Origin of the sequence: Enterococcus mundtii (assembly GCF_002947535.1) — a bacterium.
In the GTDB taxonomy this organism is placed as follows: Bacteria; Bacillota; Bacilli; order Lactobacillales; family Enterococcaceae; genus Enterococcus_B; species Enterococcus_B mundtii_B.
In genome coordinates this window covers 57,672-109,937 of the sequence record NZ_PUAP01000016.1, presented here as the reverse complement: position 1 = coordinate 109,937, position 52,266 = coordinate 57,672, and the positions used below count along the sequence as shown (strand labels likewise).

Here is a 52,266-nt window from a genome sequence, read left to right as displayed (position 1 = left end):
TATGGTAACCACATCGATGAATTATTGCGTAATTTAAACAAAGACTAATGTTCTGACGAGTTGACTCGTTCGTATCAATGGTCAATCAGAGGTCGGGACAGAAGTGTTTAGCCTCGAGAAATAAGACGCCATCCACGAAATTTGTTCATCAAATTTTTGTGGATGGCGCCTTATTTCCGAAGAGATGCTTTCTGTTTCTCTCGTTTATTCGGTTTTAGAATATGCGAGAGGACTAATGTCCCCCTCACTTTTCGCGCTTATTTTGAAGTCCTTTATTTTTGATTCACAGTCTTTGAATAAAAACCAAAGAAATCGAATTCGAACTAGCAATGATACGCCCGGGATGATATAATTTTATAGGAGAACGAGAGAGGAGGCCACACGGATGGCTGATAATTTAGAACTAGTAATCATTACAGGAATGAGCGGTGCAGGTAAAACTGTGGCAATTCAAAGTTTTGAAGATATGGGGTACTTTTGTATCGATAATATGCCCCCAACACTGATCCCTAAATTTTGGGAACTGATCAAGGAGTCTGGGAAAGTCACAAAGATGGCACTTGGTGTGGATCTACGTTCACGAGCTTTCTTTGATGAGATCCAAAGTATGTTGATCGAGATCGAAAATACAAATTTCATCGATACCTCTGTCTTATTTTTAGATGCCTCTGACGAAGAACTGGTTGCTCGGTACAAGGAAACTAGAAGAACCCATCCGATGGCGATGGATGGTCTAGTAACAGAGGGCATTCGTAAAGAACGAGCAATTTTAAATGACATCAAAGCACAAGCTTCTGTCATTGTTGATACGACGACTTTAACCCCACGACAACTACGTGAAAAGATCAATCAAACCTTTAAAACAAAAGATGATCAAGGGTTTCGGATCGAGTTTGTTTCGTTTGGTTTCAAATATGGGTTACCGATCGACTCAGATATTGTGATGGATGTTCGTTTTTTACCGAATCCTCATTATATCGCAGATCTAAGACCATTGACTGGGAAAGACAAGCCAGTATATGATTACGTGATGTCCTTTGACGAAACAGAATTGTTTTATTTGAAATTTCTTGATCTATTAAAAACAGTCATGCCAGGATATATCAAAGAAGGAAAAAGCAGTTTGACCGTAGCAATCGGCTGTACAGGTGGGCAACACCGTTCGGTTGCTTTGACAGAAAGATTATCTCAGGCGCTTAGTGAAAGCTATAAAGTCAACGTGACTCATCGTGACAAAGATAAGCGTAAAGAGACGGTGAATCGCTCATGAAGATGAAAACTTACCGAATTCGAAAACCCAAAATCGTTGTAGTCGGAGGCGGTACAGGCTTACCTGTTATTTTGAAGAGTCTACGTAATCAAGGCGCTGATATCACAGCAATCGTGACCGTCGCAGATGATGGTGGCAGTAGTGGTGAGATCCGTCAATCGATTGCGATGGCACCACCAGGAGATTTAAGAAATGTCTTAGTCTCGCTATCTGATATGCCGCAATTTTACGAAGATATCTTTCAGTACCGTTTCAAAAAAGAAGATCAATTTTTAGCCAATCATACCATTGGTAATTTGATCATTGCGGCAGTCGCTGAAATGAGAGGGAGTACTTATGAAGCAGTGCAACTATTGTCTCGAATGATGCACGTGGATGGACATATCTATCCCTCTTCTGAAACGCCATTGACTTTACATGCGGTCTTCAAAGATGGAACGACAGCGATCGGAGAATCTAAAATCGCTCTTGACCGCAAAACGATCGATCGGGTATTCGTGCGTAATACAGAAGACGAAAGTGAAGCCAAAGCAGGGCGCAAAGTCGTTTCTGCGATCATGGAAGCAGATATGGTCGTCTTAGGTCCGGGAAGCTTGTTCACGAGTATTCTTCCTAACTTAGTTATACCAGAAGTTGGGGAAGCCATGCTTCAAACGAAAGCAGAGGTCGTGTACATTTGTAATATCATGACACAAAAAGGGGAAACAGAACATTTTTCAGATGCTGACCATATTCGTGTGCTGCATCAGCATTTAGACCAACCCTTTATCGATACTGTCTTAGTCAATACAGAAAAAGTACCAAAAGATTACATGGACCCGGAAATCTATGATGAGTATCTCGTCCAAGTAGCTCATGATTTTAATGGCTTAAGAGAAGAAAACTGTCGTGTCATCTCGACAGACTTTTTAGAGTTGAAAAATGGCGGGGTCTTCCATGATGGCGAAAAGGTAGTCGAAGAACTATTCCGCATCGTCTTTGGTTCAAAGCAATAAAAGGAAAAATTTTGTGAAAAGGAGGCGGATAACGTGTCATTTGCAGCTGAAGTCAAGAAGGAATTGACTGGTTTAGAAGTCCATCGAGAGCATGCAAAAGCGGAATTAGCCGCATTATTACGAATGAATGGCTCACTGGGGATCGTCAACCAACAATTCATCTTGAATGTACAGACAGAAAACGCCGCAATTGCTCGACGGATCTACTCACTTTTAAAAGATCATTATCAAGTACGAAGTGAACTGCTTGTACGTAAGAAAATGAAATTAAAAAAGAATAATGTTTACATCGTTCGCTTGAAACAAGGAACGAAAAATGTATTGATGGATCTAGATATCATGGATGGCATGATGTTCAATGGGCATGTTTCCGATGAGATCATGGGAAATGCGCAAAAGATGCGTTCGTATTTACGTGGCGCATTTATGGCGTCGGGTTCAGTCAATAATCCGGAAACAAGTCGTTATCATTTAGAGATTTATTCGATCTACGAACAACATAACCAAGATATTTGTAATATGTTGAATTACTATGGTTTACACGCCCGTACATTAGAAAGACGTAATGGCTATATCTCTTATTTAAAAGGAGCCGAAAAGATTGCTGATTTCTTGACTCTGATCGGGGCAACAAATTCGATGTTGCGCTTTGAAGATGTACGGATCGTGCGTGATATGAGAAATTCAGTGAACCGTTTAGTCAACTGTGAGACGGCTAACCTGAACAAAACCATTGATGCAGCATCAAAGCAAATTGAAAATATTGAATTGATCGAAGCACGAGTGGGATTACAAGCACTTCCGGAAAAGCTACAAGAAATTGCTGAATTACGCTTGCAACATCCTGAGGTCAGTTTAAAAGAACTGGGAGAGATGATCCCGTCTGGGGCGATCTCAAAATCAGGGATCAACCATCGGATTCGTAAAATCAACGAATTTGCTGAAAAATTAAAGGAACAAGCATCCTAAGGAGTAATGACATTTATTTTAATTTGGATGATTTATAAAAAAGCAGTCTATGTGGTTTGACTTATTTGTATCGGTTTCGATGGCTAAACATTTCATCGAAGCAGAAAACAAATGTCAGACCACTTTTTTTTCTTTTCCTCAAAAATGGGCATGAACCTAGATTTTAGGTGCTTATAATGAATGTAAATCAGTGATAGTGAGGAGGAGGAGCCATTATGGAAGAAGTACATAAAAATAAGAAACGAAAAATAGATGAGCTATATCCCACGAGACTACTAAAAGAAAAACGTGATCAAGCCATTTATCGTGATTTGGTATCAGGTCAGTTGGAGAAAGACATCATGAACAAGTACCAAATCAGTAGAGAACGTCTTTATACAACCAAGAAAAAGCTTGCTATTCAAGAAGTCATCCGGCAACAAAGGCAAAAAATAATTGCCTATAGGTTGAAATTGACAGTTCCGCAAGTTCGTAGGTATCGAGATGATTATATTTATACCACATTATCAAGAAATGGAGAGATTGCAGCATTAGCAGCTGAATTACAGATGAGTGAAAAGCAAATCCTACAGATTCGTAATAAAAGGATCGCCATTGAATTGATAAAAGGATCGAGTTTAAAAGAAGTAGCAAAAGATTCACAGTTAACAGTCAATAAAGTCCGTTCGATCAGAAATGAACAGATTATCGAACGATTGAAAGAACAACATCCTGAAGAAATTTCCAGAGATTTTAATTTATCAATGGAACAAATATTTTTGATCAAGCAACGTTCGCTAGAATCAAATAGTAAGACAAAAGAGTCGTCCGTAGCGATTAAAAATCTCTTGGATCAATTAGAAGAACGCAAAGCGAAGGTGCTAAGGTTACTTGAAGAAGGAAAACCGACAAAAACTGTTGCCCGAGAATTAACGATCAGTCAACGAACGGTCATCGATATCCGTAATCGTGAAATCGAAAAATCATTCGAAGCTGGACATACTGGTCAAGAAATCAGTCAGCGTTTCCACATTGAAATCGAGGAACTCTATCGACTGAGAGATGTTCGTCTATTGATACAAAGCGATCAAGGGAAGACAAGTAGTCTTCTTTCAAAAAGATTTAATGTGTCGTTATCCAGAGTTGGATCGATTGTATGTCGAAATAATTCTTCTAGTAAACTTGACCATACTACAGCAAGCTCTCGAAAAACATTTGATATTTCAATAGTATCTGATGAAACAAGACGAGAAATTCTGAAACGAATCAAAGAAACTAAAATAACGAAGGCTCTGGGAAAAGAATTAGGGGTAATCGTTCCGCTGATCTATAAAGTGAGAAATCATGAGATATTAACAAAATTGAACCGTGGGGAATCCACTCAAGCGATTGCGGATGAATTCAAAATGGATGTCAAAAATATTCGTGAAGTTATTTTCCGAGCAAATTTGGCAGAATTTCCAAATATCAAGCGTCGTACTTTAGATTATTTGACACCTGAACAAGTGAAAACAGTAATAAATTGCATCAATCGCAAAATGACGATCAAAGAAATTTCTGAAGTGCTAGGTATCAAAGACTCGTTGGTCAGATCGGTGAATACCAAAATGAAATCGCAAAAAGGAACAATCAAGATGAAGCATCGAGTCACAAAGGAACAGAAAAAACAGATCATGCAAGACCTAAACTACATGAACCCATTTGTGAATTCTTCGAAATCAGGAGTTAGTGAGTCGACTATCCGCGTCTTGACTACTAGGTTTGAAGAAATCAAGGGGAAAGAAATCCAAGAAAGACAAAAAACAGCAAAAATGAAAGACCTACAAAAGGTTGACGCGCTAATGGCTAAGGTGAAGAAAGAAGCGAAGATCCGCAATATCCAGCAAATCATTCAAAGAGAAAAAATGGTAAAAACGAAATTGATTACACAACGTGAATGAATAGAAGCGAAGAGTGGAAAGGATTCTAAAGAGCACACTCACTCTTTTTGATCAAGATGAGTTAGACTCATTGTCTTCATTTCTTTTTATTATATATTAAAAAAATAGATCAAAGAAATATTCCTAGAACGAGAGAGTCAAACAAATTAGCTAGGAGGAAACTATAAATGAGTGATCATGAAAAGCAGGTAGTAACATCCAAAAGAAGATTTCAATTACGTACGCAAGCAATTAAAAAAAAACAAGACGTATTAGCAGAATTAAGACATTGTAAAACGAACACATATATCATAAAAAAACACCACCTAACTCTTTGGCAAGTCAGATTCGTTATAAAGAGAGAGGTTATACGACAAATTAAAAAAGGGACTCGTATGGAAGTAATCGCTCACCAATTGAATATGTCGTTAGACCAAATTCGTGAGGTGCGCAATACCTATATCAATAATCATTTAATAAATGGTGCTTCGAAGACTGATCTTGCTAAAAATCTACATATGGAGCGTCAACAGATACTTGCTATTCGAAATCATACGATCGAGAAAAAGTTAGTCCAAAAAGTGAGTATCAAAGAAGTCGCACATAGGTGGAGATTGACAGAGAGTGGTGTAGAAAAAATACGCGAGCAAGCCATTTTAAGACGATTACAAATGACCCATCCAGAAGATGTTGCCAATACTTTTCATTTATCAGTTGAAGATGTTTTACGTATTCGACAGAAAATCAGCCAACCACTTGCTTTGCAAAGTCATGTCACAAAAGAAAGTAAGAAATGGCTAAAAAATATCAATCAACAAGAACAAGCAATTGTCGCGAGCTTAGAACAAGGAAAGCCAACAAGAGTGGTTGCCCAGCAATTGAATATCAACCAAAAATTTGTTATTCGGACACGTACTCGTCATATTGAACAAGCATTCGAGAAAAAGCAACCATTAGCAGAAATCAGCGAGCGATTTTATACGCCTGCTGATGAACTGAGAAAACTTAGGAATCAGCGAATTTTGTATTATCGCGAAGATGGAATCAAAGCGAGCGTCTTAGCTAGAAAGTTCAATATGAAAACTACTGCACTTCAGAAAATTGTTTACCAAAATAAGGCAGTGCAACAGCCTATGAAAAAAGATAAGCAAGGGAATAAAACTGAACCACTGCCGGCTTTTTCAGCTGAAACATATGCTAAATTTATGGAAGGATTAAAAAATGGGAAATCAATGGCCGATATTGGCGTCTCTCTTAACTTGGATCACAATAAAACTTATGCAATTAGAAATCACCTGCTTTTAACGAAGCTTAATAATGGGGAGAAAACAAAAGATGTCGCAAAGCAATTCAACACAAATGCGACAAATATTTATCAAATCATGTTTCAAGCGGATTTAGTAAACTATCCCAATATCAAAAGACGGACGAATAGTTATTTGACGGAGGAGCAAACGCAGGATGTTAAGCGGATGATTCGGGAAGGAAAAACAAACAGTCAAATTGCGAAGCTACTTTCGGTAAAAAAATCATTAGTCATTAGTAAGAGAAAATCAATGAAAAAAATGACAAGACTATCTAACAAGAAACGCAGAATTACAGATGAACAAAAATCAGCGATCCTTGCAGATAGTGTGTATCTTGATAAGGTCACTAATGCCATGAAACATGGGGTAAGTATAGAGGCAGTCCGAGTCCTCTCAAAGCGCAATGATAAAATGAGAATAAAAAAAATCAGTGAACGAAAAAAGGATATGGAGAAACTAAAAAATTTCAAACAAATAGAACAAGAAATTAAGCGACAAGCAAAAGTAGAGAATATCAAGCGAGTCCTCCAAGAAAAACCGCAACAGTTTCGTTCAAGCAAACATACTTCCTTACTACAACGCTAAAAAATAGACCGGAAAAGCCAATCGCTTTTCGGTCTATTTTTGATTTTGAACATCAAAGAATGGATAAATGATGGTTTATTTCACCAATTCACTCAATTCTTCCGGTGTGATCGATTCATCAAAGATATGTTCATCAATGATCACAGTAGGAACGAATTGGATGTGGGCTGCGTTTGCTTCATCGATGATCGCTTGAGTAGTTGTTTGGTCTTCTTGTTCAGTCAAGCCAAGTGTTTCAGTAGCATATTCGGCAATCCCGTCTAAATCAAGTTGTTTCCATTCATCCTGCGCATCGAAAATCGCTTTGATTTGTTCCAATGCTACGTCTCCATCGGTCGTAGTGATATGATGATGCATCACATTTCCTTTTTGCAAACTAGGTTTTTCTTTGTCGAACAATTTGATGATTCGTAAAAGTCTTCCAGATCGAACCGCCTCTTCTAAAACGTCGTAAGATTCGATAAACCATTGGCGACAATAAGGACAAGCAAGATTGACAAATTCGATCATTTGTTTTGGTGCATCTTCGTTTCCGTACATGATTCCAGTAGTTTTGTTTGTTTTTGTTGCATCGATAATTGAAATATCCATTTTTTAAACACCTCTTTCTTCTATTGTAATAATTTTGTATCAAAAAAGACAATGATTTGTTCAAAAAAATAAGTGTGTGTGTGTAATCAGTTTTGATTTCCTATAAACTGCATAAAGGATGATAAAAAAAATTGAATGTGAAGTTAACGTTCTAAGATAGAAAAAAATATTTATGCTTTTTATCTGCCGGTTCTGTTCAAAGCGTTCTTAACACAACCGAAGCATGTGATTTTTCTTTCAAAATTAGGAGGTTTTCTTTGTTCGTTTACGGTATAATAGTAAAGATTATTTAGATAAATTGAGCAAAGGTGATGAAACATGCGAAAAATGAAGACCATGGATGGCAATACAGCTGCTGCATATATTTCATATGCGTTTACAGAATTAGCAGCGATCTATCCAATTACGCCTAGTTCGACAATGGCTGAACTTGTCGATCAGTGGGCAGCTTCAGGCAAAAAAAATATTTTCGGACAACCAGTGAAAGTTGTAGAGATGCAATCAGAAGCTGGTGCTGCTGGAGTCGTACATGGGTCACTAAAAACTGGAGCATTGACAACAACGTATACTGCTTCACAAGGATTATTACTGATGATCCCGAATATGTATAAGATTGCCGGTGAACTTTTACCTAGTGTTTTCCATGTAGCCAGTCGAGCGGTGACGACGAATGCGCTGAATATTTTTGGGGATCATGGCGATGTGATGGCCGCTCGTCAAACAGGATTTGCGATGCTTGCAGAAAGCAGTGTCCAAGAAGTAATGGATCTAGCACCAGTGGCGCATCTAGCTTCCTTAGAAGGGGAGATCCCCTTCGTCAACTTTTTTGATGGTTTTCGAACAAGTCATGAGATCCAAAAAATCGAAGTGTTGGAATATGATGAATTAGCACCTTTGATCCCGCAAGAAAAATTGCAGGCATTTCGTGAACGTGGGATGAACCCTAATCGGCCGACGACCAGTGGAACGAATCAAAACCCTGATATCCATTTCCAACAACGAGAAACGATCAATCAATACTATGATCGTTTACCTCAAATCGTGAAAAAGTATATGGATAGAATCAATGAACTGCGAGGAACTTCTTATGATCTGGTTACTTATTATGGAGCAGCCGACGCAGAAGAAGTCATTATTTCAATAGGCTCAGTTGCGCAAACGATCCAACAGACAGTTGATTACTTGAACAAAAACGGTCGGAAAGTCGGGTTCTTGAATATCCATTTATATCGTCCGTTTCCAATTGAGACATTGATCGAAAAACTACCGAATTCCGTAAAAGCAGTCGCTGTATTAGATCGCAGCAAAGAGCCTGGAGCAGGGGGAGAACCTTTGTTACTAGACGTTCAAAGTGCGTTATATGATGCAGAACGTCATCTGAAAGTGATCGGTGGACGTTATGGCATTGGTTCAAAAGATGTGACCCCTGATCAAATCGTCGCGGTTTATGACGAATTGAAAAAAGAAAAAACGGATATGAAGAAACGCTTTACGATCGGGATCGTTGATGATCTGACTTATCATTCTCTTGACGTAGGACCGTCGCTTGATTTGACCGAAGCGAATACGTACCAAGCGAAATTCTGGGGATTTGGATCTGATGGGACTGTTGGAGCAAATAAATCAGCGATCAAAATCATTGGGGACCATACGAACAAATATGCCCAAGGCTATTTTTACTATGATTCAAAAAAATCAGGCGGTTTGACCGTTTCGCATTTACGTTTTGGTGATACGACGATCCGTTCGACCTATCTAGTCGAGCATGCCGATTTTGTGGCTTGTCATACGCCTGCTTATCTCCACAGCTATGATCTAGTTAAAGGGTTGAAACCAAAAGGGACTTTCTTGTTGAATACACTTTGGTCGGATGAACAATTAGCGACACATCTACCTACGCATCTAAAACGATACTTAGCAGAAAACGAGATCCAATTTTATACGATCAATGCGATGCGCTTGGCGCAAGAAGTCGGATTAGGTCGGCGGATCAATACGGCAATGGAAACGGCCTTTTTCAAGTTGGCGAATATCATACCATTTGAAGAAGTCCTGCCGATTTTGAAAGAGGAAGCCTTGAAAAGTTATGGTCATAAATCAATGGCGATCGTTGAAAAAAACATCAAGGCGATCGATCGCACGGTGGAATTGTTGCATAAAGTCGAAGTACCGGCTGAATGGGCAACATTGGAGCTTCCAAAAAAAGAAATGAACACCTCAAATCGCTATATTAGAGACATCCTTGAACCAATCAACGCCCAAGAAGGAAATCAGCTCTCAGTTAGAACCTTGGCAGAAAATGGAATGACACGAGGCGATATGCCTTTAGGAACAGCTGCTTTCGAAAAACGCGGAGTCGCACTTGAAGTACCTGAATGGATCAGTGAGCGCTGTACGATGTGTAATGAATGTTCTTTCGTTTGTCCACATGCAGCGATTCGACCATTCTTAGCCGATGAGGAAGAACTGGAAGAAGCACCGGAAGGGTTTATTGTTCGAGAAATGCGTGGACCAGATGGATTGAAGTATCGTATCCAAGTATCTGTCGAAGATTGCACCGGTTGTGGTCTATGTGTCGAAGCTTGTCCTGCAAAAGGCAAAGCACTCGTGATGAAGCCTTATGAAGAGCAAAAGAAACAAGCAATCAATTGGGCATTTGCAATGACACTGCGTCAAAAAGAAAATCCAGTCAAAGGTAAAAATACAGTGTTATCGACCCAATTCAATCAACCTTTATTAGAATTTTCAGGCGCATGTTCCGGCTGCGGCGAAACGCCTTACGTGAAGTTATTGACACAGATGTTTGGTGATCGCATGATGATTGCCAATGCCACAGGCTGTTCATCCATTTGGGGTGGAGCAGCACCTGCTTCACCATTTACCACAAATGACTGTGGACAGGGACCAGCTTGGTCAAACTCATTGTTAGAAGACAATGCTGAATTTGGGTACGGAATGCTTTTAGCCGCACAAACAAGAAGAGAAGCATTAGCGGAAACAATGAAAAAAATGATGCCAAAAGTTTCCACAGAATTACGTCAATTGATGGAAGACTGGTTGGCACATATGTTTGAGAGCGAAGGCACGCAACAGCGCGCCGCAAAATTATGTGCAGCAATTGAAACTGAACTCGAACTTATACCAGAATTACAGACGATCTACCAGGATAAAGATCTATTTGTCAAAAATAGTCAATGGATGATCGGTGGCGATGGTTGGGCGTATGATATCGGATTTGGTGGAATCGATCACGTCTTGGCAAGTGGCGCAGATGTCAACATTTTAGTCATGGATAATGAAGTGTATTCTAATACAGGTGGACAAGTCTCAAAAGCCACACCTGCTTCGGCAATCGCTAAATTCTCAGCAAATGGGAAATATGCGTCGAAGAAAGACTTAGGCATGATGGCGATGACATATGGGAATGTGTATGTAGCGCAAATTGCTTCAGGTGCAAATCAAATGCAAACGATCAAAGCATTTGAAGAAGCGGAAAAATTCCCTGGACCATCGTTGATCATTGCGTATACGCCATGTATTGCTCATGGGTTACTAGGTGGAATGAAAGAATCGATCAAAGAAGCAAAAGAAGCAGTGGCTTCAGGTTATTGGTCGTTGTATCGCTATAATCCTGAATTGATCGAAAAGAATAAAACGCCGATGACGCTAGACTATAAAAAACCTGATTTCTCAATGATGGCTGACTTCATGCGCAAGCAAGTCCGTTTTTCATCTCTGGAAACGATCCATCCACAGGCTGCGGAGCAATTATTCGACAAAACGATCCAAGATGCGAAAAAACGTTTTTATAACTATGCAGCAATGACCGGACAATTGGAAAAAATCAAAGCGAAGATCGAACCGACAGCCGGTAATGAAAATCCAGAGGTCGAAAAGCCGAGAGTCAAAAAAGAACGCACGGTTGACCCAGAAGCAGAAGCTAGACGTGCTGCCAGACGCGCTGCTAGAGCGGAAAGAAGAAAAGACAAAGAACAATAAAATCAAATGAACCCAAGGAACAACAGAACTTTTGGGCCAATGAACAAAAAATGTAAATTTCTTGAAAAAAATTGGTTTTTGTGAGGAAATTCCAAGCAGATAAGTCTCTTCTGGTGAAACATATGATATACTAAAGAGGAAATCTCAAAAGAGAAGAGAGGCTGTCTATGTCATTTCAAATCGGAGAACTTTTTAATTTAGATTATTGGCGACAAATGTTTTCCGGTGACTTGTTTTCTCAGAATTTTTTGGTGAACATACTCGATGTATTGGTTGTATGGTATTTAGTTTATAAACTCATTCAACTATTGCGAGGAACAAAAGCAATCCAATTGCTTAAAGGGGTAGGGATTTTTGTTGTTATTCGAATCTTAGCCGAGATCATTGGTCTACATACCTTATCTTGGTTGATGAATCAAGTGATCACGTATGGTGTGATTGCGGCTATCGTCATTTTTCAACCAGAGATACGGCGTGGATTAGAACACCTCGGTCGTAGCTCACTTTTCAAACAATCGAAAAGTGAGAAGCAAGAAGATGAACAGATGATCCTTTCTTTTGACAAAGCGATCCAATATATGTCCAAACGTAAAATCGGTGCCTTGATCACGATCGAACGTCACACTGGTTTGGATGAATATATCGAAACTGGGATTGCTTTAGATGCCGATATCACTGGCGAATTACTGATCAATATTTTTATTCCGAATACACCGTTGCATGACGGTGCAGTGATCGTGAAGGATGGAAAAATTGCAGTAGCCAGTGCCTACTTGCCTTTATCTGAAAGTATGTTGATTCCGAAAGAATTCGGAACCCGTCACCGAGCGGCTGTCGGAGTCAGTGAGGCGAGCGATGCGATTACGATCGTTGTCTCAGAAGAAACAGGAGACGTCAGCATTACGTTGGATAACCAATTGATGCCTGGCTTATCTCAAGAAGAATATTTGACGATCTTGCGTAAAAATTTGATCGTCGAAGAAAAAAGCAAAAATAAAAATACGCTCCAAACCTTCTTAGACGTGATGACTAAGGGAGGGGATCACAAATGATCTCAAAAGAGAGGCGTAAAAGTATCTTATATGCGTTTGTTGCGTTATTATTCAGTATTGTGCTGTATTTTAATGCAAACGGACAAACTGTCCAAGACACACTGTCAGGAAATGAAGCTTATACACAAAACGTTTCTGATGTTTCAGTACAACTTTTATACGACACGGATCAATATTATATCCATGGATATGAGAGTACGGTCACAGCAAAGTTGTCCAGTGCCAACCGTGTCCAGTTGAATGCCGAAGCAATCGAAGATACGAGAATGTTTCGTGTGACGGCGGACCTCACTGGTTTAGGTGAAGGAACACATGAAGTGCCATTGAAAATCAGAAATCTTAGCAGTGCAGTCAAAGCAAAACTTGAGCCAGATACGATCACAGTGACTATCGAGAAAAAAGTGACGAAGGAATTTGAGGTCACGCCATTACTCACAACAGAATCGACACCAGCTGGATTCGAATTGAATGACCTTGAATTGTCACCAAATAAAGTGACGGTCACGACTGGCGACCAAACACTGGAAGAGATCCAACAGATCGTAGCGAGGATCGAACCTGCGATGATCACCGATGATGGCATCGACACAAGAGTTACTGTACAAGCATTGAATAGTGCAGGAGAACCTTTGAGTATTGTCTCAGACCCAGTACAAGTCACTGCAAAAGCTACGGTCACAAAACCTACGAAAACGATCCGACTTTACGGAACAGCACAAGGGACTCCTGGGAACAACGTCGAGAATTATGATTTCAGTTTCTCCGACATCGAAGCAGAAGTCACTGGTTCAGAGAGTCAATTGGCTCAACTAGGAAATAGCATCACGATACCGATCGATATCTCTGGAATCGTCCACCGGACGACAAGAAACATCGATATTCCGATAGAGAGTGGACTTAGTATCACACCAACTTCGATCGATGTTGAGATCACACCGATCCTGAAATCAAGCACGGAAAACACTAGCCGTTCTAATTCGGGAAATTCGGGAGGAAGTACAACTTCTGGTGCAGGATCTACACCAGCGAACTCTTCGTCATCGACGACACGTCAGTCCGAAGAGACGCAGTCAACATCGAGTGAAGGGTCGAATGAATCATCAAGTGAGACAACAGAATCAAGTAGTCAACCGAATAGTCAAGAGGATTCATCGGAAAATTAAGTTAAAGGAGCAAATTTACAGCTATGGGTAAATATTTTGGAACGGACGGTGTCCGTGGAGAAGCGAATAAAGAACTAACACCGGAATTGGCCTTCAAATTAGGGCGTTGCGGCGGTTATGTACTGAGCCAACATGAGAAAGATGGAAAACGTCCACGTGTATTGGTTGGACGTGACACAAGAATTTCAGGTCAAATGCTCGAAGAAGCGTTAGTTTCTGGTCTGTTATCTGTCGGGATCGAAGTTTTTCAATTAGGTGTGATCTCTACACCAGGAGTGGCTTACTTGACACGTTTGCAAAAAGCAAGCGCGGGTGTCATGATTTCTGCTTCACACAATCCAGCTCAAGATAACGGCATCAAGTTTTTTGGTGCAGATGGATTTAAATTAGATGATGACCAAGAATTAGAAATCGAAGCATTGTTAGATGCGGAAGTCGATGAATTGCCACGACCTTCTGCTGAAGGATTAGGTACAGTCGAAGAGTTCCCAGAAGGATTGCTGAAATATTCACAATTCTTAGTACAGACGATCAATGGCGATCTTTCAGGCTTAACTGTCTGTGTCGATGCGGCAAATGGTGCAACAGCCACATCTGTCAATCGCTTGTTTGCTGACTTGGAAACAGATTTCTATACGATGGGAACAAATCCGAATGGCTTGAACATCAATGACGGTGTCGGATCAACGCATCCTGAGCGTCTAGCAGAAATGGTAGTAGAAAAAGGAGCAGACGTCGGTCTTGCTTTTGACGGTGACGGTGACCGCATTATCGCAGTCGACGAATTAGGAAAAATCGTGGACGGCGATAAGATCATGTTTATCTGTGCAAAATATTTATCAGCTAAAAATCGTCTGAAAAAAGACACGATCGTTACAACGGTCATGAGTAACCTTGGTTTCCATAAAGCGGTCGAAGAAATCGGTTTGAAAGATGTTGTCACACAAGTGGGCGACCGCTACGTTGTCGAAGAAATGCGCAAAAATGACTATAACTTCGGTGGGGAACAGTCTGGTCATATGATCTTCTTAGATTTTAATACAACAGGAGATGGTATGCTTTCTGGTATCCAATTGTTGAATATCATGAAACAAACTGGTAAAAAGTTATCAGAATTAGCGGCAGAAGTAACGATCTATCCGCAAAAATTAGTCAATATCCGCGTAAGCAACAAAAATGGTGCAATGGAAGTTCCTGCAATCAAACAAGTCATTGAAGAAGCAGAAGCTGAAATGGCTGGTGAAGGACGTATCTTAGTTCGCCCTTCTGGAACAGAACCATTATTACGCGTGATGGCAGAAGCACCATCTGATGAAAAAGTGAACTATTATGTCGACAAAATCGCAGCAGTTGTCAAAGCTGAGATCGGGATCGATTAATATAGGGACACAAATAAGAGAGTCAATCTTTGGATCACAGAGATTGACTCTCTTTTTGTGCTTGTTTCTGAAATAAGATCACCACACATAACGGTCATTCAAAAGACGGTGGTTGTTACATGATACAGAACGCGCGAGCAACTGCTTAAATAGATCAATCAAAAAATCCCTGTACGAAATGATTTGTCATTTCGTACAGAGATCGCAAAGGCAATTTACTGTTTAAAGGATCACTTGGTTGATTATTCAACCGTTACAGATTTTGCCAAGTTTCTTGGCTTGTCTACATCGAATCCACGTAATAGTGTAGCGTAATAAGCAAGCAACTGCGTTGGGATGACCATTGCAAGAGGTGAAAGGTATGGATGGACAGCAGGAATCACTAGTTGATCCGTTTCTTTCTCTAATCCATGTGCCGCGATCACTAAGGTTTTTGCACCACGGCTTTCAACTTCTTTTAAGTTGCCTCGTGTATGAGCGCCTGTGATTTCCTCGCTGATAATTCCGATCACCGGTGTACCTTCTTCGATCAGTGCAATGGTGCCGTGTTTCAATTCACCGGCAGCAAACCCTTCTGCTTGGATATAGCTGATTTCTTTTAATTTCAAAGCAGCTTCTAAAGCAACATCATGGTCGTTACTACGACCGATATAAAAAGCGTTGCGCGTGTCATTCAGGAATTCCGCAGCTAGTTCTTGGAGTTCATCTTTTTGGGTGATCACTGTTTCCATCGCATTCGCTACCAAGCTCAATTCGTGCGCCACATCAAATGTCAATGACCGTTCATTGCCTTTTTGATCACCGACTGCTTTTGCAAGTAAAGCTAATACAGCGATTTGAGCAGTGTAGGCTTTAGTTGAAGCAACAGCGATCTCCGGACCTGCATGTAGCAACAAAGTGAAGCCAGCTTCTCTTGATAACGTAGAACCAGCAACGTTTGTGATCGTCAATGAAGGATGTCCTAATTGATTGATCTTGACTAACACCTGACGGCTATCGGCGGTTTCGCCACTTTGGCTCAAAAAGATGAAGAATGGTTTTTGAGATAACAAAGGCATGGTATAACCAAACTCACTAGCCAAATGAACTTCAACTGGGATTCCCGTCATCTGTTCGAAAGAATGCTTGCTCGCTAATCCCGCATGATAACTTGTGCCGCATGCCACGATATAAATACGATCACTTGCTAACAGTTCTTCCATCAATTTATGATCTAAAGGAATTTCATTGTCTTCATTCACATAGGTTTGCGCGATTTTACGCATGATGATCGGCTGTTCGTCGATTTCTTTCAACATATAGTAAGGGTATGTTCCTTTTTCAATGTCAGAAGCATCTACTTGTGCTTCATAAGAATCACGTTCTATGATCGTACCAGTCATTGTTTGGATCGTGATATCATCTGCTTGAACGATCACCATTTCTTGATCTTCGATTTCAATAAATTCTTTAGTGTAAGCAAGCATCGCCATCGCATCACTTGCGATGACATTGAATCCTTGGCCTTTACCGATCAATAGAGGGCTTTTGTTTTTGGCAACGAAAATTGTTTCAGGAGCTGTGCGATCCATCAAGGCAAACGCGTAAGAGCCTTCGATGACTTCTAGCGCTTTTCTAAATCCTTCTTGTGTATCTTGCGCTTCTTCCACGAATTTTTCAATCAAATGAACAACGATTTCCGTATCTGTTTCGCCAATGAAGTCATCAGCGGCTACGTATTGTTGTTTCAATTCTTCAAAATTTTCAATCACCCCATTGTGGACTAAAACAAAACGTCCGCTTTGTGAGTGGTGGGGGTGCGCATTTTTCTCTGCGGGTTCCCCATGAGTTGCCCATCTTGTATGACCGATACCTGCTGTACCAGTCGTTTCTGGAGATAATTTATCTTTAAGGTTTTGGATTCTACCACGTGCTTTGACTAAATGGTCCTGTTTTCCATTTGAGACAAAGATACCCGCAGAATCATACCCGCGATATTCTAATTTTTCTAAACCATTGATCAACCCTGGTGTCACGTTCTCTAATCCAATCATTCCAACAATTCCGCACATAAAAAAACATCCTACTTTCTGTTATAAACTTGATATTAGCGTTTCCAACTGCGTAAGAAACCTTTTGTTCTACCTTCACAGATAGTTTTTGTGTTTCTTTTTAGGGTGCAGTCCCTAGGGCCATCCGCCGAATCCTTCGATCAACCCTCTCCTCGTCATCTGTTAAAACAGACCTGGCGCTATTCCGTATTGGTCTAATTATCCTCCCGTTATTATTTTCTTTGGAAACATCTAAAATCATAACGTTAATGTGTGAGGTTTGTCAATAAAAAAGATAAAAAATTAAATTGGTATATATCTAATTGGGATGAACGAAAGAAAATTATCAAATTCGACTATCATCTTTTCTTTGAGTTCGGTACAATAATTATAGATAGAAGGAGGATGAAAGATGGAAGAGAAGATAGAAATCATGACGTTGGGGATGTTAAAAAAACAAATTGCAGCATTTGAAAAAACAGAACACGTGACGGATGACACTAAAATCTTTTTGGATACCGGATGGGACAGTATCCAAGAAATCGCCCCTGATGCGTTCGAAATCGAACATGCGCAACAGTTTGTCGTTGAAGATGAATTGACCCACGAACAGTTTACTGGTTACACCCTTGAAGAAAAAGCAGAAAAGATGAATGCGACACCTGGTTCTGAAGCGGTGATCGTGATTAGAAATCTATATTAGGAGAGTGTAAAATGAATAAGAAACGTTGGATAGCAGTACTGATTGCTGCCGGCTTATTGGTTGTTTCGTTGGTATCTTCTAGTTTGACCCAACCACAAGAAGAAGTACAAATGGGCAACATCAATAGTTGGTTATATGGAGACGATGAAATGTCACCGGTCGTACTTGAAGAAGGCAGTGGCATGGGAAGAATCGCAAAATTGACTGTTGATGGCGCCATAGCAAGTGGAGGCTCTTCTGGTCTATTTGCTACTGAGAGTTATAATCATGAAGATTTCTTGAAACAAATTGAAGCAATCGAAGCCGATGAACGTGTCAGTGGGATTTTCTTGGAAGTCAATTCTCCTGGTGGCGGTGTTTATGAAAGTGCAGAAATTGCCAACTTACTAAACGAGGTCCGAACAGAACGTGACTTACCGATGTATGTCAGCATGAAAAATATGGCTGCTAGTGGTGGTTACTATATTTCTGCACAAGCCGATAAAATCTTTGCAACGGAAGAAACAGTGACTGGTTCAATCGGTGTGATCATGTCTGGACTCAACTATTCAGGCTTGCTTGAAAAAATCGGTGTCGAAGATACAACCGTAAAAAGTGGTGCACTAAAAGATATGGGTTCAGCGACTCGACCTGAAACTGAGCAAGATCATGCTGTATTGCAAGCTTATATCGACAATGCTTATAATCGTTTTGTCAAAGTTGTTAGTGAAGGTAGAAACAAATCAGAAGATGAAGTGAAAAAAGTCGCAGATGGTCGTATTTACGACGGTGTACAAGCGAAAGAAGCAGGTTTGGTGGACGAAATCGGTTATCCAACAGATGCTTTAGCAGCGATGAGAGAAGATCTTGATCTAAAAGATGCTGAGTTGGTCGAATATTCAACAAGTTCAACTGGATTTGGCAATACTTGGTTTGGTGCGAAATTAGCAGAATTACAAGGGTTGCAAGCTTCTGAAACAAGTCAGATCTTGTCATTACTTGAAAGTTTAGGAACAGCAGACTCTCCAAGAGCAATGTATCTATATGGAGGTGAGTAAGCATGAATGAGAAATCAACGAACACATCTCCACTCGAAGAACGACCAAAGACCAATGAGGAACCGAAAGTAGCAGAAAATACGGCGTCATCATCTGAACAAGTTTTTAAAGTAGAAGAAAATAAATTAGCAGATCTTACGAATAGAAACCAAGAAACAGTAGACGCTTCAGTTGCTGCTAAAGATGAAAATCCGGTTAGATCAAACACTAGCTCACGTGAAGAGCTTGAGTCTGAAACACAAGCAAAAAAAGATCAACCGGCTGTAGGACCAGATCCGGGGTTTTCTCAAAAGGTGCTGAGTTCTTTCGAAGAAAAACCTTTGTCAGCAACTGAGATCAAAGAAAATCAGAAAAAATGGAAAAAATATATAGAGCAGAAAACCGATGAACCAAGTATCAATCGCTTTCCTTATTATTTCTTTGCCGGTTTTTGGGTCCGCTTCGCTGCGTTTTTGATTGATTTGATTTGTATCGGGTCGATCAGCCGCTTAACGTTAGGTATCGCAGTGAACCTTGGATGGCTTCAAGTGTCCGATTCTTATTTAAGCATCTACGGTAGTTTGTCATTGATCGCTTATTTAGCGTATTTTATTTTATTGACGAAATGGAATCATGGACAGACGATCGGAAAAATGATCTTTGGTATTCGAGTGATCAGTTTTGATGAAGAAGAATTATCTTGGAGTACGGTACTAGTCCGTGAGGGGGCTTGCCGCTTCATTTTGAGATTTCCGTTACTTTTTGTCGGCTATCTCCCAGTCATCTTTAGCAAGAAAAAGCAACACATCGGTGATTATTTTTCAAATACGAGTGTGGTAACGATCAATATGATCAAAGCATTTAATCAAGAGATGAATGCTTGATTCTTTACGTAGAGAAAATGGCTGAATATTGGTTATTGTTCAATAAGTCGTGTCAGACAAATGATTAAACAGTGAAGGGAAGAACCTAAGTGAGACCGATCGATTTTCCTGATAAATACGACAATTTGATGCGTATTGGCCAACAGGCATTAACAGAACATCAGTACAATCAAGCAAAAGAACTGTTTGAGCGTGCATATGAACTTGAAGCAACATTTGAAGCGAACACATTGTACGTGTTGGCACTATCAGAACTGGATATGTGGCAAGAAGCACTCCATCAAGCGCTTTTGCATGAGAAACAATACTTAATGAATGAAGAATTGGCTGCTTTTTACTTTGATTTGCTGATTACAGCAAAGGATTTTTTATATGCACGAAAATTGATTGCAAGTGCAGACTTTCCAGAAGATTTTGAACAAGCAGTCTTGCTAAAAATCCAGCAATCAGAAGAATTAGTCGGACAGATGCAACGACAGAAGATTCGCGAAATCTATCAACTGGTCGAAAAATTACCTTTTGAAAAACCAACTACTCAGTTGAGTTATATCCAAGAAATCGAGCAACTACCATACCACGAATTTATCCAGACCGCTAAAAAGTTGATCGTGCTAAAAACGGTCCATGTTCTTGTACGGGCTAAGTTGCTTGAGTCGCTCGTTCAAGTGAAAGAATCAGCACCGATTGCATATTTGACGATCGAGGAAGAATTGGTCGAAGTTATACCAAAGAAAATGGTCCGTCCAGAAGAGCAAACTTCCTATCAACGGATCAAACAATTGGCGGAAGCCTATGAGCGAGAAGATGCCTTGATGAGTGAGAACTTAAAAGAAGAGTTTACGATGCAATCAGCGATCGTTTATCCGATCTATGATAGCTATATCGGGAATCTTGACAAATGGTTCAAACAAACAGTAGCAACCTATACGGGTCAGCCCTGTGAGGATCTTTCAGCGTCTGAACAATATGAATTCACAGAAAAAAGAAATAAAATAATGACAGAACTATTATTATTCAATACGTAAAAAAACAGAGAAAAAGATAAAAAAGTCATGAAAAACGTGGATTCCCCTCGTTCAATATGTTTACAATTTGGAAGGGTTAGTGTACTATTTAAAGGTATGCATGAAACGTTTTTGATGTATCAAATGAATTTCTAAACTCGGAGGGAAATAAATGACTGCAACATTCGAAAAAAAAGGCACAAATGATGGTGTTTTAACATTTACGATCGGGCAAGATCAAATCCAAAAAGGATTGACAACTGCCTTTAATAAAGTAAAAGGAAACTTGAACGTTCCTGGATTCCGTAAAGGAAAAGTATCTCGTCAAGTATTCAACCGTATGTACGGAGAAGAAGCATTGTACGAAGATGCATTGAACGCTGTATTACCTGAAGCATATGAAGCAGCTGTTAAAGAAGCAGCGATCGATCCAGTTTCACAACCTAAGATCGATGTAGCAAGTATGGAAAAAGGTCAAGATTGGACGATCACAGCAGAAGTAACTGTAAAACCTGAAGTTAAATTAGGTGACTACAAAGACTTAGTGGTTGAAAAACAAGACCGTGAAGTAACAGAAGCAGACGTTGAAGAACGCATCAAACGTGAACAAGAAGCACAAGCTGAATTAGTCATCAAAGAAGATGCAGCAGCTGAAAATGGCGACACTGTCGTTATCGATTTTGAAGGTTTCATCAACGATGAAGCATTCGAAGGCGGAAAAGGCGAAAACCATTCACTTGAATTAGGATCAGGTTCATTCATTCCTGGTTTTGAAGAGCAATTAGTTGGCCACAAATCAGGCGAAAACTTAGACGTTACTGTGACATTCCCAGAAGATTATCAAGCAGAAGATCTTGCTGGTAAAGAAGCAGTCTTCAAAGTAACGATCCACGAAGTGAAAACAAAAGAAGTTCCTGAATTAGATGATGAATTCGCAAAAGATGTTGATGATGAAGTGTCTACATTAGCAGAATTAAAAGAAAAATACATGAAAGAATTGACTGAAGCAAAAGAAAAAGCTGCAGAAGATGCAAAAGATGAAGCAGCAATCAAACTAGCAGTCGAAAATGCGGAAATCGTTGATCTTCCACATGTCATGGTCCATGATGAAGTTCACCGTTCAATGGACGAATTCTTGAACAACATGCAACGTCAAGGAATCTCACCAGAAATGTACTACCAATTAACTGGTTCAACAGAAGAAGACTTGCACAAACAGTTTGAAGAAGAAGCAGAAATGCGTACAAAAACAAACCTTGTGATCGAAGCTGTAGCAGCTGCTGAAAACTTAGATGCCACAGAAGAAGAAATCACTGCAGAGATCCAAGAATTAGCAGAAACTTACAACATGCCGATTGATCAAATCAAACGTGTATTGACAGAAGATATGCTAAAACATGATGTAATCATGAAAAAAGCGATCGAATTGATCACAAGTACAGCAAAAGAAGCAGAATAAGCCACCAAAATAGTTTACCTGCATCTACATGAAAGAGTCCAGGCGCTTAAATGAAGCCTAGACTCTTTCATTTTGTTTCAAACTCCATTGATACTTTTGCTTTTTTTTAAATTATGGTATGATAGGGAAAGACTGTAAAGTCTTTGATAGTTTCTTGCGAAGCAACGCAAGTTAAGGGGTGAAGACCATGTATGATAATCCAAGTGGTAATGAGACTGTACGCTGTTCTTTTTGTGGCAAAACACAGGAAGAAGTAAAGAAAATCGTAGCAGGTCCGGGGGTCTACATCTGTAACGAATGTATCGACCTATGTAAAGAAATCATTGATGAAGAATTTTACGAAGAAGCAGTACGAGAGTTTACTGAAGTACCAAAACCTTCTGAGATTCTTGAAGTATTGGATAATTATGTGATTGGGCAAGAACGTGCAAAACGTTCATTGGCGGTAGCTGTTTACAATCACTATAAGCGTGTCAATCAAGAAGCACAAGACAACGATGATGTCGAATTGCAAAAAAGCAATATCTGTTTGATCGGTCCGACTGGTTCAGGTAAAACATTCTTGGCACAAACATTAGCAAAAACATTGAATGTGCCATTTGCCATTGCCGATGCAACAAGTTTGACAGAAGCCGGTTATGTAGGTGAAGACGTAGAAAATATCCTATTGAAACTCTTGCAATCTGCTGATTACAACGTTGAACGTGCGGAAAAAGGAATCATCTACATCGATGAGATCGACAAAATTGCACGTAAAAGCGAAAATGTATCGATCACGCGCGATGTATCAGGTGAAGGCGTACAACAAGCCTTACTGAAAATCTTGGAAGGAACAGTTGCTAGTGTGCCGCCACAAGGTGGACGCAAACATCCTCACCAAGAATTCATCCAAATCGATACGACGAATGTGTTGTTCATTGTCGGTGGTGCGTTTGATGGCATCGAAACAATCGTAAAAAATCGTATGGGCGAGAAAACGATTGGTTTCGGTACACAAAACCAAAAACTTTCAGAAAATGAAAGTGTCATGCAACATATCATTCCTGAAGATCTATTGAAATTCGGCTTGATCCCAGAGTTTATCGGACGCTTACCTGTAATGGCTGCGTTAGAAAAACTAACAACCGACGATTTAGTTCGTATCTTGACGGAACCGAAAAATGCATTAGTGAAACAATACCAAAAATTACTTTCACTAGATGACACTGCTTTAGAATTTGAACCAGAAGCACTAAAAGCCATTGCGAAAAAAGCAATTGAGCGCAATACTGGTGCACGTGGTTTACGTTCGATCATCGAAGAGATCATGATGGATGTCATGTTTGACATTCCTTCTGATGAAACGATCGAAAAAGTGATCATTACAAAAGAAGCAGCCGAACTTACCGGTAAACCAACAGTTATTTACAAAGACTCAGAAAAAAAAGCGGGATAAAATGAAAGGAGCAGTCGTGAAAGTTTTAGAAGCTTTTTCGACTACTCCTTTTCATTCTGTCGAAGAAAGCGGGGAATGATCCGCTTTACCGTTTTGAAGGAGAGAGAGCATATGAAAGTCCATCATGCGGATATCGTGATCAGTGCCGTTGCACCGAAACAATATCCAGAAACAGATTTACCAGAGATTGCCTTAGCAGGTCGCTCAAATGTCGGGAAATCTTCCTTTATCAATACGCTGATCGATCGCAAGAATCTCGCTCGTACATCAGGTAAACCAGGAAAAACGCAAACATTGAATTTTTATCTGATTGAAAATGCCCTGCATTTTGTCGATGTTCCAGGATATGGTTACGCGAAAGTTTCCAAAACAGAGCGTGCGAAGTGGGGACAGATGATCGAAACTTATTTGACCTCTAGAGAACAATTAAAAGCAGTTGTATCACTGGTAGATGTTCGCCATAAACCATCACAAGAAGATATCCAAATGTATGAATTCTTGAAATACTATGATATCCCAGTGATCGTGGTTGCGACAAAGGCAGATAAGATCCCACGTGGAAAATGGAACAAACACGAAAGCGAAATCAAAAAAGCATTGAATTTCGATCGTAATGATACGTTCATTTTATTTTCTTCTGTAACCAAACAAGGAAAAGAAGAAGCCTGGAAAGCCATCGAAGACGCGATCAGTGAGTAAACAAATAAGACTTGATACTTAGATTGAAAGGCGAACTTTCAAAAGCTAAGGCATCAAGTCTTTTTTGTTTATTTCTTTTTTTTGTCTTTTTTTGGGTCACTCTTTGGTTTTAAAAAACGGTCGATCTCTTCTTTCGAAGCAGCTGTTTTTTCCGGATCAACGCCAAAAGATTCAAATAGTTTGTCTAAATTGTCTGTACGCTCAAATTTCAATCCCATGTTTATCACCTCTCTTTTTATTTTAACATGTTACCCACCATTCAGTGGCATAAGACGAAAAGTTTTAGTTTTTTTTTATTATTCGTTATAATTTGATTATAAATAGATTTGAGAGAGGTGAGAAGTATGGTGTCAAAAGAAAAAATGATGCTTCGTATCGTCTTGACAAGGGACCCTACGAACGAAAAAGAAGAAGCCTATGATTGGTCCATGCTTACTCGTATCTTGCTTGCCCCTGAATTTTTTCAATCCTCTCGTCATATGAAAGAACCGTTTACCTTTTCTGAATTAAAAAAAGCGGTAGAAGACCAGTCTGATAAAGAGACCGGTTGGTTTGAGATCTATGAAAAAGATTTCACTTGTCGTTTTGAATTTGGCTATCATCATCTCCAAATTGATTATCAATTTTTATGGCAGGTTTTTCAAAAAAATGAATCGGTGATCCGAAACTATCTTCAAACAAAAATGCAAAAGAATGGCGTTTTTGCATATATGAGGAGTGTTGAGGAATATTGGTATCATAATACTAGAGAAATTGAAGAACGCTTGTCATTTGAATCTGCCGACAAGATCGAGCAGTTACCTAAAATCAAAGGACGTGATGGGCAGATCGAGGTAGATTGTACCCATTTTCCCGGTTATGATCTGATCGTGGAAGGGCGTTGTTTTACTTCTTGTTGGGAAATGTATTATAGTCAATATTATTATCGATTAATTCCTAAAGAGATTTTTTTGGAAGTGCAACAGGTGGAAGAGATCACGCAATATGAAAATCAAGTAATTGGTATCCAGTTGTATCGCGATCCATTTCGTTGGCAAAGTGAAGCGAATTTAAAATTCCAACAGTATTATCGGGATCAATTAGGGTTTGATCATTTGTCGTGGGACAACGGTGTTGGTTTATTGAAAGAGCCGTATGTCGAGTATGCTTACGCCCAAGATTCCTTACAAACTGTCCAATATCAAAATCATTTGATGCAACCGACAGAAAAGAAGAAAGCAACATTTTTCGTCACAAGAAGCTATGATTTTTCTACTTACGATTACAAAGAAAAAAGAGCGAGAGGTGTTCTTAATCGTCAAGCATTTTTTCCTTGGGTCGATGAAAGCCATAGTCAGTTGATCTGTTACAAAGTGATCGATCCAACATTCATGTTAGATAATGGGGTGGACGCTTATAGTTATTACATCAGTGAATACTTGAATGTCGAGGCACCCGATGAAACGTATCAAGACTATTTGACTTCATTGCGTATTTACTTGCCGACTAAGTTTCTGGCTGATTTTCCTATCGAAGAAATCAGCAAGCGATTATCTGAGATTCAATTCAAACGAATCCGCAGGAGAAGAGGACGTTTAAGCTTTGATGCAGTTCAAGGAAAAAAACGCCTTCGGGTCGTCTTGCTCGATCAAGCAGAATTGACAGGAAATCTACTGATGCAGAAAAATTAACTGATTTGGCTATCTATGGCAAAAATATGGATCGTGCTGAAATGATTGAAAATATGCAATAAGAAAGTATTAAACAAAAAAATTTAAGGTGGCATCCACAATTTACGCTTCAACTTTTGTGGATGCCACCTTACTGTAGTTGAAGGTAGTCAGTGATTCAGGTTTTTTATCGTTTTTGAATGTTTTTGAACGTATCCTGTTGAATATTAAAATAAAATATGCTAGAATCTATCGTGAGGTGATCGTGGAAATGCTTACAGAAGAACGTAAACAAAAAATCTTGCAACTATTGGAGCAACATAAAATTGTCAAGTCCCAAGAGTTAGTGATCTTGTTAGATGCTTCTGAATCAACGATTAGACGGGATCTTCAAGAGTTAGAAGATGAAGGCTTATTGCAACGTATCCATGGAGGAGCCAAAAAAGAAGAGCTTTTAGGTTTTGAACAGAACATGAGTGAAAAAACGCTCAAAAACGTTCATGAAAAACAAGTGATTGCACGACTAGCAGCAGAACTAGTGAACGATGAAGAAGTCATTTATCTTGATGCAGGATCAACCACGTTAGAGATGATCCCCTTTTTAAAAGATAAACGGATCACTGTTGTGACTAACTCAGTAAAACATGCTGCTGCGCTAGTTGATCTGCAAGTCTCAACGATCGTCCTAGGGGGGCAAGTGAAGCTTTCAACGAATGCAGTATTAGGAGCTAATACACTTAGCCAATTACGGGATTACCACTTTAATAAAGCATTTATGGGAATGAATGGCGTTCACCTTGAACGTGGATTCACTACGCCAGATCCAGAAGAAGCAGCGGTCAAACGCTTAGCAATCACAAATGCCCAAGATAGTTATGTTTTACTTGACCATACGAAGTTCAATAAACAAACCTTTGTTTCTGTTGCACCACTGCAAGATGCCACGATCATAACCGAGCGTTGTCCACTAGAATTTCTTGATGACTACAGTGAACGGACGACAATTAAGGAGGCAAATCAATGATTTATACAGTAACGCTTAATCCATCCATCGATTTTATCGTACGAGTAGATGGATTAAAACTCGGTGATTTAAATCGAATGACCGAAGATTTCAAAGTCCCAGGTGGAAAGGGGATCAACGTTTCCCGTATTTTGAAGCGCATCGATTCTGATTCGACCGCTTTAGGATTTCTTGGTGGTTTCACTGGGAATTTTATTTCTGACTGGTTGAAAGAAGAACAAATCGCAACAGCTTTTACACAAGTAAAAGAAGATACACGGATCAACATCAAATTAAAGTCAGATTCTGAAACAGAGATCAACGGACAAGGACCAACGATCTCAGATCAAGCTATTGAACGTTTGAAAGCGGAATTAGCGACAGTTGGAGCAGACGATATCGTGGTATTGTCAGGAAGTGCGCCAGCGAGCTTGCGTGCTGGATTCTACCAAGAGTTGATCGAGATCATTCGTGAAAAAGGTGCTGAGTTTGTGATCGATACCACTGGCGATGATTTGAAAGAAGCATTGAAAAAAGAACCATTATTGATCAAACCAAACAATCACGAATTAGCTGAATTGTATGATGTGACATTCGAATCTGTTGAAGATATCCTACCTTATGGCAAGAAATTATTGGCAGAAGGAGTAAAAAATGTCTTGATCTCAATGGCTGGTGACGGTGCTTTATTGTTTACGAAAGAAGGAACCTACCGTTCGAATGTGTTAGTTCGACCATTGAAAAATTCAGTGGGCGCCGGAGACTCGATGATTGCTGGTTTTATCGGTTCATACAGCAAGCATAGAGATGCGGTAGAAGCGTTCAAATGGGGCGTGGCATGTGGAAGTGCAACTGCTTTTTCAGATGATTTAGCGGTTCGTTCATTCATTGATGAATTGTTACCTGAAGTAGAAATAACAAAAATTGATTAATATCGTGGGGGATAAATCATGGAAATCAAAGACTTAATGATCAAAGATGCGATGATCATGGATCTACAGGCAACTGATAAAAAAGGTGCCATCGATGAAATGGTCCAAAAAATGTATGATGCAGGTCGTATCTCAGATATCGAAACTTATAAACAAGGGATTTTAGCTCGTGAAGCTCAAACCTCAACGGGTCTAGGCGATGGCATTGCGATGCCACACGCGAAAAACGCTGCTGTCAAAGAAGCAACAGTCTTGTTTGCGAAAAGCAAGAAAGGCGTCGATTATGAAGCACTAGATGGTCAACCAACTTTCTTATTCTTTATGATCGCCGCACCAGAAGGAGCGAACGACACGCATTTGCAAGCATTAGCTGCCTTATCACGTTTGTTGATCGATCCAGATTTTGTTGGAAAATTAAAAGAAGCAGGAACACCGGAAGAAGTCCAAGAATTGTTCCAAACTGCTGAACAACAAAAAGAAGCAGAAGCGGTAGCGGAACAAGAAGAAGCAGCAGCACAAACAGCGGCTTCATCCAATAAAAAATTCGTCGTTGCAGTTACTGCATGTCCGACAGGGATCGCTCATACTTACATGGCTGAAGATGCGTTGAAGAAAAAAGCCAAAGAGATGGGTGTAGAGATCAAAGTTGAAACAAACGGTTCAGAAGGAATCAAAAATCGTTTAACAGCTGAAGATATTGCTCGTGCAGATGGCGTCATCATCGCGGCTGATAAAAAAGTCGAAATGAATCGTTTTGACGGAAAAGAATTAGTCAATCGTCCAGTAAGTGACGGTATCCGCAAAACTGAAGAATTGATCAACTTAGCTGTCAGCGGCTCAGCACCAGTTTTCCATGGTGATGGAAAAGAAAATTCTTCTGACGAAGGAAATGCAGATGGAACGATCGGCCAACGAATCTATAAAGATTTGATGAACGGTGTTTCTCACATGTTACCATTCGTTATCGGTGGTGGGATCGCCATTGCCTTATCATTCATGGTCGACCAATTCATGGGTGTACCACAAGATCAATTAGCCAACCTTGGGAATTACAACCAAGCAGCAAGCTGGTTCAATCAAATTGGACAAGCCGCATTTGGCTTTATGTTACCAGTTTTAGCTGGATTCATTGCGTCAAGTATTGGTGATCGTCCTGGATTGATCGTTGGTTTTGCAGCTGGAGCTTTAGCAAATACAGGTGGCGCAGGATTCTTAGGTGCCTTGATCGGTGGTTTCTTAGCAGGTTACGTGATCGTCTTCTTACGTAAATTATTCAAAAACTTACCTAAGTCACTGGAAGGAATCAAAACGATTTTATTCTATCCTGTATTCGGATTGTTGATTACCGGTTTCTTGATGTTGATGGTCAATGTACCGATGAAAGCAATCAATGATGGCTTGAATGGTTTCTTGTCTGGACTTAGCGGTTCAAATGCTGCGTTATTAGGCGCATTACTTGCTGGGATGATGGCTGCCGATCTAGGTGGACCAATCAATAAAGCAGCATATGTGTTTGGTACAGCAACATTAGCAACTACTGTCGCAACTGGTGGTAGTGTCGTGATGGCTTCCGTTATGGCGGGAGGAATGGTTCCACCATTAGCTATCTTCGTTGCAACGCGTTTGTTCAAAAATAAATTTAGTAAAACAGACCAAGATGCTGGGTTGACAAACATTGTCATGGGTCTCTCCTTCGTAACCGAAGGATCAATTCCATTTGCCGCAGCTGATCCAATCAGAGCAATTCCAAGTTTCATTATTGGTTCTGCATTGACAGGTGGTTTAGTCGGTGCATTTGGAATCAAGTTATTGGCACCACACGGCGGTATCTTCGTTGTCTTCTTACTAAGTCATCCGATTATGTATCTTGTATTCATTGCAATCGGTGCAATTGTTTCTGGAGTGATTTACGGTGCATTGAGAAAATCACCAGATGCAGTCAAAGTAGCATAGTTCTTAATTCAAAACAGTAAAAGTACGGATCAGAATCTATTCTGGTCCGTATTTTTTTGTTCTAGAAAAGACTTTTCCGTTGGAGAAGCACATGCGTTTTCTCATATGCTTTTAATAGCGCATTGTAGTCTTTAGTACATAGATAAGTGGGAGAATAAGGTTAGCCGAACTTTTGCTATCATACCTGCCATGATAGCCTTGATCAAACAGAATCACGAGTATTTTTATCTGTGAAAATATGAACAGTTTAATCATTAGATTTAGGAGTAGAAGTTATTAAAAAACACAAAAGTTATTTATTGACACTTTATTTACCGTTGTAGTATTATCGTTTTATCATACAAGTTTAATCTTATACACATTATTTTATATTTATATATTAATGATAGGGAGGTAATTTTTTTTGATTAAATTCCTTTTTTTTATTGGATTTTTTAGCATTTTGCTTGTTCCTTTGACAAATAACTATGCGGATGATGTTTATTTTGAAGTTATTAAAAATGATGTTTCAATTGAAAATGAGAGCTATTACAAATCTGAATTAGAAAATGATGAAGAAATAATACAACAAAGCGATAGTGAAAAAGAGTATTCGTATGAGGTAGAGAATAAGGAGGATTTTGAAAGAGAGGAACGACTAAAAGAGGAAACAGGAAGCAGTGCTTTTTTACAAAATGAGGAAGGAATCAACTTGAGAGGGGATCATCTAGGTACAGAAGCAAATCCATTTCTCGCTGGAACGGCGAGTGAATTAAGAAATGCTTTGAATACGATCCGAACAGATCCAGGCACTGGGACCTACCACGTCCGCTTGACAAACAACATTTTTTATAATGCCTCAGATGTTTTTGATATCCATAAAAATGTAGTGATCGACGGACAAGGGTTTCATATGCTATATGCCAATAATGCAAGTACGATCGCTAGTAACACAGGATTTCGCATAAGGACTTCAGGGGTAGAAGCGACATTACGAAATATGAATTTTGGTAGTAATACCTTGACAGATGCTTCCGGACGAGTGTATGACAACAACACGTATTATGGCATCATTGGTTCAGCAGGAACGACAGGAATCATCTTTACCGCAATTTTAGAAAACGTAAATTATCACGCACGTACTGGCGCTCAACCATTTTTAACATGGAATCAGCAATCGAGGTTTATATTCAAAGGAGAAAATACATTTACAAGTCGAGCTGGCACGAGTAGTCAGGAATTTATGGAAGGATATAATGTCATTTTTGCCGAAGGTTCGAAAACGACAATTGACCATCAAACAGAACTACATACCGGTTTCTTTTTTGCCTATGGAACTGGGGGATCGGCTGGTAGCGATGGTCGTTTACGCATTACAGTAGAAGAAAATGCAGAAGTCCATATTATCTCTTCCAAGCAAAATTTTACTTTTGGGGCAGATGTCATATTCACGATAGCTGAAAATGCTAAGTTCTTTTATCGACAAACAGCCAACCGTCCGTTGAATTTTTCAAATACGCGGGCGACTACGATCAATATCAATAAAGATGCGCAAGCGACATTTTTAAGTCATGGTCGAATCAATTCAGGTGGTAGCGTTACTTTTAATGCCAACGAACCAGACTTTATTCGTTTCCAAAATACTGGAAATGCAAATGGTCTGTTTGCACGAAATATGACGTTCAATCGAACAGATGGAGTTACGGGAGAAGTTGGCGAATATCAGTTTTATTATTTAAATCAAGCACAGAACTTACAAAGAAGAGAAGTGCCTGGAAGAGCTTCACAAACTTTGGCGGATAACCAATTTAGCCATACTGCATTGCGACAAGCTGTTTATCAAAAAGGCATCCAAGTGAGTTGGGACAATGTTGCAGAGGTTGGTATTGGCAAAAGTGAGCTAATCACCACTATCGATTCGTATGAGCCAGCTAGACGTATCCTGACAGAAGTGAATTATAAGCTGAGCAGGGAGCGGCTGTGGAGCGGCGATTCGATTACATCACAAGGCGCACAAGTAGCAATTGAGCAAGCGACGATTGATACGACTGGTGTTGTTGCAACTGAAAGATCCACGAACTTAACTTGGCACAATGATCAGCTACGCGCTGGAACGTACTATGTCTATGTTCAGGTCGCAGCAGCGGTCAATGATGATCCAGAAATGCAGCTTTTTGCAAGTGAGAGTTTGTGGGAAGAAAAGCAAATCACGATTGACCGAAGTCCAATCCATGTGGAAGTTCCTTTGCAGAAACTGTTTGATATTCGTGAATCAGGGACTTTCTATAAAATTGAACACAGTCAACCGATCATTAGTCATAGCAATTTCCCAATTGATTTTTCTGTCACTTATGTCACGAACCGTTCGGCAAACCCGACGATCACTTTAGTCGATCAGATCAATGAAGTGAGTGACGATCATTTATTGCTTAATATTGGGGCAACGGATGGACAAAAATTAGGACCATTGGTGATAGGTGAAAACAAACTAGACGCGATGGTACTACAGCCTTTCTTAACTGATCCGCTGGAACTTTTTTTAAAGGGCGAATTTGCAGGATCGATTTTCAGAAAGCACGAAGTTGATTTTCGACTGACCTATACGTTATCAGCACAAGGAGATGAGGATTAATGGAACAAGGAACGGATCAAAAACGTAAAAAACAAATCATCATCATATTCATACTTCTCTTATTAATAATCGCAGGTTGGCTCCTTTACCGCCATTTTTCTCAGGAAACCCCAGAACCAGTAACCCTTGTCAGTGGTGAATTCTTACCAGATGGCAAAGATGCACAACGAATCTCAGAAGAAGAGTTATCAGAGTTAGCCCAAACAGCAGCTGATAGAAGTAAATTCAATCTAATGATTTCACCAGAGGCGACGTTTGATCACCGAACGCTCCAAGGTGAATTGATGATCAAGAATCCACTTGAAAATGGCCATCCAATCAATGTGGAAATACGAAAAAAGAGTAACGATGAACTTGTTTATACATCTGGCGCAATCCAGCCAGGGTATGAAATAAAAGAGGTGACACTCGAACAGTCACTGGAGAAAGGAGAACATCCATCTGTAGCAATGTTTAGCTTGTACGATCCAGATACGAATCAGAAAAAAGGACAAGTAGCAGCTGGAGTGACATTAGTCATCGAATAAAAATAAAAAATAGATAGGGGAATATTAGAATGAAAAAGAAATTATTATCTAGTTTATTAGTTTTAGGAACAACCGCAGGAGCGTTCGCACCAGCAACGACCCTAGCAACGGATGTGCTTGCAGAACCAACCGCCGATATCACGATCAATGGCTCTTTAGGTTTAGATAATACAGATCCTGATGAAGAAATCGAAGAAGGCGATACTAATTGGGTGAATGTGACACTAGATACGGCAACCATCTTCTACAATCATAGAAATACAGCGGAGATTGCTTCGCCAACTTATAATATCGTCAATAACTCAGGTCGACCCGTTTCAGTGTCAATTCAAAATTTTGCCAATACAGGTGGGGATTTTTCTGAAATCAGTAGTCTAACTATCAATTCACCTGAGTTTTCTGTTTCGGAAGATTTAATCACAAATGGAGAATTACATGCTTTCACAGAGGTAACTAATCTATTTACATTGGCAAATAGCGAGGGCAGCTTAGCAGCGAATGGAGGGATTACAGGACCTAATGCAGCTACATTCAATTTCACTGGGACTGTTTCGTCTGACACAGTTGCAAGAGCAAATCCAGCATTTACATTGACGCTTCAACTGGATGCCTTAAAATTTTAATCTTAAGTAAGAAGGGATAACATGAGTGCAACGACGATTGAATTGACTGGGATGTTAGGAGTCACAGAGCAAGCGCCAACACCAAAAGAAGAAACACCTTCCCCTGAAACAAATTCAACGATTCGTTCCGAAGTGAAGGTGATCAATCCTTTACCAAAAACAAATGATCAAACTGGATTGTATCTCTCGCTATTAGGATTGATACTCATTCTACTTGTATGTTACACATGGTCGATCAGACGCAACCTGAAAGCCCATCATATCAACAGTTGAAGTAGAAAGAATCCAACTGAGCCATTCCGCTCGTTTTGTGGTAGAGAGAAAAGAAAGAATCAATTTAAGCCTAGGCTTAGGTTGATTCTTTTTTCTAAAATGATTATCTCATAGTTTCATTGATCTTCCATCCTGATTTTTTATCAAATGTTTCCAACTATATTTTTACAATACTGTAAAAATCGTGACAAGCTTATTACCTAACCTCAAAAAGGAGGGTATCATGAAAAAAATAGTAAACATCCTGTTGCTTTCCATTTTTATATGGAGTAGTTTGTTTCCATATCCTCTAGTCTATGCAGATGTCGAAAGTCAGATCGAGGCCTCTGAGTTAGAAGTAATGGCAGAAGGCAGTTCGACTGATGATGATGTTAACGAGGACGAGCAGAGTGCAGAGGAAGAGGTAGAAGAAGTCAACAGATTAGAGGAATACGCTGATTCAGTCGTCCTAGCAGAAGAAGAACCAACAAATGAAGAGATGATTTCTGCTTATAGTGGTACGGGAACATCTGCCGATCCCTTTACCGCGGGTTCAGCAGCAGAACTGATCACCGTCTTACAAACCATCACAAGTGCAACAACTCCAGGGCCCTATTATATCGAATTGACAGCGAATATCGTCTACCAAGACTCTCATTCATTCAGTATCAATAAAGATGTGGTTATTGATGGTCAAGGATTTTATATGCTGTATTCCAACAGTTCGAGTCCCGTTGCGTTGGATACTGGCTTTCGGGTTAAAACGTCTGGCGTGACGGTAACGTTAAGAAATATCAACTTCGGTAGTGATACATTGATGGATAGCAGTAACCAGGTCTATGATAACAGCACCTATTATGGCATCATTGGGGCTATCGCTGATTCAACCACCTTTCATGCGATCATGGAGAATGTCAATTACTATGCCCAAACAGGCGCACAGCCTTTCATCTCATGGAATCAGCAGTCAACGTTTACATTCCAAGGGGAGAATGCATTTGTTGCAAGAGCTGGAGCAGCTAGCGAGGAATTTTTAGAAGGCTATAATGTCATTTTTGCAGAAGGATCGAAAACAACGATCGACCATCAGACAACCAGTAATACAGGATTATTTTATGCTTTTGGAACGGGTAGTATAACAGATAGTCGTTTGCGAATCACAATTGAGGAAAATGCGGAAGTGGACATTATTTCGACTAAACCCTCTTTTACGTATAATGCTATTTCTTCTGGTGTCGATTTTACCATTGGGGAAGGTGCAAGACTTTATTACACCCACGTAGGAACGGATGCGATGTACTTTTCGAATATGGTGGAGATGAACGTCACTGTTGGCAACGATGCTCAAGTTTCCTTTGTCAACACGGGACCATTCAATTCAGCGCCAGCAAATTTGCTCAGTAGTTCGCTCACCTTCTACGTTGACTCACCTGATTACATTCGTTTCAAAAATGCCAGTACAACAGGAACAGGTCTATTTACAAGAAATATAGCCTTCGTTCGCGAAGATGGCACCGCTGGCGTGACTGGTGATTATCGCTTTAGCTATTTAAATGCAAGTAGTCAATTGCAAGGAAAAGAAGTAGCTGGGGTATCCTCCAACACATTGAACAACAATTATTTCAGCAATCCTTCACTAAAGCAAGCGATCTACCAAAAAAGAATCGAAGTGATGGATTGGAGCAATGAACCGGATGTAGCAGTGAACAAAAGCGAGTTGACGACGACGATCGATCGTTATGATCCGCCTGCACGCCAAGTGACTGCGGTAGAGTACAAGTTAAGTGACGAAAGTTTATGGACCGGATCTGACATCAATGATGCACAAGCGCAATCACAGATCGAAAACGCAACACTGGCGACAAGTGGAGTCCTAGCAGTCGAGACGTCTGAAGAACAAGTATGGGTAAATGAGGATCTAATGGCAGGGACGTATTACGTGTACGTGAAACTTACTGGTGTCATCAGTGATGATCCAGATGTACAAGCGTACACGACAAAGAGCAGGTGGGCCGAAGCAGAGATCGTGATACCAAAAAGCACCCTCAGTGTAGAAGTACCTTTGGAATTAATCTTTGGGACGAAAGAAACAGGTGCATTCAGTGCAACTGAACACGCACAACCAATCGTTAACCAAAGCAATTTCGTCATTGATTTCACGATTGCAGAAGTAACGGATCAATCAGAAGAAGTAACGATTTCTTTAGTCGATCAGCTATCTGTGAATGGCGAAAACGAGTTGTTACTAAACCTATCAAAAACCGATGGACAATCCATAGGCCCTATGCTCGTTGGTGTAAATGATACGGATGCAATGGAACTTCTTCCATTCTGGGAAACGAGTCATGATCTTTATATCAGTGGACAATTTTCAGGACCGATTGTTATCAGGCATCAACCGAGCTACCTGTTCACGTATCTACTGACAGTACAGTAGAAAAAGTTTGAACTAGTAAAATCTAAGTGAACTTCAATTTCACTTCCTACAAGTAAATCGTTTGTAATCGATAAGCAACCACAACCAACTTGTTTGGTGGTTGCTTTTTTTGTGTATTTTTTTGTGGAAAATCCAACATAGAGTATCTTTATTTGCTGTAATGATCTTCATAGGATAATCAACATCACACGCCTTTATGAACGCTTATTTTGTACTTTTAAAAGGGAGTATCATAGATGATACTAAATAATTATCCGTTTTTTTTTGATTGAGAATAAACAATCTACAAACAGTAGACCTTTGATTTATCAATTGTTGTAAACGTTTTATAGAGTGGCGGAGCTACCTTTATCATACATGTTAAATATTGATCTAAAAGGCGATTTTATATAAAAAGCGTTATTCAAGGAGTGGCTTATAGTATATTTTGACTAAAAACAAAAATATATATTATCATTTTTTTGTAACCTTAAACTAATCTTAATTTAATGTTTTGCGAAGGAGAATAGCCAATCGATGAAACGAATTTTTCAATGGGATAAGTAACGAAGCATAGTTGATGACACGCAATAGTGAGGATACATTCATTCATGTGATAAAGAAGAATGTCTGATATAGACGATTGGTGAACGGGCACGTACATCTAAAAACATAAGGAGGCTGAATATGAAAAAGCAGGTAAACATATCTATCGTTTTATTTTTTTTGATCTTTAGTGCATTGGCAGAGCAAGTAATAATCGCAACGACCCTACCTGTCGCTGAAGAAATTCAGATGACTACCGAAAGTTCAACGTTAGGCGTAGGTAAATTGGATCAGTTGATCAACAATGACGAGCCAACTGAAGCCTCACCACGGGAAGTTCCCTCAGAAGAATTACGATCCCCTTCTATAAAACCGGACGATGAAACCCAAGGGATTGCTGCATTTTCTGGTACAGGTACGGAACAAGATCCTTTTACGGCGGGGACAGCTGCGGAGTTGGAGACGGTAACAGAGATGATCCGGACGATATCAGGTGCAGGACCATTTCATATACATTTAACAGCTGATATTGTTTTACGTAATAATGTACCCATGCTATCTGTTGGTACCAGAGTAGATCGATTTAATCTCTATAAAGATACGGTGATTGATGGTCAAGGCTATCATCTATTGATTCAAAATGATTCAAAATATTATACTACATTCTTCGCGGTGCAAAATAATGGGATAAATGTCACGTTTCAAAACATCAGTTTTGGGAGTAGTCAGTTAGTAGATCAAGATGGAATCTTATATGGTAGAACGGGAAGTGATGGAATAATAGGATACGTAAATGATTATTCGCTAAATTATAATATGACAATGGAAAATATTAATTTTTACACGAACTATAGCTTAGCGGGAGCAGTATGGAAGGGTTATAATGACGAATCGTACTTTCATTTCAGAGGAGATAATCAGATTATCTTTGACTTCATCAATAGTAGAACATCCATAATCTCTAGTCCTAATATAATTTTTGAAGAGGATTCGTCTACTTATATCGAGTGTGGTCCTGGATTATACATTTTTTATGTAACAGGAAATCCTCTCTTTCCGGAACTTGGTACCGGGAATTTAAATATTCAGCAAAAAAATAATGCAAAAGTAGAGATTATAACGGGTAAAGAAATCCTTGCTTATGCTAATGATAGTGCAACAATGACGATTGGAGAAGAAGCAGAGTTATTTGTAAGAGGTAGTAGTACGAATAACATGAGTATAATACGCAAGGGTGTTTTGACTGAGGGAACAGCGATTTTAAATGTAAATCAAAATGCAGTAGTAGATATTGTAAATCAATCAAATTTCAGGCTAAATAATTTAACTATAAACGTCGACCAACCCAAATATTTTAGAATGGAAGCTTTGGATAATACTCCTACTACATTGGCTAATAATGCAACCATGAAGCGTTTAGATGGAGTCAGTGGAGAAACAGGTGGATATCAGGTAACTAGTATAGATGTTTCTGGTCAAATATTTATTAGTGAAGTTTCAGGAGGAGGATCATTCGGTGGAGATACAATGCTTTATGGAACGAATAGAAAAGGATTTCTTTATCAGCGGAAATTTGCGATTGATGAATTAGAGGCTGTACCCGAAGTCGACGTAGGCATTAGCCGTCTAACGACTTCGATCAATGCCGTGGAACCGGTAGGTCGCCCGCTCACTAGGTATCAATTGAAACTGAGTAGGACTAGGCTATGGAGACCTACCACTCTATTACCAACAATAAATTCTTTAAATACTCAGCGAGTGATAAGCAATGCTACTCTAGCCACAAATGGAGTCTTAGCAATTGAATCTTCTGAGACTGAATCTTCATGGCAAAAAGAAAAACTGACTGCTGGAACCTACTATGCCTATGTTCGAGTGACTGGTGTGATGCAGGACGATCCAGAGTTACAAAAATATTTAAGTGAAAGCCTTTGGCACGAAATCGTGATTGAAGTACCAAAAAGTCCAATGTCTGTTGAAGTGCCACTAGAGAAATTTTTCAGAGTTCGCGAGATTGGCGAATTTGATGAAACTGCCAATGCGTTACCAATTATAAGTCATAGTAATTTCCCAATCGATTTTAAGGTCACAGATGTCGTGGAACAAAGCACCGATTCCGCAGTTACCTTGGTCAATAGTACGATGACAGACGCATTCAAACATTTACAACTTCGCTTGGCCGCGACCAATGGACAACATACAGGACCGTTAACGGTGGGAAGCAACCAAGGAAATGCGATTCAAGTACTACCATTTTTAGATGATCCATTAAAACTCTATTTGAAAGGACATTATTCAGGACCAATTGACGGACGCCATGACGTGACCTACAAATTCACGTATCAATTGACGCCACGTTAATTCGACCAGAACGCTCGTGACTATAGAAAGGTAAGGGATAATATGGATACGAATATAGAACTGAAAGGGGAGCTAGGCGTTTTAGAAAGTCGACCGCCGACTGAAGAAAGCAAGCCTCCTCCTAATGAGAGCAAACCACCGACTGAAGAAAGTAAGTCGCCAAATGAAGGCAGACCATCGACTGATGAAAGTAGTTCTTCGGATGAGACCACATCAACGACAGATCAAACGTCTTCCTCTGAACAACGTGAACAAACAAAAGACACCAGCGCGGTCGTTCGAATTGATAATCGAAGTAATAACCAAGTCCCCATCAAGGTAGAAACACAAACGATCGATTATTTTCCAAAAACGAATGAGCAAACCGAGCCTTTATTTGTTACATGGGTAGGGATTTTCCTAGTGATTGCAGTCATTAGCTACCATATCATTGATCGTAAGATGAATAAATGAACGAGTGGACTGAATAAAGTGAAAGCTGAGACGTGTTTCAATGTCTCAGTTTTTTTATGGATGTCGAAGGTTAGCTGATTGATGATAAGTCCGTCATGTTAGTTTGATACTTTCGCGATCAAAAATCGCAGATCATCGGACCAGCAAGTGTACTTTCGGAAGTATTTACCCGTTCACAGATATTTTCCTTCAAGATCAAGAAACTTCACTTTATTGCCTATCGTGATAATGCTATAATTAGAAGGATTGATAATAGAAAGGATGTTGTGAATGTCATCCAAAGAAAACTTATTAAAGGGAATGAACCCTCGTCAAAAAGAAGCGGTTCTACATACGGATGGCCCGCTTTTATTGATGGCTGGCGCTGGCAGTGGGAAAACACGCGTTTTGACGCATCGAATCGCTTATTTGATTGAAGAAAAAGAAGTGAATCCATGGAATATCTTGGCGATCACTTTTACCAATAAAGCGGCAAAAGAAATGAAAGAACGGGTCAACTCCATTCTAGAAACAGGTGGCGAAGATGTTTGGGTCTCGACCTTTCACTCCATGTGTGTCCGTATTTTAAGACGAGATGTGGATTATATCGGCTATAATCGAAACTTTACGATCATTGATTCTTCCGAACAATTATCGTTGATGAAACGAATTTTGAAAGAACTGAATATCGACCCTAAAAAGTACGATCCAAGAAGTCTTTTAGGCTCGATCTCGCAAGCAAAAAACAGCTTATTGTCACCAGAGGCTTTTGCGAAAATGCAAGGCAGTTATTATGAAGAAATTGCTGCGAAATGCTATGCAGCATATCAAAAGGAACTCCAATACAACCAATGTATGGATTTTGATGATCTGATCATGAATACGATCCGTTTATTTGACGAGCATCCAGATTCGTTGACGTATTATCAAAACAAATTCCATTACATCCATGTAGATGAGTATCAAGATACGAACCACGCACAATATACGCTGGTCAATTTACTCGCTGGACGTTTTAGAAATCTTTGCGTAGTAGGAGATGCAGATCAAAGTATTTACGGTTGGCGTGGAGCAGATATGCAAAACATCTTGGACTTTGAAAAAGATTATCCAGATGCTGCGGTGATCTTGTTAGAACAAAACTATCGCTCAACAAAAACGATTTTAAATGCAGCGAATCAAGTCATCGAAAACAACAGCAATCGTAAACCCAAAAATCTTTGGACGGAAAATCAAGATGGTAATAAAATCACCTACTATCGAGCAGATAATGAGCGTGACGAAACACGTTTTATTGTAGAGAGAATGCAAGAAGAGATCCAGACGAATCGCCGCAATTATGGAGACTTTGCCATTCTTTACCGAACGAATGCGCAATCGCGTGTGATGGAAGAAACTTTGCTGAAAGCCAATATCCCTTACAAAATGGTGGGGGGACATAAATTCTACGATCGAAAAGAAATCAAAGATGTTTTGGCGTATCTTAATGTGATAGCAAATCCTCAAGATTCATTGAGTTTTGAACGGATCGTCAATTCACCAAAACGTGGGATCGGACCAGGCTCGGTGGAAAAACTCCGTAGTTTTGCCACGATGCATGAATGGCCATTGCTTGAGGCTGCAAGAAATGTTGAATTAGCGAACATCGGCGGAAAAGCCGGAACGCAATTAGGCTCTTTTGGCGAGATGATGCACCAATTGACTGAAATGATCCCTTATTTGACTGTCACAGAGTTAACTAAAGAAGTCTTAGAACGTAGCGGCTATTTAGATGATCTAAAAATCCAAAATACCTTAGAATCACAAGCACGTATCGAAAACTTGGAAGAGTTTTTGACGGTGACCCAAGAATTTGATAAACAATTCGAAAAGGAAGGTTTAGAGAACGCCGACTCACCAGAGGACAAGCTGGTCGTCTTTTTAAATGATCTTGCACTTGTTTCAGATATCGACAGTTTAGAAGAAGAAACTAAGCAAGTCACCTTGATGACGTTGCATGCTGCTAAGGGTTTAGAGTTTCCGGTCGTATTTCTGATCGGGCTAGAAGAAGGAGTTTTCCCACTTTCTCGTGCCTTGATGGAAGAAAGTGAACTGGAAGAAGAACGTCGGTTAGCTTATGTAGGGATCACCAGAGCGGAAGAAGCATTATTTTTAACAAATGCCTTTTCGCGAACGTTGTATGGACGTACGCAATACAATCGACCATCACGTTTCTTGGAAGAAATTGATCAAGAATTATTAGATATCCACGGGATGCGTCCAACCTCTAATGCCTCTCAACCGTCACCTTTTCGTGCGAATAACGCGACACCTAAGTATCAACAACCGACAAAAGCAGGTGTGTCAGCAAAAGTCGCTACAGGTGGCGAAACAGGTGGTTGGAAACCAGGAGATAAAGTCAAACATAAAAAATGGGGACCAGGGACAGTGGTTAGAGTAAGTGGTGACGCAAAAGACCTTGAACTGGACATTGCTTTTCCAAGTCAAGGAGTCAAGCGTGTATTAGCCGCTTTTGCACCAATCGAAAAAGTTTAGTTCAATAGGGGGAGAAAAAATGGAACACGAAATGACGATCGATGAAGCGACAAAAAAAGCAGAAGAACTCAGAGTGCAATTGGATCGATGGTCTCGTGAGTATTATGTGTTGGACCAACCAACAGTAGAAGATTACATCTATGACAAAACCTATGCCGAATTAGTGGCGATCGAAGAACAATATCCAGACCTGATCACTGCAGATTCACCGACACAACGAGTAGGTGGAAAGATTCTTTCAGCATTTGAAAAAGTCACACATGATATTCCATTATATAGTTTGAACGATGTCTTCAGTAAAGAAGAACTGTTAGCATTTGATCAACGAGTCCAAAAAGCAATCGGCCATCCAGTCGATTATTGTTGTGAATTGAAAATCGATGGTCTATCGGTATCCTTGCGTTATGAGAATGGTGAGTTTGTTCGGGGAGCTACTCGGGGAGATGGTTCTGTTGGCGAAAACATCACAGAAAATCTAAAAACTGTGCGTTCTGTTCCGATCAAGTTAAAAGAACCGATGAGTATTGAAGTACGTGGCGAATGTTTTATGCCAAAACGTTCATTTGTCAAATTGAACCAAAAAAATGAAGAAGAAGGCAAACCAGTCTTTGCCAATCCTCGGAATGCTGCGGCTGGTTCATTGCGCCAATTAGATTCCAAGATCACAGCGAAAAGAAATCTTGATACGTTCTTGTATACCGTAGCAGATTTCGGACCGATGCAAGCCACTACACAATACGAAGCGTTAGAAGAATTAGATAAAATCGGCTTCCATACGAACCATGAAAAACGACTTTGTCACTCAATCGACGAAGTTTGGGCATTCATTGAAGAGTACCATGAAAAACGAAAAGACTTACCTTATGAGATCGATGGAATCGTTATTAAAGTCAATGATTTTTCATTGCAAGACCAATTAGGCTTTACGGTCAAAGCGCCACGTTGGGCGACTGCCTATAAGTTTCCACCTGAAGAAGTAGAAACGGTCATCGAAGAAATCGAATGGACGGTCGGCAGAACGGGTGTAGTGACACCGACAGCGATCATGACACCGGTTCGTGTCGCTGGAACGACGGTCAGTCGCGCCAGTCTGCATAATGGCGATTATATCCAAATGAAAGATATCCGCTTGAACGACACTGTCCAAATCTACAAGGCAGGGGATATCATTCCTGAAGTCGCACAAGTCATTTTAGATAAACGTCCTAAAGACAGCGAGCCATATAAAATGCCCGAGCATTGCCCTGTTTGTCACAGTGAGTTAGTCCATTTAGATGAAGAAGTTGCCTTGCGTTGTATCAATCCAAAATGTCCAGCGCAAATGAAAGAAGGACTGAACCATTTCGTTTCCCGAAATGCGATGAACATCGATGGCTTAGGGCCAAGAGTCTTGGAACAGATGTATGATAAGAAATTAGTCGCGGATGTCGCTGATCTTTATAAACTGACAGAAGAAGAATTGCTGACACTAGATAAAATCAAAGAAAAATCTGCCAACAATATCTTGACTGCGATCGACAATAGTAAAGACAATTCTGTGGAACGCTTGATTTTTGGTTTAGGTATCCGTCACGTCGGTGCCAAAGCTGCAAAAATCTTAGCGGAGCATTTTGGTGATTTAGAAACATTGAGTCGCAGCGATTTTGAATCGATCATCCAATTAGATGCGATAGGTGATATCATTGCGGATAGTGTAGTCACTTATTTTGACAATGAAGAAGTCCATGAACTGATGGAAGAGTTAAAACAAGCAGGTGTCAACCTTGAATACAAAGGGATTCGTTCGACACAGCTAAAAGAAGTAGAATCACCATTCAAAGATAAGACGATCGTATTGACGGGCAAACTAACTCGATTCACAAGAGAAGAAGCCAAAGAAACGATTGAGAATCTTGGCGGAAAAGTCACTGGTAGCGTGTCGAAAAAAACAGATATCGTTGTCGCTGGCGAAGATGCGGGTAGTAAATTAACGAAAGCCCAAGAGTTAGGGATCGAGGTTTGGACGGAAGACCAAATGGCTGAAGCGTTAGCAGAGAGTCATCCTGTCGAGGGAACAGAATAATTTTTCAGATAAATTTCAAGAAAGAATTTCAGAATGCGAAATTCTTATGTTAAAATAAGAAGCAAAGTTTTCATTTAGAAAGAAGGGGTACTATGGCGATTAGTGAAGAACAAGTAAAACATGTAGCGAAGTTAGCCAAACTAAAATTTGCCGACGAAGAGCGCGCAGGTTTTACTGACCAATTAGGAAAAATCATTGACATGGTAGAAATGCTGGAAGAAGTAGATACAGAAGGCGTACCATTTACATCAAACGTCGTTGAAACAGTCAACGTTATGCGACAAGACCGTGCACAACTAGGTTGGAGCAGAGATGAATTATTGAAAAACGTACCAGAAAAAGAAGATGGGTTCATCAAAGTACCAGCAATCATCGACAATGGGGAGGCTGGCGCATAATGACAGAATTATACAATCGTTCATTAGAAGAACTACACGACTTATTAGTGTCAAAAGAAATCACAGCACAAGACTTAATGAAAGCTACCTTCGATCGTATCAAGGAAACAGAACCTGCGATCGACGCATTCATCACATTGAATGAAGAAAAAGCTTTAGCCCAAGCCAAAGCTTTGGATGAAAAAGGCATCGACGAAAACAATGTCCTTTCTGGTATCCCGATCGGTATCAAAGACAACATTGTGACAAAAGATCTTTTGACGACGGCAGCTTCAAAGATCCTTTACAACTTTGAACCGATCTATGATGCGACAGTCATGGAAAAAGTATACGAAGCAGATATGATCCCTGTTGGGAAATTGAACATGGATGAATTTGCAATGGGCGGAAGTACCGAAACTTCTTACTTCAAGAAAACAAAGAACGCTTGGGATCAAACAAAAGTTCCTGGCGGATCATCAGGTGGTTCAGCAGCCGCAGTAGCCGCAGGACAAGTGCCAGTTTCTCTAGGTAGTGACACTGGTGGAAGTATCCGCCAACCAGCTGCTTTCAATGGGATCGTAGGGATGAAACCTACTTATGGTCGTGTGTCACGTTTCGGTCTGATTGCATTTGCCTCTTCGCTAGACCAAATCGGTCCAATGACGCGTACCGTCAAAGATAACGCATTAGCATTGACAGCAATCAGTGGCTATGATGAAAAAGACGGTACTTCATCAGGTGTATCTGTCCCTAACTTTGCAGAAGGTTTGACTGGCGACATCAAAGGAATGAAGATCGCTTTACCTAAAGAATACTTAGGTGAAGGTGTCGATGAAGGCGTGAAAGAAGCGATTCTTAAAGCAGCAGAAACATTCCGTTCATTAGGTGCAACAGTAGAAGAAGTCAGCTTACCTCATTCAAAATATGGCGTGGCTGTCTACTATATTATTGCTTCCTCTGAAGCAAGTTCAAACTTACAACGTTTTGATGGCATTCGTTATGGCTATCGTTCAGAAGATGTCAAGAACTTGGATGATGTTTATGTCAACTCACGTTCAGAAGGTTTCGGAGAAGAAGTAAAACGTCGTATCATGTTAGGGACTTTCTCATTGAGTGCCGGCTATTACGATGCACATTTCAAAAAAGCAGGACAAGTTCGTACATTGATCAAACGTGACTTTGAAAAAGTCTTCGCGGATTATGATTTGATCATCGGCCCTTCTTCACCAACAGTGGCATTCGGTCTCGGTGAAAATATCAATGACCCGATCACGATGTACATGAGTGATATCTTGACGATCCCAGTGAACTTGGCAGGACTTCCAGGCATGTCTGTACCTGCGGGCTTATCTGAAGGATTACCAGTCGGCTTACAGATCATCGGAAATTATTTCGAAGAGAAAACGATGTATCAAGCAGCTTATGCGTTTGAGCAAGCGACTGAGTACCATCATCAACAACCAGCTATTTTAGGAGGGAAAGCCGAATGAATTTTGAAACAGTCATTGGACTTGAAGTCCACGTGGAATTAAAAACCAACTCAAAAATCTTCTCTCCAGCTCCTGCGCATTTTGGTGCTGAACCAAACAGCAACACCAATGTGATCGATTGGGGATACCCTGGAGTTTTACCAGTAATGAATAAAGCAGCCTTAGAATTTGGGATGCGTGCGGCGTTAGCATTGAATTGTGAAATTTCAAAAGATACTCATTTTGACCGCAAAAACTATTTCTATCCCGACAATCCTAAAGCTTACCAAATCTCACAATTTGATCAACCGATCGGTCATGATGGCTGGATCGAGATCGAAGTAGAAGGCAAAAAGAAAAAAATCCGGATCGAACGTGTACATTTAGAAGAAGATGCAGGTAAAAACATGCACGGTATTGGTGGCTACTCATATGTCGATCTAAACAGACAAGGAACACCGTTGATCGAGATCGTTTCAGAAGCAGACATGCGTTCACCAGAAGAAGCCTATGCTTATTTAGAAGCTTTACGTTCTGTGATCCAATTTACTGAAGTCAGTGACGTGAAACTAGAAGAAGGTTCGATGCGTTGTGATGCCAATATTTCTTTACGCCCGTATGGACAAGAAGAATTTGGGACAAAAGCGGAATTGAAGAACTTGAACTCCCTTTCTTTTGTCAAAAAAGGTTTAGCGTTTGAAGAAAAACGTCAAGCAAAAGTATTGTTATCTGGTGGAGAGATCCAACAAGAAACTCGTCGATTTGATGAAACAACGAACAAGACGATCTTGATGCGTGTCAAAGAAGGTTCAAGTGATTATCGTTACTTCCCAGAACCTGATATCCCAAGATTCGTGATCGATGACGAATGGATCCAACGAGTGAAAGCGAGCTTACCAGAAATGCCAGCTTCTCGTCGTGTACGCTACATCAGCGAATTAGGCTTACCAGAGTATGATGCCAAAGTTTTGACGCTATCGAAAGAAATGTCTGATTTCTTTGAAGCAACATTAGAAAACGGGGCAGATGCCAAACAAGCATCCAACTGGTTGATGGGTGAAGTATCAGCTTACTTGAACAGTGAGAAATTGGAATTAGCTGAAACGAAACTAACACCTGAAAACTTAGCAGGTATGATTCTTTTGATCGCAGATGGTACGATCAGTTCTAAAATTGCGAAAAAAGTCTTTCGTGAGTTGATCATGAATGGCGGAGATGCACAAAGTGTTGTTGAAGCAAACGGTTGGGTCCAATTATCCGATCCAGCGAAATTATTACCGATCATCAATGAAATCTTAGATAACAACCAACAATCTGTTGATGATTTCAAAAACGGAAAAGACCGTGCAGTCGGTTTCTTAGTTGGACAAATCATGAAAGCTACAAAAGGACAAGCAAACCCAGGTGTGGTCAACAAATTGCTAAATGAAGAATTAGCGAAACGATAGAGGGATGCTATGAAAAAAGCGCGTGTGATCTATAATCCGGTCTCAGGTAAAGAATTGTTAAAACGTAATCTTGCCGACATCCTCCAAGCATTGGAGGAGTCGGGCTATGAAGCAAGTGCTTATGCAACGACTCCAGAAGAGGACTCGGCAAAAAATGAAGCACGACGAGTCGCTGAATTAGGTTTTGATCTTGTCGTTGCTGCTGGTGGCGATGGGACGATCAATGAAGTCGTCAATGGTATCGCCGGATTGGAAGTTAGACCTAAAATGGCGATCATTCCAGCGGGTACGACCAATGATTATGCTCGCGCCTTGAAGATTCCTCGAGATAATATCAAGGCAGCAGCAGAAGTCATCAAAAAGAACCAAACAGTCAAAATGGATATCGGTCAATCCGACAATAGCTATTTCATCAATATTGCAGCTGGCGGCTACTTGACAGAATTGACCTACGAAGTTCCTTCCGAATTGAAAAGTATTTTTGGCTATCTTGCATATTTGGCAAAAGGAGCAGAAATGTTGCCACGCGTCAAACCGATCAAGATGCACTTGAAGTATGACGAAGGAGAATATAACGGCAATGCTTCGATGTTCTTTTTAGGTTTGACGAATTCTGTTGGTGGCTTTGAACAAATTGCGCCTGATGCAAAGCTAGATGATGGAAAATTTTCTTTGATCATTGTCAAAACGGCGAATATTTTTGAGATCCTACACATTGCTGCATTAATGCTCAATGGAGGAAAGCATGTAGATGATCCAAGGGTCATTTATACAAAAACAAGTTCTCTTTATGTTGAAACCGAAGACAATGCGAATCGCCCTGTCATGATCAATTTAGATGGCGAATACGGTGGGAATGCGCCGATGCATTTTCAAAATCTTCATCAGCATATCGAGTTTTATGCAAACACGGATCAAATTCCAGATGAGGCAATCACTGGTTTTGAGGAAGAAGAACTAGAAGAAGTCAGCAAAGAATTTGTCAAAGAAGTAGAACGTTTGACGGATGAAGATATCGATGGCGATGGAAAAATTGCTGACAAGGATCAACACTGAGCAAAATTGGACGACTATTCGAAGGGAAAAACAAGGATCATAAAAATAATTGCTTTTTCCAATAGACTGAAGAAAAAAGGGCTGGGAATGAATGGATCTCCCAGCTCTTTCCTTTGTTGAACGGACAAAATTAGAAACCATTCAAAAGAATAGGAGTAATGAAATGACACAAACAATTAAGAAAAATGAACGGTATACTGTTGATATCATCGATTTAAGTTACGAAGGGTTAGGTGTTGCGAAAATCGACGGTTATCCATTATTTATTGAAAATGCTTTGCCAGGAGAACAAGTGGAGATCCTTGTCGTAAAAGCAGGCAATAAATTTGGCTACGGTAAGGTCGAAAACTGGTTGACGACGTCACCAGACCGTCAAGAGATCACTAGTAATGTTCTATTGCGTACTGGAATCGCTCCTTTAGCCCATTTAAGTTATGAGCAACAATTAATATTCAAACAAAAACAAGTCGAACATGTCTTAGCTAAAATCGCTAAAATGCCTGAAGTCACAGTACAACCAACGATCGGTATGGAAGAACCTACAGGATATCGTAATAAAGCACAGATTCCTGTTCGTCGTGTCGAAGGCGAATTAGTGACTGGTTTTTACAAGAAAAATAGTCATGACTTAGTGGAAATAGAAGATTTCTTCATCCAAGACCCACAAATCGATCAAGCCATCATCAAGGTAAGAGATATCTTGCAACGCTTCCAAGTACGTGGCTACAATGAAGAAAAAAATGAAGGACAAATTCGTCATATCATTGTTCGCAGAGGTCATTACACGCATCAAATGATGGTGGTTTTAGTCACTCGAAAAGAAAAGTTCTTCAAAGCAAAAGAAATCGCTGAAGCCATCCATGAGGCTTTACCGGAAGTGGTCTCTGTGATCCAAAATATCAACGAAGAAAAAACAAATGTCATTTTAGGAGAAAAAGAAAAAGTTCTTTTTGGTCAATCGTATATCGAAGATCAGTTACTTGGCAAGACCTATCGTATTTCTTCTAAATCCTTTTATCAGGTCAATACGTTGCAAACCGAAGTATTGTATCAAAAAGCGATTGAATTTGCTGAATTGAAAAAAGAGGATGTCGTGATCGATGCCTATTCAGGAATTGGAACGATTGGTTTATCTATAGCGGATCAAGTAGCAAATGTTTATGGAATGGAAATCGTACCAGCAGCGATTGAAGATGCGCAGTTCAACGCATTGACGAATAAAATCGAAAATGCCCATTACGAAGTTGGAAAAGCTGAAACAGTCATGAAAAAATGGCAAGAAAAAGGAATCAAACCAACTGTTTTAGTTGTCGATCCTCCAAGAAAAGGCTTAGACGCTCGCTTCATTGATTCAGCGATCGAGATGGCCCCAGAACGAATCGTTTATATCTCATGCAATCCTGCAACGTTTGCTAGAGATGTGAAGTTGTTTGCAGAAGATGGTTACAAGTTGGAAAAAGTCCAACCAGTTGATTTATTCCCACAAACACACCATGTGGAATGTGTCGGATTATTACGTAAAGGGTAATTGAATTAAATAAGCAAAATAGATGAGCGCAGGGAATTATTCCCTATAAACTCATTTTGAAAGACGTTTCTGTCAAAAGAAACGTCTTTTTTGGGTGAATAATAGTACTACTTATCAAGGAGAGCTCTTCTAAAAATTGTATCGTACTCAAAATAGAAAAAGAGAACCGAATTTTCACCTAAAATTAGCAACGTACATAAAATTTTCACATTCACAAAGGGCTATCAACTAGACCATCATATTAAAGCTAGAGGAGAGCAACTAGAAATTCTTTATGCCAATAGATTGTTGATTTTGAAAACTATCAAAAGATTTTTAAAAGTTTTGGGGTCTAATCCTGAATATACTTGATAGGTCAAAAATATGTAAAATAGACGATTGATACTATCCATATTAGACTTTTTAAAAAACTTTGTGTATAAAATTTACAATCTTTAGTGGTTTTATAGATTCAAAGTATCAGCATTTTATTGATGCTTTTTTCTGACATCCACTCTTGTTAATGGTTTGGAGCCATAATCACTAGCATCATTTTTGGAAGATGGAAAGATTATAAGTAAATCCTTTTGAAGTTACCTCAATCCAAGCATTTTTTTGCGAAAGCCTCCATTTCTTGAGCATAATCATTAAAATCCAATAGTCTAAACATATCGATAAATGAATCAATCGTGTTGGAATTTTTGACGGTAGGATCATATTTACATTTTAAGATCTCAGTAAAAATTTTATATAAAATACGTTCTCTTACATAATTGATCGTGTTGAAACTTTTGAGTTCGGCTAAATAGAAGTTCATATTTTCAAGCTCGTCTCTTTCAAATTTCAACATGATAACGTTGATTATAAAGAAGCTATATAATTTGTAAAATTTAAAACTTCCTCGCACATTCCGATATTTTTTTCGAAGAATTTTTACTTTTGAAAAAATATAAGCATCATTAAAAAGTGAGAGACAGTTGGAGAATAAATTTAATTCGAATGCTCCCCATACTTCTACATCGTTTAAATAGTTCTTTATAACCATAACTTCATTCTCTGTGATAATAAATTTTTCAGCTCTGATTTTTCGATATAATAATAATTTGTATTGGATAAATAAGTAATAATAATAGAAATCATTACTTTCCATGTATAGCTGATATGTATGGTTGATTTTTTCTTCTAAGTCAGTCCAGTTATACGTATAATAAGCTTTTTCCAATACTTTATTCGCCTTTTCCTTATTTGTAGCGACTGTTTGATTGGGCCATTCTTCATTAAAGTGCAGTAAAAAGTAATCTTCAATAGAAATATTTAATCTGTCCAAGTACGATTGGAATAAATTCAAAGAAATATTAGTTCCAGTATTTTCAAAGGAAGAAAGTGTTGTTCGACTACAAATTCCTTCGCTTAGAGTTCTCTGACTTATATTTCTTTCTTTTCGTAATTTTTTTATTATTTCATGATGTTTCATTGGTAAACACCCCTTTTGACGGAAATCTGTACATTGTGAAAACATTATATCATATTCTAGATATAATATTTCTAGTGATAGATACAGCGTCAAATAATAAGTATAAGAAAGGTGCCTAATATCAAAAGAATAGTACATAAGATTTAGAAAAAAGACAAGGTTTATATTTTTTAGTTTAAATATAAATAATCACAGATTACTATATTGGAGGCGATCCTATGGATTCTATTTACTTTGACAACGCATCAACCTCATTTCCTAAAAGTAAAAAAGTATTGGAAAGTATTTCAGATTTTATTAAAAATACTGACGGTAGTTACAATCGTTCAGAATCAACTGAAGAAAGTGATTATATCTTTGAAACTAGGAGAAAAATAGCAGAGCTTATAGGAGTGAAGTATCCAACTCATATTATATTTACAAGTAATGCAACAGAAGCTCTGAATACCATTATTTTTGGATTCGTGAATAAAAACGCAAATATAGTTTCTACTGTTACAGAACATAATTCGGTAATACGTCCGTTAACCTATTTACAAAAGAGTAGAAATTTAACAGTTGATTGGGCTGAATGTGATCGCTATGGGTTAAT

The 52,266-nt window shown here is 39.5% G+C and carries 38 protein-coding genes and 1 pseudogene (1 of these 39 cut by a window edge); 35 read left to right on the top strand and 4 right to left on the bottom strand.

All coding sequences use genetic code 11. The features are described 5' to 3' along the window. The first annotated feature begins 385 nt into the window (after positions 1-385). The 5 genes from rapZ (at position 386) to CUS89_RS04710 (ending at position 7,024) form a co-directional block, all read left to right on the top strand. Positions 386-1,270: an RNase adapter RapZ gene (gene rapZ, locus CUS89_RS04730; protein WP_104871242.1), complete on the top strand. Its 885-nt coding sequence runs from the start codon at positions 386-388 to the stop codon at positions 1,268-1,270. Continuing rightward, a complete protein-coding gene (locus CUS89_RS04725; RefSeq protein WP_104871241.1) occupies positions 1,267-2,265 on the top strand; it encodes a gluconeogenesis factor YvcK family protein in 999 nt (332 codons plus the stop codon). Before rapZ ends, CUS89_RS04725 begins: the two co-directional genes overlap by 4 nt. Positions 2,266-2,298: 33 nt before the next feature. After that, the gene (gene whiA, locus CUS89_RS04720) at positions 2,299-3,234 is read left to right on the top strand and encodes a DNA-binding protein WhiA (RefSeq protein WP_010735234.1); all 936 of its coding nucleotides are present in this window, start codon (positions 2,299-2,301) and stop codon (positions 3,232-3,234) included. 215 nt (positions 3,235-3,449) lie between these two features. After that, a complete protein-coding gene (locus tag CUS89_RS04715; protein ID WP_104871240.1) occupies positions 3,450-5,153 on the top strand; it encodes a helix-turn-helix domain-containing protein in 1,704 nt (567 codons plus the stop codon). A gap of 374 nt (positions 5,154-5,527) precedes the next feature. Continuing rightward, entirely contained in the window at positions 5,528-7,024 is a 1,497-nt protein-coding gene (locus tag CUS89_RS04710) for a hypothetical protein (RefSeq protein ID WP_146103405.1), read from the top strand. A gap of 75 nt (positions 7,025-7,099) precedes the next feature. On the opposite strand, the gene CUS89_RS04705 is transcribed toward CUS89_RS04710, so the two are convergent. Next, complete coding sequence (locus CUS89_RS04705; protein WP_104871238.1) at positions 7,100-7,615, bottom strand: DsbA family protein; 516 nt, start codon at positions 7,613-7,615, stop codon at positions 7,100-7,102. 318 nt (positions 7,616-7,933) lie between these two features. Between CUS89_RS04705 and nifJ the strand changes: the two genes are divergently transcribed. The 4 genes from nifJ to glmM all read left to right on the top strand — a co-directional run bounded on the left by nifJ (position 7,934) and on the right by glmM (position 15,208). Then, positions 7,934-11,614 carry a pyruvate:ferredoxin (flavodoxin) oxidoreductase gene (gene nifJ / locus CUS89_RS04700; RefSeq protein ID WP_104871237.1) on the top strand — a complete coding sequence of 1,227 codons (3,681 nt, stop codon included), beginning with the start codon at positions 7,934-7,936 and terminating at the stop codon, positions 11,612-11,614. 167 nt (positions 11,615-11,781) lie between these two features. Then, positions 11,782-12,666, top strand: a complete 885-nt coding sequence (gene cdaA / locus CUS89_RS04695; RefSeq protein WP_104871236.1) for a diadenylate cyclase CdaA — start codon at positions 11,782-11,784, stop codon at positions 12,664-12,666. Beyond that, on the top strand, positions 12,663-13,829 hold the full coding sequence (locus tag CUS89_RS04690) for a CdaR family protein (protein WP_104871235.1): 1,167 nt from the start codon (positions 12,663-12,665) through the stop codon (positions 13,827-13,829). The genes cdaA and CUS89_RS04690 overlap by 4 nt, the downstream gene beginning before the upstream one ends. Before the next feature lie 23 nt (positions 13,830-13,852). Beyond that, on the top strand, positions 13,853-15,208 hold the full coding sequence (gene glmM, locus CUS89_RS04685) for a phosphoglucosamine mutase (RefSeq protein ID WP_104871234.1): 1,356 nt from the start codon (positions 13,853-13,855) through the stop codon (positions 15,206-15,208). A 242-nt stretch (positions 15,209-15,450) separates the two neighbouring features. Here glmM and glmS read toward each other — a convergent pair whose 3' ends face one another. After that, complete coding sequence (gene glmS, locus CUS89_RS04680) at positions 15,451-17,259, bottom strand: glutamine--fructose-6-phosphate transaminase (isomerizing) (protein WP_104871233.1); 1,809 nt, start codon at positions 17,257-17,259, stop codon at positions 15,451-15,453. 391 nt (positions 17,260-17,650) lie between these two features. Between glmS and CUS89_RS04675 the strand changes: the two genes are divergently transcribed. The 7 genes and pseudogenes from CUS89_RS04675 (at position 17,651) to yihA (ending at position 24,438) form a co-directional block, all read left to right on the top strand. After that, entirely contained in the window at positions 17,651-17,941 is a 291-nt protein-coding gene (locus CUS89_RS04675; RefSeq protein WP_071866258.1) for a hypothetical protein, read from the top strand. A gap of 11 nt (positions 17,942-17,952) precedes the next feature. Next, on the top strand, positions 17,953-18,978 hold the full coding sequence (gene sppA / locus CUS89_RS04670) for a signal peptide peptidase SppA (RefSeq protein ID WP_104871232.1): 1,026 nt from the start codon (positions 17,953-17,955) through the stop codon (positions 18,976-18,978). Positions 18,979-19,190: 212 nt separating this feature from the next. After that, a pseudogene (locus CUS89_RS04665) lies at positions 19,191-19,841 on the top strand (RDD family protein); the annotation flags it as partial. An 89-nt stretch (positions 19,842-19,930) separates the two neighbouring features. Then, a complete protein-coding gene (locus CUS89_RS04660; protein WP_104871230.1) occupies positions 19,931-20,866 on the top strand; it encodes a hypothetical protein in 936 nt (311 codons plus the stop codon). A gap of 151 nt (positions 20,867-21,017) precedes the next feature. Then, on the top strand, positions 21,018-22,304 hold the full coding sequence (tig, locus tag CUS89_RS04655; RefSeq protein WP_104871229.1) for a trigger factor: 1,287 nt from the start codon (positions 21,018-21,020) through the stop codon (positions 22,302-22,304). A gap of 187 nt (positions 22,305-22,491) precedes the next feature. Beyond that, positions 22,492-23,739, top strand: coding sequence for an ATP-dependent Clp protease ATP-binding subunit ClpX (gene clpX, locus CUS89_RS04650; protein ID WP_071866262.1), 1,248 nt, complete (start codon positions 22,492-22,494; stop codon positions 23,737-23,739). 111 nt (positions 23,740-23,850) lie between these two features. After that, positions 23,851-24,438, top strand: coding sequence for a ribosome biogenesis GTP-binding protein YihA/YsxC (gene yihA / locus CUS89_RS04645; protein WP_029594239.1), 588 nt, complete (start codon positions 23,851-23,853; stop codon positions 24,436-24,438). A 68-nt stretch (positions 24,439-24,506) separates the two neighbouring features. Here the strand turns inward: yihA and CUS89_RS16050 are convergent, their stop codons facing one another. Continuing rightward, entirely contained in the window at positions 24,507-24,656 is a 150-nt protein-coding gene (locus CUS89_RS16050; RefSeq protein WP_181055308.1) for an SPJ_0845 family protein, read from the bottom strand. 126 nt (positions 24,657-24,782) lie between these two features. On the opposite strand from CUS89_RS16050, the gene CUS89_RS04640 reads away from it, so the two are divergent. From CUS89_RS04640 to rlmD, 18 genes are all read left to right on the top strand, one after another. Then, positions 24,783-26,108, top strand: coding sequence for a hypothetical protein (locus tag CUS89_RS04640; RefSeq protein WP_104871228.1), 1,326 nt, complete (start codon positions 24,783-24,785; stop codon positions 26,106-26,108). A 250-nt stretch (positions 26,109-26,358) separates the two neighbouring features. Next, on the top strand, positions 26,359-27,111 hold the full coding sequence (locus CUS89_RS04635; protein ID WP_104871227.1) for a DeoR/GlpR family DNA-binding transcription regulator: 753 nt from the start codon (positions 26,359-26,361) through the stop codon (positions 27,109-27,111). Continuing rightward, a complete protein-coding gene (pfkB, locus tag CUS89_RS04630; protein ID WP_104871226.1) occupies positions 27,108-28,022 on the top strand; it encodes a 1-phosphofructokinase in 915 nt (304 codons plus the stop codon). The genes CUS89_RS04635 and pfkB overlap by 4 nt, the downstream gene beginning before the upstream one ends. 18 nt (positions 28,023-28,040) lie before the next feature. Then, on the top strand, positions 28,041-29,975 hold the full coding sequence (locus tag CUS89_RS04625; RefSeq protein WP_104871225.1) for a PTS fructose transporter subunit IIABC: 1,935 nt from the start codon (positions 28,041-28,043) through the stop codon (positions 29,973-29,975). A 403-nt stretch (positions 29,976-30,378) separates the two neighbouring features. Beyond that, positions 30,379-32,586 (top strand): hypothetical protein, encoded by a 2,208-nt coding sequence (locus CUS89_RS04620; RefSeq protein WP_104871224.1) that lies wholly within the window; start codon positions 30,379-30,381, stop codon positions 32,584-32,586. Then, complete coding sequence (locus CUS89_RS04615; protein WP_181055307.1) at positions 32,586-33,113, top strand: hypothetical protein; 528 nt, start codon at positions 32,586-32,588, stop codon at positions 33,111-33,113. The genes CUS89_RS04620 and CUS89_RS04615 overlap by 1 nt, the downstream gene beginning before the upstream one ends. A gap of 29 nt (positions 33,114-33,142) precedes the next feature. After that, the gene (locus CUS89_RS04610; protein WP_104871223.1) at positions 33,143-33,736 is read left to right on the top strand and encodes a hypothetical protein; all 594 of its coding nucleotides are present in this window, start codon (positions 33,143-33,145) and stop codon (positions 33,734-33,736) included. Between the two features lie 21 nt (positions 33,737-33,757). After that, the gene (locus CUS89_RS04605) at positions 33,758-34,009 is read left to right on the top strand and encodes an LPXTG cell wall anchor domain-containing protein (RefSeq protein ID WP_019724487.1); all 252 of its coding nucleotides are present in this window, start codon (positions 33,758-33,760) and stop codon (positions 34,007-34,009) included. A 223-nt stretch (positions 34,010-34,232) separates the two neighbouring features. Continuing rightward, the gene (locus CUS89_RS04600) at positions 34,233-36,425 is read left to right on the top strand and encodes a hypothetical protein (RefSeq protein ID WP_104871222.1); all 2,193 of its coding nucleotides are present in this window, start codon (positions 34,233-34,235) and stop codon (positions 36,423-36,425) included. A 666-nt stretch (positions 36,426-37,091) separates the two neighbouring features. Continuing rightward, a complete protein-coding gene (locus tag CUS89_RS04595) occupies positions 37,092-39,311 on the top strand; it encodes a hypothetical protein (RefSeq protein ID WP_104871221.1) in 2,220 nt (739 codons plus the stop codon). 42 nt (positions 39,312-39,353) lie between these two features. Continuing rightward, entirely contained in the window at positions 39,354-39,764 is a 411-nt protein-coding gene (locus tag CUS89_RS04590; protein WP_104871220.1) for a hypothetical protein, read from the top strand. 270 nt (positions 39,765-40,034) lie between these two features. Then, on the top strand, positions 40,035-42,278 hold the full coding sequence (pcrA, locus tag CUS89_RS04585; RefSeq protein ID WP_104871219.1) for a DNA helicase PcrA: 2,244 nt from the start codon (positions 40,035-40,037) through the stop codon (positions 42,276-42,278). 19 nt (positions 42,279-42,297) lie between these two features. Then, the gene (ligA, locus tag CUS89_RS04580; RefSeq protein WP_104871218.1) at positions 42,298-44,340 is read left to right on the top strand and encodes an NAD-dependent DNA ligase LigA; all 2,043 of its coding nucleotides are present in this window, start codon (positions 42,298-42,300) and stop codon (positions 44,338-44,340) included. A gap of 92 nt (positions 44,341-44,432) precedes the next feature. After that, positions 44,433-44,738: an Asp-tRNA(Asn)/Glu-tRNA(Gln) amidotransferase subunit GatC gene (gene gatC, locus CUS89_RS04575; RefSeq protein ID WP_010735262.1), complete on the top strand. Its 306-nt coding sequence runs from the start codon at positions 44,433-44,435 to the stop codon at positions 44,736-44,738. Continuing rightward, complete coding sequence (gene gatA / locus CUS89_RS04570) at positions 44,738-46,210, top strand: Asp-tRNA(Asn)/Glu-tRNA(Gln) amidotransferase subunit GatA (RefSeq protein ID WP_104871217.1); 1,473 nt, start codon at positions 44,738-44,740, stop codon at positions 46,208-46,210. Before gatC ends, gatA begins: the two co-directional genes overlap by 1 nt. After that, positions 46,207-47,637: an Asp-tRNA(Asn)/Glu-tRNA(Gln) amidotransferase subunit GatB gene (gene gatB / locus CUS89_RS04565; RefSeq protein ID WP_010735264.1), complete on the top strand. Its 1,431-nt coding sequence runs from the start codon at positions 46,207-46,209 to the stop codon at positions 47,635-47,637. Before gatA ends, gatB begins: the two co-directional genes overlap by 4 nt. A gap of 9 nt (positions 47,638-47,646) precedes the next feature. After that, positions 47,647-48,693: a diacylglycerol kinase gene (locus CUS89_RS04560; RefSeq protein WP_104871216.1), complete on the top strand. Its 1,047-nt coding sequence runs from the start codon at positions 47,647-47,649 to the stop codon at positions 48,691-48,693. Between the two features lie 163 nt (positions 48,694-48,856). After that, positions 48,857-50,221, top strand: a complete 1,365-nt coding sequence (rlmD, locus tag CUS89_RS04555) for a 23S rRNA (uracil(1939)-C(5))-methyltransferase RlmD (protein WP_104871215.1) — start codon at positions 48,857-48,859, stop codon at positions 50,219-50,221. Between the two features lie 577 nt (positions 50,222-50,798). Here the strand turns inward: rlmD and CUS89_RS04550 are convergent. Beyond that, positions 50,799-51,674 (bottom strand): Rgg/GadR/MutR family transcriptional regulator, encoded by an 876-nt coding sequence (locus tag CUS89_RS04550; RefSeq protein ID WP_181055306.1) that lies wholly within the window; start codon positions 51,672-51,674, stop codon positions 50,799-50,801. Between the two features lie 218 nt (positions 51,675-51,892). Here CUS89_RS04550 and CUS89_RS04545 point away from each other — a divergent pair, with 218 nt between their 5' ends. Next, a protein-coding gene (locus CUS89_RS04545; RefSeq protein WP_104871213.1) for an aminotransferase class V-fold PLP-dependent enzyme crosses the window boundary here: on the top strand, positions 51,893-52,266 show its 5' end (the start). 838 nt of this gene lie beyond the right edge of the window; only the first 374 of its 1,212 coding nucleotides appear in the window; its start codon is at positions 51,893-51,895; the stop codon falls past the right edge of the window.

Coding starts and splice junctions, on each gene's coding strand:
- rapZ (WP_104871242.1), top strand. CDS start 386: ATGGCTGATAATTTAGAACTAGTAATCATTACAGGAATGAGCGGTGCA.
- CUS89_RS04725 (WP_104871241.1), top strand. CDS start 1,267: ATGAAGATGAAAACTTACCGAATTCGAAAACCCAAAATCGTTGTAGTC.
- CUS89_RS04715 (WP_104871240.1), top strand. CDS start 3,450: ATGGAAGAAGTACATAAAAATAAGAAACGAAAAATAGATGAGCTATAT.
- CUS89_RS04710 (WP_146103405.1), top strand. CDS start 5,528: ATGGAAGTAATCGCTCACCAATTGAATATGTCGTTAGACCAAATTCGT.
- CUS89_RS04705 (WP_104871238.1), bottom strand. CDS start 7,615: ATGGATATTTCAATTATCGATGCAACAAAAACAAACAAAACTACTGGA.
- nifJ (WP_104871237.1), top strand. CDS start 7,934: ATGCGAAAAATGAAGACCATGGATGGCAATACAGCTGCTGCATATATT.
- cdaA (WP_104871236.1), top strand. CDS start 11,782: ATGTCATTTCAAATCGGAGAACTTTTTAATTTAGATTATTGGCGACAA.
- CUS89_RS04690 (WP_104871235.1), top strand. CDS start 12,663: ATGATCTCAAAAGAGAGGCGTAAAAGTATCTTATATGCGTTTGTTGCG.
- glmM (WP_104871234.1), top strand. CDS start 13,853: ATGGGTAAATATTTTGGAACGGACGGTGTCCGTGGAGAAGCGAATAAA.
- glmS (WP_104871233.1), bottom strand. CDS start 17,259: ATGTGCGGAATTGTTGGAATGATTGGATTAGAGAACGTGACACCAGGG.
- CUS89_RS04675 (WP_071866258.1), top strand. CDS start 17,651: ATGGAAGAGAAGATAGAAATCATGACGTTGGGGATGTTAAAAAAACAA.
- sppA (WP_104871232.1), top strand. CDS start 17,953: ATGAATAAGAAACGTTGGATAGCAGTACTGATTGCTGCCGGCTTATTG.
- tig (WP_104871229.1), top strand. CDS start 21,018: ATGACTGCAACATTCGAAAAAAAAGGCACAAATGATGGTGTTTTAACA.
- clpX (WP_071866262.1), top strand. CDS start 22,492: ATGTATGATAATCCAAGTGGTAATGAGACTGTACGCTGTTCTTTTTGT.
- yihA (WP_029594239.1), top strand. CDS start 23,851: ATGAAAGTCCATCATGCGGATATCGTGATCAGTGCCGTTGCACCGAAA.
- CUS89_RS16050 (WP_181055308.1), bottom strand. CDS start 24,656: ATGGGATTGAAATTTGAGCGTACAGACAATTTAGACAAACTATTTGAA.
- CUS89_RS04640 (WP_104871228.1), top strand. CDS start 24,783: ATGGTGTCAAAAGAAAAAATGATGCTTCGTATCGTCTTGACAAGGGAC.
- CUS89_RS04635 (WP_104871227.1), top strand. CDS start 26,359: ATGCTTACAGAAGAACGTAAACAAAAAATCTTGCAACTATTGGAGCAA.
- pfkB (WP_104871226.1), top strand. CDS start 27,108: ATGATTTATACAGTAACGCTTAATCCATCCATCGATTTTATCGTACGA.
- CUS89_RS04625 (WP_104871225.1), top strand. CDS start 28,041: ATGGAAATCAAAGACTTAATGATCAAAGATGCGATGATCATGGATCTA.
- CUS89_RS04615 (WP_181055307.1), top strand. CDS start 32,586: ATGGAACAAGGAACGGATCAAAAACGTAAAAAACAAATCATCATCATA.
- CUS89_RS04610 (WP_104871223.1), top strand. CDS start 33,143: ATGAAAAAGAAATTATTATCTAGTTTATTAGTTTTAGGAACAACCGCA.
- CUS89_RS04605 (WP_019724487.1), top strand. CDS start 33,758: ATGAGTGCAACGACGATTGAATTGACTGGGATGTTAGGAGTCACAGAG.
- CUS89_RS04600 (WP_104871222.1), top strand. CDS start 34,233: ATGAAAAAAATAGTAAACATCCTGTTGCTTTCCATTTTTATATGGAGT.
- CUS89_RS04595 (WP_104871221.1), top strand. CDS start 37,092: ATGAAAAAGCAGGTAAACATATCTATCGTTTTATTTTTTTTGATCTTT.
- CUS89_RS04590 (WP_104871220.1), top strand. CDS start 39,354: ATGGATACGAATATAGAACTGAAAGGGGAGCTAGGCGTTTTAGAAAGT.
- pcrA (WP_104871219.1), top strand. CDS start 40,035: ATGTCATCCAAAGAAAACTTATTAAAGGGAATGAACCCTCGTCAAAAA.
- ligA (WP_104871218.1), top strand. CDS start 42,298: ATGGAACACGAAATGACGATCGATGAAGCGACAAAAAAAGCAGAAGAA.
- gatC (WP_010735262.1), top strand. CDS start 44,433: ATGGCGATTAGTGAAGAACAAGTAAAACATGTAGCGAAGTTAGCCAAA.
- gatA (WP_104871217.1), top strand. CDS start 44,738: ATGACAGAATTATACAATCGTTCATTAGAAGAACTACACGACTTATTA.
- gatB (WP_010735264.1), top strand. CDS start 46,207: ATGAATTTTGAAACAGTCATTGGACTTGAAGTCCACGTGGAATTAAAA.
- CUS89_RS04560 (WP_104871216.1), top strand. CDS start 47,647: ATGAAAAAAGCGCGTGTGATCTATAATCCGGTCTCAGGTAAAGAATTG.
- rlmD (WP_104871215.1), top strand. CDS start 48,857: ATGACACAAACAATTAAGAAAAATGAACGGTATACTGTTGATATCATC.
- CUS89_RS04550 (WP_181055306.1), bottom strand. CDS start 51,674: ATGAAACATCATGAAATAATAAAAAAATTACGAAAAGAAAGAAATATA.